Origin of the sequence: Virgibacillus proomii (assembly GCF_018916875.1) — a bacterium.
Taxonomy (GTDB): domain Bacteria; phylum Bacillota; class Bacilli; order Bacillales; family Amphibacillaceae; genus Virgibacillus; species Virgibacillus proomii_B.
On sequence record NZ_JAHLNO010000021.1, the window covers coordinates 1 to 57671 of the forward strand.

The 57671-nt window shown below is 33.5% G+C and carries 62 protein-coding genes, 6 pseudogenes and 1 other annotated feature; of the genes and pseudogenes, 28 read left to right on the plus strand and 40 right to left on the minus strand.

Annotation, left to right across the window (positions count from 1 at the left end; translation table 11 throughout):
- The first annotated feature begins 255 nt into the window (after nt 1-255).
- The 5 genes and pseudogenes from KQI21_RS11965 to KQI21_RS16535 all read left to right on the plus strand — a co-directional run.
- Nucleotides 256-921: a hypothetical protein gene (locus tag KQI21_RS11965; RefSeq protein WP_216484435.1), complete on the plus strand. Its 666-nt coding sequence runs from the start codon at nt 256-258 to the stop codon at nt 919-921.
- A gap of 35 nt (nt 922-956) precedes the next feature.
- Entirely contained in the window at nt 957-1802 is an 846-nt protein-coding gene (locus KQI21_RS11970) for a hypothetical protein (protein WP_216484436.1), read from the plus strand.
- A gap of 83 nt (nt 1803-1885) precedes the next feature.
- Entirely contained in the window at nt 1886-2824 is a 939-nt protein-coding gene (locus KQI21_RS11975; protein WP_216484437.1) for a hypothetical protein, read from the plus strand.
- Between the two features lie 463 nt (nt 2825-3287).
- Nucleotides 3288-3479 (plus strand): helix-turn-helix transcriptional regulator, encoded by a 192-nt coding sequence (locus tag KQI21_RS11980; protein ID WP_216484438.1) that lies wholly within the window; start codon nt 3288-3290, stop codon nt 3477-3479.
- A 103-nt stretch (nt 3480-3582) separates the two neighbouring features.
- Nucleotides 3583-3885: pseudogene (locus KQI21_RS16535) on the plus strand (peptide deformylase); the annotation flags it as partial.
- Between the two features lie 333 nt (nt 3886-4218).
- Here KQI21_RS16535 and KQI21_RS11990 read toward each other — a convergent pair.
- The 10 genes and pseudogenes from KQI21_RS11990 to KQI21_RS12035 form a co-directional block, all read right to left on the minus strand.
- On the minus strand, nt 4219-4734 hold the full coding sequence (locus KQI21_RS11990) for an HXXEE domain-containing protein (protein ID WP_216484439.1): 516 nt from the start codon (nt 4732-4734) through the stop codon (nt 4219-4221).
- Nucleotides 4735-4799: 65 nt separating this feature from the next.
- Nucleotides 4800-5096, minus strand: a complete 297-nt coding sequence (locus KQI21_RS11995) for an AMP-binding enzyme (RefSeq protein WP_216484440.1) — start codon at nt 5094-5096, stop codon at nt 4800-4802.
- A gap of 5 nt (nt 5097-5101) precedes the next feature.
- Nucleotides 5102-5695, minus strand: a complete 594-nt coding sequence (locus KQI21_RS12000; RefSeq protein WP_216484441.1) for an AMP-binding protein — start codon at nt 5693-5695, stop codon at nt 5102-5104.
- Nucleotides 5682-6071: an AMP-binding protein gene (locus KQI21_RS12005; protein ID WP_216484442.1), complete on the minus strand. Its 390-nt coding sequence runs from the start codon at nt 6069-6071 to the stop codon at nt 5682-5684. The genes KQI21_RS12000 and KQI21_RS12005 overlap by 14 nt, the downstream gene beginning before the upstream one ends.
- A gap of 353 nt (nt 6072-6424) precedes the next feature.
- Nucleotides 6425-6541 (minus strand): annotated as a pseudogene (locus tag KQI21_RS12010) (Arm DNA-binding domain-containing protein); the annotation flags it as partial.
- Between the two features lie 46 nt (nt 6542-6587).
- Nucleotides 6588-6764, minus strand: a complete 177-nt coding sequence (locus tag KQI21_RS12015) for a DUF3173 domain-containing protein (RefSeq protein WP_216484443.1) — start codon at nt 6762-6764, stop codon at nt 6588-6590.
- A 477-nt stretch (nt 6765-7241) separates the two neighbouring features.
- The gene (locus KQI21_RS17080; RefSeq protein WP_444972194.1) at nt 7242-7343 is read right to left on the minus strand and encodes a helix-turn-helix domain-containing protein; all 102 of its coding nucleotides are present in this window, start codon (nt 7341-7343) and stop codon (nt 7242-7244) included.
- A gap of 78 nt (nt 7344-7421) precedes the next feature.
- Nucleotides 7422-7847, minus strand: a complete 426-nt coding sequence (locus tag KQI21_RS12025) for an RNA polymerase sigma factor (RefSeq protein WP_444972195.1) — start codon at nt 7845-7847, stop codon at nt 7422-7424.
- 492 nt (nt 7848-8339) lie between these two features.
- Entirely contained in the window at nt 8340-9077 is a 738-nt protein-coding gene (locus KQI21_RS12030; RefSeq protein ID WP_216484444.1) for an ABC transporter permease, read from the minus strand.
- The gene (locus KQI21_RS12035; protein WP_216484445.1) at nt 9064-10011 is read right to left on the minus strand and encodes an ABC transporter ATP-binding protein; all 948 of its coding nucleotides are present in this window, start codon (nt 10009-10011) and stop codon (nt 9064-9066) included. The genes KQI21_RS12030 and KQI21_RS12035 overlap by 14 nt, the downstream gene beginning before the upstream one ends.
- Nucleotides 10012-10152: 141 nt before the next feature.
- On the opposite strand from KQI21_RS12035, the gene KQI21_RS12040 reads away from it, so the two are divergent.
- Complete coding sequence (locus KQI21_RS12040; RefSeq protein WP_216484446.1) at nt 10153-10752, plus strand: TetR/AcrR family transcriptional regulator; 600 nt, start codon at nt 10153-10155, stop codon at nt 10750-10752.
- Nucleotides 10753-11120: 368 nt separating this feature from the next.
- Here KQI21_RS12040 and KQI21_RS16220 read toward each other — a convergent pair whose 3' ends face one another.
- The gene (locus KQI21_RS16220; protein WP_309245552.1) at nt 11121-11387 is read right to left on the minus strand and encodes a conjugal transfer protein; all 267 of its coding nucleotides are present in this window, start codon (nt 11385-11387) and stop codon (nt 11121-11123) included.
- A 246-nt stretch (nt 11388-11633) separates the two neighbouring features.
- Between KQI21_RS16220 and KQI21_RS16880 the strand changes: the two genes are divergently transcribed.
- On the plus strand, nt 11634-11795 hold the full coding sequence (locus KQI21_RS16880; RefSeq protein ID WP_373687671.1) for a restriction endonuclease: 162 nt from the start codon (nt 11634-11636) through the stop codon (nt 11793-11795).
- Complete coding sequence (locus tag KQI21_RS12050; protein WP_216484447.1) at nt 11792-12169, plus strand: hypothetical protein; 378 nt, start codon at nt 11792-11794, stop codon at nt 12167-12169. Before KQI21_RS16880 ends, KQI21_RS12050 begins: the two co-directional genes overlap by 4 nt.
- Before the next feature lie 337 nt (nt 12170-12506).
- On the opposite strand, the gene KQI21_RS16885 is transcribed toward KQI21_RS12050, so the two are convergent.
- From KQI21_RS16885 to KQI21_RS16540, 6 genes are all read right to left on the minus strand, one after another.
- Nucleotides 12507-12911, minus strand: coding sequence for a tyrosine-type recombinase/integrase (locus KQI21_RS16885; RefSeq protein ID WP_373687672.1), 405 nt, complete (start codon nt 12909-12911; stop codon nt 12507-12509).
- On the minus strand, nt 12893-13054 hold the full coding sequence (locus KQI21_RS16890; RefSeq protein ID WP_373687668.1) for a hypothetical protein: 162 nt from the start codon (nt 13052-13054) through the stop codon (nt 12893-12895). The genes KQI21_RS16885 and KQI21_RS16890 overlap by 19 nt, the downstream gene beginning before the upstream one ends.
- Before the next feature lie 233 nt (nt 13055-13287).
- A complete protein-coding gene (locus tag KQI21_RS16895; RefSeq protein ID WP_373687669.1) occupies nt 13288-13560 on the minus strand; it encodes a tyrosine-type recombinase/integrase in 273 nt (90 codons plus the stop codon).
- Between the two features lie 83 nt (nt 13561-13643).
- Complete coding sequence (locus KQI21_RS12060) at nt 13644-13898, minus strand: DUF3173 domain-containing protein (protein ID WP_216484448.1); 255 nt, start codon at nt 13896-13898, stop codon at nt 13644-13646.
- A 422-nt stretch (nt 13899-14320) separates the two neighbouring features.
- Nucleotides 14321-14575, minus strand: coding sequence for a helix-turn-helix domain-containing protein (locus tag KQI21_RS12065; RefSeq protein WP_216484449.1), 255 nt, complete (start codon nt 14573-14575; stop codon nt 14321-14323).
- Entirely contained in the window at nt 14559-14732 is a 174-nt protein-coding gene (locus KQI21_RS16540) for a hypothetical protein (protein ID WP_309245550.1), read from the minus strand. The genes KQI21_RS12065 and KQI21_RS16540 overlap by 17 nt, the downstream gene beginning before the upstream one ends.
- Before the next feature lie 211 nt (nt 14733-14943).
- Between KQI21_RS16540 and KQI21_RS12075 the strand changes: the two genes are divergently transcribed.
- Nucleotides 14944-15648 (plus strand): MFS transporter, encoded by a 705-nt coding sequence (locus KQI21_RS12075; RefSeq protein WP_216484564.1) that lies wholly within the window; start codon nt 14944-14946, stop codon nt 15646-15648.
- Nucleotides 15649-15719: 71 nt separating this feature from the next.
- Here KQI21_RS12075 and KQI21_RS12085 read toward each other — a convergent pair.
- Nucleotides 15720-17035, minus strand: a pseudogene (locus KQI21_RS12085) (MATE family efflux transporter).
- A 190-nt stretch (nt 17036-17225) separates the two neighbouring features.
- Here KQI21_RS12085 and KQI21_RS12090 point away from each other — a divergent pair.
- Nucleotides 17226-17849: a TetR/AcrR family transcriptional regulator gene (locus KQI21_RS12090; protein WP_216484452.1), complete on the plus strand. Its 624-nt coding sequence runs from the start codon at nt 17226-17228 to the stop codon at nt 17847-17849.
- Nucleotides 17850-18233: 384 nt separating this feature from the next.
- Here KQI21_RS12090 and KQI21_RS12095 read toward each other — a convergent pair whose 3' ends face one another.
- Genes KQI21_RS12095 through KQI21_RS12105 form a run of 3 tightly spaced genes read right to left on the minus strand, consistent with a single transcriptional unit; the run spans nt 18234 to nt 19842 of the window.
- Nucleotides 18234-18809, minus strand: coding sequence for an ABC transporter permease (locus tag KQI21_RS12095; protein WP_216484453.1), 576 nt, complete (start codon nt 18807-18809; stop codon nt 18234-18236).
- A 39-nt stretch (nt 18810-18848) separates the two neighbouring features.
- A complete protein-coding gene (locus KQI21_RS12100; RefSeq protein WP_253291451.1) occupies nt 18849-19250 on the minus strand; it encodes a hypothetical protein in 402 nt (133 codons plus the stop codon).
- Between the two features lie 4 nt (nt 19251-19254).
- Entirely contained in the window at nt 19255-19842 is a 588-nt protein-coding gene (locus KQI21_RS12105; protein ID WP_216484454.1) for a TetR/AcrR family transcriptional regulator, read from the minus strand.
- A 172-nt stretch (nt 19843-20014) separates the two neighbouring features.
- Here KQI21_RS12105 and KQI21_RS16900 point away from each other — a divergent pair, with 172 nt between their 5' ends.
- Nucleotides 20015-20269 carry a DUF4062 domain-containing protein gene (locus KQI21_RS16900; RefSeq protein WP_216484553.1) on the plus strand — a complete coding sequence of 85 codons (255 nt, stop codon included), beginning with the start codon at nt 20015-20017 and terminating at the stop codon, nt 20267-20269.
- A gap of 1179 nt (nt 20270-21448) precedes the next feature.
- Here the strand turns inward: KQI21_RS16900 and KQI21_RS12120 are convergent.
- The 3 genes from KQI21_RS12120 to KQI21_RS12130 all read right to left on the minus strand — a co-directional run bounded on the left by KQI21_RS12120 (nt 21449) and on the right by KQI21_RS12130 (nt 23714).
- Nucleotides 21449-22165, minus strand: coding sequence for a ferredoxin reductase domain-containing protein (locus KQI21_RS12120; protein ID WP_216484456.1), 717 nt, complete (start codon nt 22163-22165; stop codon nt 21449-21451).
- Nucleotides 22166-22747: 582 nt separating this feature from the next.
- Entirely contained in the window at nt 22748-23458 is a 711-nt protein-coding gene (locus tag KQI21_RS12125) for a helix-turn-helix transcriptional regulator (RefSeq protein WP_216484457.1), read from the minus strand.
- Between the two features lie 76 nt (nt 23459-23534).
- A complete protein-coding gene (locus KQI21_RS12130; RefSeq protein ID WP_216484458.1) occupies nt 23535-23714 on the minus strand; it encodes a hypothetical protein in 180 nt (59 codons plus the stop codon).
- A 150-nt stretch (nt 23715-23864) separates the two neighbouring features.
- Here KQI21_RS12130 and KQI21_RS12135 point away from each other — a divergent pair, with 150 nt between their 5' ends.
- The 6 genes from KQI21_RS12135 to KQI21_RS12155 all read left to right on the plus strand — a co-directional run bounded on the left by KQI21_RS12135 (nt 23865) and on the right by KQI21_RS12155 (nt 27494).
- Complete coding sequence (locus KQI21_RS12135) at nt 23865-24089, plus strand: hypothetical protein (RefSeq protein WP_216484459.1); 225 nt, start codon at nt 23865-23867, stop codon at nt 24087-24089.
- A gap of 242 nt (nt 24090-24331) precedes the next feature.
- Entirely contained in the window at nt 24332-24574 is a 243-nt protein-coding gene (locus KQI21_RS12140) for a hypothetical protein (RefSeq protein WP_216484460.1), read from the plus strand.
- Between the two features lie 130 nt (nt 24575-24704).
- On the plus strand, nt 24705-25547 hold the full coding sequence (locus tag KQI21_RS12145; protein WP_216484461.1) for an MFS transporter: 843 nt from the start codon (nt 24705-24707) through the stop codon (nt 25545-25547).
- Nucleotides 25548-25601: 54 nt separating this feature from the next.
- Complete coding sequence (locus KQI21_RS16910) at nt 25602-25910, plus strand: MFS transporter (protein ID WP_373687674.1); 309 nt, start codon at nt 25602-25604, stop codon at nt 25908-25910.
- Between the two features lie 1092 nt (nt 25911-27002).
- Nucleotides 27003-27227 (plus strand): hypothetical protein, encoded by a 225-nt coding sequence (locus tag KQI21_RS12150; protein ID WP_216484462.1) that lies wholly within the window; start codon nt 27003-27005, stop codon nt 27225-27227.
- Nucleotides 27228-27278: 51 nt separating this feature from the next.
- A complete protein-coding gene (locus KQI21_RS12155) occupies nt 27279-27494 on the plus strand; it encodes a hypothetical protein (protein WP_216484463.1) in 216 nt (71 codons plus the stop codon).
- Between the two features lie 283 nt (nt 27495-27777).
- On the opposite strand, the gene KQI21_RS12160 is transcribed toward KQI21_RS12155, so the two are convergent.
- On the minus strand, nt 27778-28659 hold the full coding sequence (locus KQI21_RS12160; RefSeq protein ID WP_216484464.1) for a GNAT family N-acetyltransferase: 882 nt from the start codon (nt 28657-28659) through the stop codon (nt 27778-27780).
- 120 nt (nt 28660-28779) lie between these two features.
- Between KQI21_RS12160 and KQI21_RS12165 the strand changes: the two are divergent.
- Together KQI21_RS12165 and KQI21_RS12170 are read left to right on the plus strand one after the other, a co-directional pair.
- Nucleotides 28780-29862, plus strand: a pseudogene (locus KQI21_RS12165) (IS4 family transposase).
- 809 nt (nt 29863-30671) lie between these two features.
- The gene (locus tag KQI21_RS12170) at nt 30672-31289 is read left to right on the plus strand and encodes a VanZ family protein (RefSeq protein WP_216484465.1); all 618 of its coding nucleotides are present in this window, start codon (nt 30672-30674) and stop codon (nt 31287-31289) included.
- 610 nt (nt 31290-31899) lie between these two features.
- Here KQI21_RS12170 and KQI21_RS16915 read toward each other — a convergent pair.
- The 9 genes and pseudogenes from KQI21_RS16915 to serS all read right to left on the minus strand — a co-directional run bounded on the left by KQI21_RS16915 (nt 31900) and on the right by serS (nt 40543).
- Nucleotides 31900-31971, minus strand: coding sequence for an IS3 family transposase (locus KQI21_RS16915; RefSeq protein ID WP_373687675.1), 72 nt, complete (start codon nt 31969-31971; stop codon nt 31900-31902).
- A gap of 399 nt (nt 31972-32370) precedes the next feature.
- The gene (locus tag KQI21_RS12175) at nt 32371-33699 is read right to left on the minus strand and encodes an aromatic amino acid transport family protein (protein WP_216484466.1); all 1329 of its coding nucleotides are present in this window, start codon (nt 33697-33699) and stop codon (nt 32371-32373) included.
- Nucleotides 33700-33794: 95 nt separating this feature from the next.
- The gene (sdaAA, locus tag KQI21_RS12180) at nt 33795-34676 is read right to left on the minus strand and encodes an L-serine ammonia-lyase, iron-sulfur-dependent, subunit alpha (protein WP_216484467.1); all 882 of its coding nucleotides are present in this window, start codon (nt 34674-34676) and stop codon (nt 33795-33797) included.
- 22 nt (nt 34677-34698) lie between these two features.
- Complete coding sequence (locus KQI21_RS12185; RefSeq protein WP_216484468.1) at nt 34699-35397, minus strand: serine dehydratase beta chain; 699 nt, start codon at nt 35395-35397, stop codon at nt 34699-34701.
- 705 nt (nt 35398-36102) lie between these two features.
- Nucleotides 36103-36333 (minus strand): annotated as a pseudogene (locus KQI21_RS16920) (hypothetical protein); the annotation flags it as partial.
- 10 nt (nt 36334-36343) lie between these two features.
- Entirely contained in the window at nt 36344-36736 is a 393-nt protein-coding gene (locus KQI21_RS12195) for a transposase (protein ID WP_253291461.1), read from the minus strand.
- Nucleotides 36737-37160: 424 nt separating this feature from the next.
- Nucleotides 37161-37829 carry a helix-turn-helix transcriptional regulator gene (locus KQI21_RS12200; RefSeq protein ID WP_216484470.1) on the minus strand — a complete coding sequence of 223 codons (669 nt, stop codon included), beginning with the start codon at nt 37827-37829 and terminating at the stop codon, nt 37161-37163.
- Nucleotides 37830-38102: 273 nt separating this feature from the next.
- Nucleotides 38103-39050 (minus strand): annotated as a pseudogene (locus KQI21_RS17085) (RNA-guided endonuclease TnpB family protein); the annotation flags it as partial.
- Nucleotides 39051-39268: 218 nt separating this feature from the next.
- On the minus strand, nt 39269-40543 hold the full coding sequence (gene serS / locus KQI21_RS12215) for a serine--tRNA ligase (protein WP_216484471.1): 1275 nt from the start codon (nt 40541-40543) through the stop codon (nt 39269-39271).
- A gap of 57 nt (nt 40544-40600) precedes the next feature.
- Nucleotides 40601-40825, minus strand: a binding site (T-box leader).
- Between the two features lie 2053 nt (nt 40826-42878).
- Here serS and KQI21_RS12220 point away from each other — a divergent pair.
- The 9 genes from KQI21_RS12220 to KQI21_RS12260 all read left to right on the plus strand — a co-directional run bounded on the left by KQI21_RS12220 (nt 42879) and on the right by KQI21_RS12260 (nt 52299).
- Nucleotides 42879-43586, plus strand: a complete 708-nt coding sequence (locus tag KQI21_RS12220) for a response regulator transcription factor (protein ID WP_301281752.1) — start codon at nt 42879-42881, stop codon at nt 43584-43586.
- Nucleotides 43583-44518: a sensor histidine kinase gene (locus KQI21_RS12225; RefSeq protein WP_216484472.1), complete on the plus strand. Its 936-nt coding sequence runs from the start codon at nt 43583-43585 to the stop codon at nt 44516-44518. Before KQI21_RS12220 ends, KQI21_RS12225 begins: the two co-directional genes overlap by 4 nt.
- A gap of 88 nt (nt 44519-44606) precedes the next feature.
- On the plus strand, nt 44607-45539 hold the full coding sequence (locus tag KQI21_RS12230; protein WP_216484473.1) for an ABC transporter ATP-binding protein: 933 nt from the start codon (nt 44607-44609) through the stop codon (nt 45537-45539).
- A gap of 23 nt (nt 45540-45562) precedes the next feature.
- Nucleotides 45563-46255: an ABC transporter permease gene (locus KQI21_RS12235; RefSeq protein ID WP_216484474.1), complete on the plus strand. Its 693-nt coding sequence runs from the start codon at nt 45563-45565 to the stop codon at nt 46253-46255.
- 1044 nt (nt 46256-47299) lie between these two features.
- Nucleotides 47300-47632: an ArsR/SmtB family transcription factor gene (locus KQI21_RS12240; protein ID WP_216484475.1), complete on the plus strand. Its 333-nt coding sequence runs from the start codon at nt 47300-47302 to the stop codon at nt 47630-47632.
- Nucleotides 47633-47662: 30 nt separating this feature from the next.
- A complete protein-coding gene (locus tag KQI21_RS12245) occupies nt 47663-48952 on the plus strand; it encodes an arsenic transporter (RefSeq protein WP_216484476.1) in 1290 nt (429 codons plus the stop codon).
- A gap of 407 nt (nt 48953-49359) precedes the next feature.
- Nucleotides 49360-49779: an arsenate reductase (thioredoxin) gene (gene arsC, locus KQI21_RS12250; RefSeq protein WP_216484477.1), complete on the plus strand. Its 420-nt coding sequence runs from the start codon at nt 49360-49362 to the stop codon at nt 49777-49779.
- Nucleotides 49780-50478: 699 nt separating this feature from the next.
- Entirely contained in the window at nt 50479-50934 is a 456-nt protein-coding gene (locus KQI21_RS12255; protein ID WP_253291463.1) for a PTS sugar transporter subunit IIA, read from the plus strand.
- A 24-nt stretch (nt 50935-50958) separates the two neighbouring features.
- Entirely contained in the window at nt 50959-52299 is a 1341-nt protein-coding gene (locus KQI21_RS12260) for a PTS galactitol transporter subunit IIC (RefSeq protein WP_216484479.1), read from the plus strand.
- Nucleotides 52300-52478: 179 nt separating this feature from the next.
- On the opposite strand, the gene KQI21_RS12265 is transcribed toward KQI21_RS12260, so the two are convergent.
- The 6 genes from KQI21_RS12265 to KQI21_RS12290 all read right to left on the minus strand — a co-directional run bounded on the left by KQI21_RS12265 (nt 52479) and on the right by KQI21_RS12290 (nt 57376).
- Nucleotides 52479-53159 carry a triose-phosphate isomerase gene (locus KQI21_RS12265; protein WP_216484480.1) on the minus strand — a complete coding sequence of 227 codons (681 nt, stop codon included), beginning with the start codon at nt 53157-53159 and terminating at the stop codon, nt 52479-52481.
- Between the two features lie 39 nt (nt 53160-53198).
- Nucleotides 53199-53483 (minus strand): PTS sugar transporter subunit IIB, encoded by a 285-nt coding sequence (locus KQI21_RS12270; protein ID WP_216484481.1) that lies wholly within the window; start codon nt 53481-53483, stop codon nt 53199-53201.
- A 97-nt stretch (nt 53484-53580) separates the two neighbouring features.
- Entirely contained in the window at nt 53581-54921 is a 1341-nt protein-coding gene (locus KQI21_RS12275) for a PTS galactitol transporter subunit IIC (RefSeq protein WP_216484482.1), read from the minus strand.
- 25 nt (nt 54922-54946) lie between these two features.
- Entirely contained in the window at nt 54947-55402 is a 456-nt protein-coding gene (locus KQI21_RS12280) for a PTS sugar transporter subunit IIA (protein ID WP_216484483.1), read from the minus strand.
- A 33-nt stretch (nt 55403-55435) separates the two neighbouring features.
- Nucleotides 55436-55864, minus strand: a complete 429-nt coding sequence (locus tag KQI21_RS12285; RefSeq protein ID WP_216484484.1) for a PTS sugar transporter subunit IIA — start codon at nt 55862-55864, stop codon at nt 55436-55438.
- A gap of 24 nt (nt 55865-55888) precedes the next feature.
- On the minus strand, nt 55889-57376 hold the full coding sequence (locus tag KQI21_RS12290) for a BglG family transcription antiterminator (RefSeq protein ID WP_216484485.1): 1488 nt from the start codon (nt 57374-57376) through the stop codon (nt 55889-55891).
- Nucleotides 57377-57671 lie beyond the last annotated feature (295 nt).

Here is a 57671-nt window from a genome sequence, read left to right on the forward strand (position 1 = left end):
TCATTACATTCTTTTGGTCTCGTGTATTTTAATGTCTCATACTTAGAATCAAAGCTATCATAACGATAAGAATGCTCGCGAAAACAGGTTGGGGAAAAGTGCTTATCATAGCCAAGGAAAGAACGGATGTATTGAAAAAGGTATATATTGAAAATTTATATACTAAAGATGATCCTCCAAAAGGTGTTCTTAAAATAGATGCAATCAGTTTTGTGATATTATGATGTAAACGGTTACTAAAGAGGATGGATAAATATGCTTAAAATTGAAGAATATATTTCCATGCGAAAAAGGAAAGAGAAAATAAATGAATTCGATTTTACAAAACACTCGGATAACATGGGTAAGATTATTCAGTTCGTCTCCGAATATTTCAATGACTACATGAACCCAGAAGATTATAATCATGAATTAATTAAACTTCAACAGGCAATTGAAAAATCGAAAAAAACGTTAATAAATCAATACCCAAATACACATGGTTTTATCGAAGAATATTATTTAAATAAGAAAAAAAGAGTAGATACTTTTATAAAGAAAGTTTGTGATGCTCAAAAAGACATTGATATTTTCTATAAGGAAAATGAATTTTTAGAGATTGCAAAAAAAGTATCCCATAGATTATTGGACAGTGAACTTTCTGATAATGACCTTTCCAAGTTACTATTAGCGGTTAAAGATTATTGGAATTACTATATTTCAAAACCAAGTCGTTCAGAAATGAAAGGATTAGACAATAATATTGTAAAATGGGTAATGGATTCTTATAGAGAATTTGGGGTTAACATAGCAAGTTATGCTTTTAATATTGCGTGGAAATGGTCGGATAAGTATGTAGAGCAAAATATTCTAGGCAGTATGATGAACATTATTATATTAATAGTTATGATTATCGTTATCAAGACAACCCATTTGATATAGAAGAAGAGTACGAAAAACATCAAGATAAACCTTCTATGCAAGGGAAGAGAGATTATTTTGAGATGCTGGTAATGTATTCTTGGCTTTTTGATGTTCTGGAGGATACGTCTTATTGGCCAGAATACGAAAAATTGTGTGTGAAGACTCAAAATGTGGATTTGAAAACACAACGTAGAGTTTTGGTACCAATAAGTTATGGGAGCCAAAAGTATCCGGAAGAAATACAAAGTGAAATAGAGTATATAGAATCAAAAAATGGATTAATAAAAATTAAACGAAAAGATAAATATATAATCTCTATTTTAAATGAAAAAACAACAGATAATATTTGGACAAATAATTCTATAAAAACTCAAGTAGTAAATAATCTAAAAGAGACAGTTGAAAAATATGGGAAACCAAAACTAATTGAATTTAGAACTCCATTTAAATCCCCGGTTTTTGGTATGAAAGAATTAATAGGTAAGTATTTAGAGATTGAAAAGGATCTAAAAACACTAGGGAAAATATCCATTGCTATCAAAACCAATTCTATTCGAACGAGTAAAGAACCGGTTGTTTATAATATGGATGATATCATGGAACTTTACCATGTCATTGAAGAAATGAAATTAAAGTTAAAAATAATCATTGACCTTGTAGACACAAATAATCGTAATGTACTTAAAAAAGGAATGGAGGATTTAGTTAATTCTCTTGCTTCAAAACCTAATAGTTTTATAGGATTTCATATAAATAAGATTGATGAATGGGGAAAAATATATGGTTTTACTAACCGAGGTTATAAAATTGATCGAAATTCCTATCCATCATTTTCAGATTTTATGCTAGGTCTGTCAACAATATTACAAGGTACCACACCTAAACTGTTAATTTCCTGAAAAAGTGAAATCTGAAGAAGATTTGGAAAAACTTGTAGATACTTTATATAAATGTGGATGTGAATTTGAAAGTGGTGTAAACAATGACTGAAAATACCCGGAAGTATAACCTTGATAATATAGATAATGAAAAAGAGTTTACTCAGTGGTTAAGGTCGCTAAAATCAATTAACTCTACAAATTTACATGCTTTCATTCTTGAATATGATCAAGTCGAAAGAAAGAGAGAAAAAAATGAAAAATATAGCTATATTGAAGAACTTCCCTTTAATTTGCAATTCGAAGAGAAGCAAAAAGTCAATTATGAGGATTATCAAGATAAAACAATTTTAGACATACATGTTTCTCCTTTAAAAAGAAAAATAGCATATACGTTTGTTAATAGATTGCTAAAAGGTATTGAATTGTTAGGAGGACAAGTTTACACCGGACATGAAGGAGATTATTATACAGAATTACGATTGCCTTATGTAAGTTGGAAAGTGACGCTTTTAGAAACAAAAGTAAGGGGTGATACAATAGGGATGATGCAACCGGTATATAGAAAAAAATTTTCGGGAATCTTGCAGCTTAAATTAATTATTTTAGAAAATAAAAAGAAGTTTATCTATACTGATGAATTGGAAAGTCTACTTAATCAGCTTGAAGCAATTTTTTTAGGTTTAAGGAAAGAATACTTGCCGATTCGAGATAAAAAGCGTGAAGAAAGAAGAAAAAGAGAAGTAGAACAAGAATTAATAAGAGCACGTCATGAAACTGAGAAACTTGCTAAAGAACAAGAAAAATTAAAAGCACAGATCGATGAAAATAGAAATGTTCTAAAAGAAGAAATATTTGATCATATAGAGTATTTGGATAAGATTAAAAGAATAGAAAGTTATCTTCATACCTTACAATCGATATCTGGTGATGACGAAGAAACTATGGAAATTCTACAAAACTATGTTGAGAAGGTTCAGAATTTATATAATCTGAACAAATTCACTAAGATTATTGAACTGTGGAATTCAAAATTTGATTAGTGATTTTGAGTAATTTTTTAAAAAAGAAATGCAACGAGAAGAAATCGATTAATCCCTAATTTCAGAATTTATTTATTAACTTGGAAGGGTTTCATAATAGAAACAGTAATCTAAATTGTGTCCAGTTAATGAACTGAGAATATATTTTTTTCTGGATTTGAAGAATGGTAAACTGTTTCTTTAGATAGTTGTTAAGCATTTGAGATGTATAGGTTATTATCACATAATATCTTTTGAAGGATTGTAGTTAAAAAGCTATACGATTTGATAAGCAGGGGAACTTTAAAGAAGGTTCCCCTGCTTTATTTGCTGGTCCATTGATGATAATCTTTAGCATACCACGTCCTAATTGTTCTTATGGAAAACCACCCGATAGATATCTTGTAATGTCCAAAGTTATTGACATATTTGCCGGATTTGTTATAATGAACAATGTCAAATACTTTAGACATAGGTGAAGCCATTGAAAAATAAAATTAAAGCAATAAGGAAGAAATTGGGGATAACACAAGAGCAACTCGCCAAGGAGTGTGGTGTTGTTAGACAAACAATAAATTGTATAGAGAATGATAAATATGATCCTACACTAGAGTTGGCATTCAAATTATCAAAAACGTTAAAAGTAAAGGTAGATGAATTATTTATTTATGAGTAAATTTTTTCTAATTATATGATAACAATGAAAGATATTGTAAGGGAAGGAAATGAAATCCTCAATCAATCAACACAAGATGTGACGATGTCCATCTGAGGAAGATAAGGAAATATTAACTTGTATGATGAACTTCTTGAAAAATAGTCAAGACCCCGATTTATCTAAAAAATATAAATTGCGTGCAGGAGTTGGCTTATCAGCGAATCAGATTGGCTTGGATAAGCGGATGTTTGTAGCTTATTTAAAGGATGAGAAGGGGATAGAACATGAATATACGCTTGTGAAACAGTGTCTGCTTTCGTCATCTGTGTCTTTTTTTCTAATGTTTCAGGCAGTAAAAAAAATGACAGTAAAAAGGAAACAAATTTGCACGTGTGAAAAGCTAATTCAGCACAATGAAATATAGCTACGTAATAATGTTTAACCTAACTGGCTTAAAGAGCACGGCATCGAATTTCCATCGATTTCTACAACTGTATAAATGAAAATGATTGCTTATTGTATAAATATCAAGTTTATAAAAGCTCCATTAAATTGGGAGAAAATTAAAAACAGCTATGAGAACTTACTTGATCTTAAATGAAAGTAGCAGTATCTAGCCATTTTAGATGGAAAATTTGTAAAGAAGTTTTGTAAATGAAAAGAGTGGTACTTATCAAATATTTTGACAGGTACCACTCTTTTTTATTATTAGTCTAGTCCACTCTCTTCTTATTATTTTAGCAACAAAAAAATAGTGTTATAGTTTTTTTGCTACTTTTTCTCCAATCGTATGACTCAGAATGAATACGGGTACAAATATAGCAACAACAACCAATGCACCCCAAATCATTTTCATATTAATAAAATCTTCCGTGTAAAAATAATTAATAAGTATTATGTAATAAGGAATTACTAAGAAGATGCTAGTTAAAACCCCTGGAGTATAAGTTCTTAACAATAGTGACTGTATGGGATGAGTAAAAATGTTTAAAGCAAAAACCATGGCAAGCCCTAAAAATAAAAACATGTAATCTCCTATGACGGCAACTAAGATGAGGATTGAACTAAAAACTGAAATTATAAAAACAACTAGCGCAAACTGTGCAGCTGTTACATTAATAAAATTGTCAATTTCTTTTTGGATAAATAATGGAATTTTATCCTTAACTCGAGGATAATTTTTTTTAACCCACCTTTCAACCATGATTACTTCCTCCAGATTATGCAACATAAAAATAACCAAAAAGGTTAATATTAATGTATTTATATCCACTTGAACGCCTCCGTTTCTCATTAAGAGTCTTACAACCAGTTAACCGAGATAAAATTACTCTTGTACTAAATTTTCACAGTATATTGTAAAGCCATTTCCTCTAACCTTTTTAAATCTACTTTTCCATTACGATTTAAAGGAAATTCATCTAGGGCAATAATACGGTCCGGTTTACATACCTCCGAAAGGTGACCTACTACCGTCGCCCTAAACTTTTCTACACTTTCAAAGTTCACAATAAAGAAAATTAATGCTACTCCTTTTAAATCATCTCCAACAGTTACAACCCTTACTTCGCCCATGTTTTTACATAAGTTCTGAATTTCTAATTCAATTATATGGGGCTGTATCATGATTCCCATGCGTTTTACCCCAGGTTACTTCTTCCTATAACAAATAAGTTATTATCTGTATGATACCAACCATCACTGTTCAATACATTGTTATTATAATCATTTATGTTAAAGGGTACATAAATACTTATTTCCCCAATCTCATTCATTGGAAGCGGCTCTCGTGATTCATTATAAATTTTCACTTGAAAAGGGGGAAGGATTTGTCCACAACCTATGTAATTTGTTATATTGGCTAAAGCAACATTCCCTATTTCCGTTAAACCATAGCCATTAAGTAAAGGTTTATTAAACAGATTCTTAAACTTGTTATCTAGCCCTCTTGTTAACGGTGCTCCACCAATACACCACATTTTTACTTTAGCAAACTGGTTCTGCACGTTTAACTGCTTATTTTCAATGAATTTTATCAAGGATGTATATAAGGAAGGAGAGGCATCTACTATAGTAACAGAACTTGATATAATCTTATACAAGGTGTTTCTAGGATGGTGATGTTTATAAATCGTCAAAGTACCTTCTGTAAAGTACCAAATAAATAATATGGACAATCCGTAAAAATGAGTATAAGGTAGTAGCGGTAAAAAAATTTCATTATGATACTGCATCGTTTTTAATGGTTTGTTTTATATTTGAGATAAGTGTTTCGCCACTCTTTACGATTATTTTTGGCTTACCCGATGATCCAGAAGTAAATAATATTAAAGCGTTCGATCTTTTCATCCATTGTTTGAAATTTATCTCTTCCGTAGTTTTTTCAACTACTCTATCCTTTTCTAATACTAATGGGATGTATTTATCCGCAAAAATATCCGAGTTATTTTCTGCAATGATAAAATCTACGTTAATCTCATTCATTAAATCTACTAATTCTTTGTCACTTAATCTATTATCAGTAGGGATTATCGTTATGTCTAATGATATAAGCGAAAAAATGGCAACTACTAATTCATAACTATTCTCACTTGTAGTAATATCGTACATCCTTTTCGCACGCCATTAGAGAAACAATACTCTTTAAAGCTTGCAATATCACTTAAAAACTCATCATATAATATACAACTATTACTCATCTCAATTTTCATTCTATTCAAAATATCAACTCTATTATATATGAATATTTTAGCATACTAGTAACGGTAGCTTTCAATATAAGATCCAAATTTATACCTTAGACCCACAGTACGTGACCGAGAGGCCTAATGGTTTTGTTTAAGATGCCTAGGTCTTCAATATTCCTTTCTTGGATTAAATCAATATCAGCCAGTTAATAGGCCTAGCGGTATTCACTATTGCTACTTGTAGAGCTTCCATTTCAGTGAAACCAACTTCCACAAAGTCTTAAAACCACTGCGGTACTTCTGAATTTGTTTACCAGTGATGGGGTGATAGCCTAAATTTGCCCTAAAATAATAAGTTCCGTTCTTTACCTTTTTGATGATATCTTTAGTCATGATTTCACTCCTTACGCAATTAGTGCAAGAAGTACAAATCACACATCTAAGCTATCCCTAATACTTCCTCTACAGCTTCTTTGGGAACACGATCCAACTTTTTAGATTGATAATACGTGTGCCCTTTTGATATCAATAGTTTTTTGCATTCTCTAATGATATCAGCTGAAAAAGAGGGATCATAACCTAGTACTATCAAGTCTTTTTTAGTGACTGTGACCATATAAACTCCTTTCCATAGACTAGGATATGCTCTGTCTATTACGTCTATAAAACTAATTCTAATATGTTGCTTGAATTTGGCTCTTGCACTAAAATAAAAAGGTTCTATTGTCATAACTTATCTTGTTAAAATGAAAGTCAAAAATCAGACGGCTGTTGGTACAGCTCCACAGGAATTTCACCCCTGCAAGTATTTCTTCCAGCCCTACTTATAGTTTGCGACGCTTTGAACGCTCGAACCATAACGGTAGGGGAGTATCATTATCCTAACTGATGGGTTATCGCCAGCAATCCACCACAATTGTATTAGATTCATAGACGCTCGTTTCTTACGAAAGTCATGGCGTATGAATCAAGTGGCTCATCATCAGAAGAACGTATCTGATTTTTTGTTATATACTGCACGGCGTTATCTTCCGTGCTTTCTTTGTCAAAGAACAAACATATGATGAATGAAAGGTAAAACCTAACCATTTAATCAAATCTTGAAAGCTAAAATTGATTGCATAAGCTTCGAACACAAACGATCACGTGTATCTTCATCAATACCCCAATACGTATTCCCTCGCTTCTGGCTCACCTTTATTTGCAGCTAAAATAATTGGATATGGCAATAAACCACGTTCGTTGTTTTCATTATTAGAATCAATCATCCCAGTCATCTGCATGTTCCTTCCAAAAATCGTTTTAACCTTTCAAAAGAGCTTGTCCGCCTATACTGAGCTGTACTACGTGGAATATCGAGTAGTTCAGCTATTTCTACATCTGATTTATCAAAAAAGTAGTATAGTAGGACGGTCTTACGCTTTTCCTTTGGCAAAGTCCGCAATGCTTCAGCAAGTAATTTCGGAGTGATTTTCTTTCCCGCCACTTGAAAATTTTGTCCTTCTTCCCCTTCATATTGCTTGTCTAAGGTATAGAGTTGATTTTCCTCTTGTAGTGTGAGATCAGAAAATGTCATCTCCTTTGCTTGTTGTTGCCGCCTTTCGTTGTAAATATTAATTGCTTCATTCTTCAATACACGTTTACAAAAAGCATTAAAGGCACAGCGAATTTGCCATTCGGTACGATCTGGTTCTATCATGCATTTCCTCTCCCTTCGCAACCGCAAAGGTGGGTGATGATTTCCCCCTTTCATAACCTTCAACAAGAATTTTTATGAAATGCCAAAAATAAAATTAATTTTCTTAAAAAGTTGTTAAATCCATAAAAAAAGCCAAGCTGAACATAAGGCAACTAGGCATAATAGTTTATATATTATTAGAAATTGCATGTTTGCAAATCATAACCACAATAATCCCAAATCATTTCAACATGTTTTTTAATATCAGGTTAAATCCAATCAAAATAAATATGAATGAACACGGCGAAAGTATCATTTATACCGCCGTGTCATAAAATGGGAACTAGCAATTTTGGATACTCTTGTTTCTGTCAAAAAATGATCGCTATTACATTTTCTACATACTGTAACAATAGTATTTTTAAATTAGATATATTAATTGTCATAATTCTAATTCTAGTTTTATTATTTGTTAAAATTAATTTCACAAGAGATGTTTTCATAAAGAAAAACTTATTTACGCTTTGTTATTGCAAAATAACACATAACAAAACTAAGAACACACCAGACACTGATAATTGAAAAGCTAGACCAACGAATTTCAAAATCATTAGGGGCTAATGTAGCACGGATAGACTCAGCCATATATTGAATAGGTAAAAATTCGTGTAATTTAGCCAGCCAATTAGGTAAACGGTCAGGTGGGAAATTAATTGGTGAAAATAAAAGAATCCCAAAAATAAGTACTTGAGAGATTAACTCCGCAATAATTGGACGCAGCCATAAAGAAATGGTATATCCAATACCTATTGCTGTTAAACCAATTAGAATAAATGTGAAAATGTTTTTATATGAATATACAAGTTGTAAGTCAAATCGAAGGGACGCTACAAATAATGCAATAAATATCCCTGGAAACGAAATAAGGAGCCAAATAGTCGCCTCAACCAAGACATAGTATAAGCGTGGTAAAGGTAAAGAAAGCATATAAGTAAAAGTTCCATCTACCCGTGTTTCAGCAATTCCTTGTGGGAGAAAAACAAGTCCAATCGATAATAGGATTATAGTTGGTGCTCCGGTCGTTAAATAAAGTGCAGTCGTATCATCTATATTAGGAATTAAATAAGAAAAGCCAATAACAATGCCTACTGCAAGTAATGTCTGGATAATTAAATATAATGCTAACACTGGTTTCATTCGTAATAATTGCCAACGTAACAAATGGAAAAAACCATTTTTAGCTAATAGCATATTGTTCTCCTCCTAATCCCTGATCTCCTATACGCCCTATAATGCTTGAATAAGCATCTTCCAATGTAGCTGCACTTAATGTGAACTCCTCAATTTTATTGGATTCCTGTAAAGAAAAGACCCAGTCCATTAATTCTTTGCTGTGTTCTTTCGCTAATGATAAAATCACTTTTTGTTTAGTATGACTAATCATTGAAACATAATTGGGATAAATTAAATCTTCTTCTTTACGATATAATGTTAACTCGAGTCGGAGCTTTTGATTGAATGCTCCTTTTAAACTTGCTGGAGTACCAACTCCGACCAGTTTTCCATTATCAATTAAAGCTAATCGATCAACAGACCTTTCCGCTTCCAATACATTATGAGTTATTAGTAAAACTGTAGCACCGCTATTTGCTACTTTCCGTACTTGTTCCCATAATAATTTTCGTCGAATTGGATCCACATCATTTGTAGGTTCATCAAGGATAACGAGCCTTCCAGGAACGATTATTGCCATACAAAATGTTACTAAACGTTTAATACCGCCTGAAAGTTTTTCCGTTTGCTTATCTGCCCATTCTTCTAATTGTAAATCTTTTAGTAATTCATTCGTCTTTTCTTTTATTTCACGCTTATTTCCATTTCGTATCCGTCCTGTCAATTCAATAGCTTGCCTAGGAGTTAAACCATTTAATGAGATGTTTTCTTGTGGCTGTAGGGAACACAATTTACGAGCCATATCGGGTCTAGAGATAACGTCTGTGCCAGAAACTTCAATATGGCCTTTTGTAGGTTTTAAGAAACCAATAATTTGTGAAATAAGTGTTGTTTTTCCAGAACCGTTTGGCCCTAAAAGACCAAATATTTCTCCTTTTTCAACCGTAAAACTTATTGAATTGTTTGCTGGAGTACCCGAGTACATTTTAGTTAAATCATTGATAACAAGCATTTACCTTCCCCCTATTTTCATTATCCTGTGGTATACTAATTACATATTAAAAAATAACGGAATCTAAATACCGGTGGTATTCGAATACTGTTAGTATTTACAATACATACTATGATTATTATTGTCAAGAGGGTGGAATAAATGTCTAAAAAACGTTTAACAAGAGAAGAAAGTAAACAACAAACACGTAAAGAGCTCCTAAAAGTTGCTTCAGAAATGTTCGCTAAACAAGGGTTTTATAGTACTTCTGTTGATCAAATTGCAGAGGAAGCTGGTTACTCAAAAGGTGCTATCTATTCTAACTTTGGTTCAAAGGACGATTTATTCCTTTCTGTTTTTAAGGAAAATCAAAAAGAAGACTTACAAAATTTAAAAACAATAGCAGAGAAATATAACTCATTAGATGAATTTATAAATATGATTGAACAAAATCATCAATATGAGCGAAAAGAAAATCAAGATTGGAGTATTTTAAAATTAGAGTTCTTATTATATGCCATGCGAGATGCTAGTGTGCGTGAAAAACTTGCACCTATCCTACAGGAAAGTAGATCACAAATGATAAATATTTTAAAAGGTTTTTATCAACCCAATGATCAGAAACACTTAGTTTCCATTGATAAACTTGCTTTCCTACTATTATCTCTGGACATAGGAATTGGAATACAATCCTATGTAGATGAAGAGAGTATTCCAGAGAATGTTTTTGCGGAAGGGTTAAAACTTTTGCTAAAAGCATAAATTGAAAGAAGATAAATATGATTATTATTGGCGTGGAGAAGCATTTAAAAGGAAAGTGCTGTATAAAAATTGAACAAAAATAGGGTAGCTACAATTATTGGGTTTTGACATTTAAAAAATTGCACCATTCGTTACCTAGTTTTATTTAGACATTATTTTTACAGCCCCATTCTTCATTAATATATAAACAGATTAATCGAGTAAGATTTCTCAAAACTTGGTTTTTTACACTATTATCCGATTTAGGATAAGGTAAACGTCATCTATTTATTTTGGATATTCCACACAATAATCCGAATACCGAAATTTTTATGCTAAAAATAGCTAGTAGCACGTATTCCAGTTAATTAGAATACGTGCTAGATGGTTTATTCTACAATTATCCAGTTTATGTCTTTCTCTAGTATAAGTTCATATTGTGAAAGCTGTGTTGCTTTTGTTGTCTCATTCAAATACTTCACCGTAACCCATATTTTAATTTGATTATCTTGTTCTGGAAAGACGGGATTGATTAATTCAGAAAAGACATACGCTTGATTAATTAATGGCAAAGCATTGTCTTTTACATAATAAGCAAGTTCTTTATTAGTGGCAGTAGGATAGAATGTAAAGAATGTTTCTAGAAATTCCGTTATTTCCTGTACTGTATCGGAGTCGACTGTCCGTTACTTTCAGGTTGTTGTGGCTCATAATCTGATTTATTCGGTATGCTCCATAAGGTAGGGTTTTGTGTAATTACTAAGTTTCTTGCATTATCTTGATGAAGCAATATTCGATATGTGGAACGAATCTACTGGCTATTTTTATCATCTGTAATCTTTTGATCTACAGAATAAACAACCGCATAGGTATTTGAGATAAATGGCATAACTCACAAAGTAATCTTTGAGTGTAAGAATTGGAATAGTAAAGTTTCAAAAGAAAAAATATTAGCATTAAAATCAATTATAGAAGATATTCCCAATTCAGTGGGTGTAATGGTAGCCCCTAAAGGGTACCAAATTGGAGCCAAAAAATTTGCTGAACATCACGGAATTAATTGATTTCTGAAAGTGAACAGTCTTTACTTGCCGGAGTAATTCAGAAGCAATTACAGGTAGTGCTACCTGACGAATCAGTTACTGGTGAACCTTTTTATTGCTTAATGGAAAAAGGAGATAGTGGACAAGTAACTGGTACATACATCCAAAATAGAGATGCAGATGGTGAGCCGTTTTTAATTTTATATTTTTCTAAAAAAGAAGCAGAAGAGATGGGAACAAATTTAAATTCGGTTGTAAGAGGTATAGATAAAAAACATCTTACAATACTGTGTGGTTATTGCGACAACTTCGGATTAAATTTGGCTATAAAACAATTTATGAGTACCGAAGTAATTGGAGTAGAATCTAAATTTATAAGAGACTTTTTTCTTTAACCAAAAAAGACGCTCAACTATGAACGTCTAATTGTAATATATAGAACTAGCTTACTAACTTTGAATACTGGAATTTAAATTGCTTTTCAAAGAGTTAACAGGTAGTTCTGATTAGGTGCAATTGCACTTATATTGCACTTTTTATTATTTTCTATACAGTTTATTTGTTTTTATATGTTCCCAAAATCCTTGATATTACAGCATTTTTCATTATATGCTGTGCGCTTAAAACAGAGTGGGAGTAGTTGTAGGAGCCCTAAAAGCCTTGATAACACTGGGTTTTTAGGGCTTTTATATTCTTTGTGGCACAGTTATGGCACACTTTGAAAAGTCGTCTTCACAAATTGGTTGCTGCTGTAATGTTCAATTTGTGTATCCTCACTTGGTTTAGTTGAATCACACTGCTTAATCTATCGGCAACTTGAAAGTTACTGTTTGGATAGAGGTACCTATAAGTGCCTAAAGTGGTTTGCACATCTTCATGTCCAAGTCTGTCTTTAATCACCAAAGGATTTTCTCCCATACTAATTAACAAGGAAGCATGAGAATGTCTAAGCCCATGAATTTTGATTCGATTATTCGCGGCTTTGGCAAAGCGTGTAATCGCATAGGATACAGTGTATTTTTGAGTTGGAATTCCATTGTACGATAAAATAAAATTGGTCTTACATTGTTTCTGCTGGGTCTCTTTCCAATTTTGCAGTAGATGCAGTGTATCTGAATCTAAAGCAATAACACGAATGCTTGCTTTTGTTTTAGGTTCTGTAAAACGATAATTAGAAGCATTCTTATAATAAAGAGTTTTGGAATGTTTAGTGTTCCTTCCTCAAAATCTACATCATCCCATTGTAAAGCAGAAGCTTCACCAATACGCATACCTGTCATGAATAAAATCCAGATAATAATAAATTGAAAATTTAAAGTTATCACCAAGATATATTTTGGAAATAACAGCTTCAAATTCTTCTTTTGTCCAAAAATCAATTTCAGTTTTAACCTTTTTGACATTTCCAATTATTTTTGATGGATTTTCTTTCATTAAACCTAAAATAATAGCTCTATCAAAAGCTAAGGATAATAAACCTTGTATGCCTCGAACGTATTGACTAGAATATTTTTCAGTAGCCTTTAACTGCCATTGTATGTAGAATTAATGGCGTGATGTCTGAAAGACTTACGTTGTAAAAATAGGTAAAGTGTTTATCTATTGTATGTTGCAGATTCTCAAACGTACTTTCTTTCACTTGGTTCTTATACCAAGGTATAAAAAATTCCTTGGTAAACTTCTCAAAGGTCATACTACTGTTTGGGTTATAAGCACCTTCACTACTGTCTAAAATCAATTTAGCATAAACGGCTTCTGCTTCGGCTTTGGTTTTAAATTCACTCATTCTTTTTTGTATTCTTTTGCCTGATCGGATCAGATCCTAAACTTACCCTAAATTCATATGTTCCATTGGCTTTTTTCTTTACTTTAATCATTTGAATTCCTTTCCTTGATTAAAGCAGCCACACTGGAACCACATGATTTTAATAAATCTTCTTGGTTAAGTGTTATTCCCAATATTTCTTCTATAGCTTCTACAGGCACTCGATCTAATTTCTTAGTATTGTAAAAACTGTATCCTTTCTGCACCATAAGACATTTAGCCTGACGGATAATGTCACGGGAGAAAGATGGACCATAACCTAAAGTAATTAAGTTTTTTTGGGTTATAGTGATTACCATACTGCTCCTTTCCCGGTCGAGCCAATACAATATATATTTATTATACCATCCTTTTTAATGCTTTTTGATAGAGCGAACTTGAAAAATCAGACGGCCGATGGTTACAGTTCCACTGGAATTTCACCCCTGCAAGTATTTCTTCCAGCCCTACTCATAGCTTGCGGCGCTTTGAACGCTCGAATCATGGGGGTAGGGGAGTATCATTATCTATACTGATGGGTAATCGCCAGCAATCCACCACGATTGCATTAGACAAGGTATATCTCGCTCGTTCCATGTTGGAAGTCCTGGCTTACTTGTCAGGTGGCTTATCATCAAGAGAACGTATCTGATTTTTCCGATTATACTGCACGGCATTATCTTCCATGCTTTCTTTGTCAAAGAACAAATATATGATGAAAGGGGGAATCGAATCTTTCTACTTATACTTTGAAAGCTAAAATAGACTGTATAAGCTTAGAGTGTAAGCAGTTATGTGTATCTTCATCCATGCCCCAATAGGTGTTTCCCTGCTCGTCACGAAGTTTTCGCATAGATAAGCTGTTCATATAGCTTCCATAGTGTTGAATAACTACCTTCATTGCTTCGGCTTCACCCTTATTTGCAGCTAAAATGATTGGATACGGTAATAAACCACGCTCATTGTTTTCAGTATTAGAATTAATCATCCCATTCATCTGCATGTTCATCCAAAAACCGTTTTAACCGTTCAAAAGAACTTGTCCGTCTATACTGAACCGTACTGTGTGGAATATAGAGTAGTTGACCAATTTCCACATCGGACAGTTGCAAGAAATAGTATAGTAGAACAGTAATACGCTTTTCTTTTAACAAGGTACGCATTGCTTCAGCAAGTAATTTTCTTTCCAGCCACTTGAAAAATTTTGTCCTTCTTCTCCTTCATATTGCCTATCTAAGGTATAGAGTTGATTTTCTTCTTGTGGAGTGAGATCAGAAAATGTCATCTCCTTTGCTTGTTGTTACCTTCTTTCGTTGTAAATGTTTATTGCTTCATTCCTTAATACTTGTTTACAAAAGGCATTGAATGTACAGCGAACTTGCCATTCGGTACGATCTGGTTCCATCATGCATTTCCTCTCCCCTCGCAACTGCAAAGGTGGGCGATGATTTCCCCTTTCATAACCTTCAACAAGATTTTTGTGGTTTGACAGCGGATGCGACGAGATTGGATGTGATATGGAGACTCTCTATCGCGGGTGCCGGAATGGGAATGACTATGGCGCCGACGATCGGTGCAACCGTCCGCGCGGTTCCTTTTGATAAGGTCGGCATCTCATCCGGAGTGACGAATATGACAAGGACGATTGGGATGGTTCTGGGTGTCGCAATCCTTGTCACACTTTTTAATGCCTATACACAACATTTAATGGTAGATGCTAAAGAGCAGGTTGTATCGATGATCCGGTCATCGGATCAATTAACAACGGCGGCGAAGAACGAAATGGTCCGGCAGTTGAAAGGAACTGAAATATCTCATGATAACCAGGGACCGACGAAAAAAGAGGTATTAAAGAAGATGGATGATGAAGAAAATAGAGTGCTGGCGACTTTGCCTGAGGAAAAGAACCAAGCCATCAAATCGGAGTTTATCAAGCAAAAGCAAGCAGTTAATAAAATGTGGCCGAAAATTCAATCTACTTTTACAGGTGCGGTTGTAGATGCTTTTCAGTCCACATTCAGATGGGGAGGTCTACTCATGTTATTAGGCGTCATTTGCCTTTTTCAGTGACCCAAGCCAATCAGAACGAGAAAAAGAGAGAAGGGAGTGATCAGAGAGAAAGGAACAAATTAAGAAGAATCCTACTTCGGCTTAAATTTTCTGTATTGAATCCATAAATACAATATAACTACTGTAAATGATATAAGGTCAGCGATAGGAGTAGCCAACCATACTCCCAGTAAACCAAGGAACTTCGGCAAAATATAAACAAGCGGGATCAGCAGGATTAGCTGTCTTAATGAGCTTAGGAAAATTGCTTTCCGAGCGTCTCCTATATACTGAAAGAAGTTGGCGCCTATCATTTGAACACCAACGATCGGCACCATACAACAGAAGATTCGCATACCAAACGTTGCAGTATCCAACAGTTCAGGATCGGTGCTCCCACCAAATGCTGAAACAATATAGCTACTAAAAAATTCAATTAACAGGAACATAAAGATGCAAAAAAACAGAACGTACTTATTGCATATTTCATAGTTTCCTTTACCCGATCTATTGCCGCATGACCATAGCTGTATCCGATTATAGGCTGAATCCCTTGACCGAGACCTATTATTGGCATATATACGAGCATAGCGATGGTATATATCACGCCATAAGCGGCAAGCCCCGTGTTTCCGCCATATTCGTATGATACTCTATTGAATACCAAAGAAACCAAGCTTAAAGATATTTGTCCAATAAAGCCGGAAAATCCAACAGATAGAATTTGCTTTACTTCATCGAGATAAAAGCGCATATATTTGTGATGTAACATAGTACTGGTAATGTTTTTAAATAGGAATTGCAAGGTCAATGCTGCACTAACAAGGTTTGCAATTACGAGTGCAAGAGCAGCGCCACCAACGCCAAGATCTAAAACAAAGATGAAAATAGGGTCAAGAATTATATTAACAAGTATTGCAACAAAAAAATTGATGAATGCTCTTTTTGCAAAACCCATGCTGCGGATGATACTATTCATTGATTGTGAAATAACAAAGAATACGGAGCCCACTAGAAAATAGGTTGAATACTCAACAGCATAATCAATATTCCCACTATTGGCACCATATAAGTAAAGTACAGGCTTAAGGAATATTATCCCTAACACAACAATTAATAAAGAAAGTGTCAATGACAAAACGAACGATGTACCTACAATTTTTTTTGCCCGTTCATTATCGTTTTTCCCCAGTGCAATTGATAGATTTGCACCTGCCCCAGACCCAATTAACTGAGCCAACGACTGCATAATAAGGTACAAGCCAAAAGCTACCGTTACAGCTGAGATTGCTAGCGTATCGACGCCCTTAGCTATGAAGATACGGTCAATTGCCATATTGATTGAATTTACTAATAAGGCAATGATGGCAGGTGTGGAGAAATTCCTAATTAACTTTGGTACTGGCATGGTTTCAAGCTTATTAATAATATCACCTCATAATTTTATATAACATAACATGAGCAATTGCTCATGTTTTTAAGTATACTTTCCCTCGTTTGTGTTGTCAATATAATATGAGTAAATACTCATCTTCATATTGACAATCCAATAAAATAGCTTTACAATACTGCTTATAATAGAAAGGAATGATAATAAATTGGGAAGTAATTCAAATGTATCGAAGCGTCGAATTCCCAAACAAGACAGAAGCATACAAAACCGGGACAAAATACTGGATGCCGGCTTAAAATTATTCAGTGAAAAAGGATATTACGACACAACGACAAATGAAATAGCAAAAGTTGCTGGTGTATCAATAGGGAGCTTATATTCATATTTCAATGATAAAGATGCAATATTTCTCAGTATATTGGACAGCTACCATAAGAAGTTCCTTTCTTTTTTCCATGAAAAAGACGAGGATTTAAGCTATGAGCTATATGCCCGTGATATTAGGCAATGGCTAAGAAATCTTATGGTCAAGTTACTTGATATACACGAATCCGTGAAGACGCTGAATAGAGAAATGAACATAATGTATCACTCAAAACCACAAGTAGCACGTATCATGGACACACAAACAGAGCGAATACGTACAATGACTATGAGTTTTATTGCTCGATCTGGGAGCAGTGTTTATGATATTGAGGCAACGACTGCGATTATAGTCGACTTCATTTCTACAGTAATTGATAGGATTCTTTATAAAGAAAACGATAACTTGGATAAAGATAATATCATTGAAGCTGCTGTGGACATTCTTGCAAAATATTTATCTTAGAACAGAATAGTAAAAAAAAGTCGCATATCAAATATTTATGCGACTTTTTTTAGATATAGCAAAGAAATGTATAATGTGAGCATAAACTCAAAAGAGGTCTGCATTCTCATCTACTATTTTCCTCTGTGTTAAAGTAATAGTTCAAAACTTAATCCATTGCTTGTGTACCGCCATTAAGATTACCGAATAAGGAAGTAAAAGATAGTCATTCATTTTCATGCTCCTTTAAATAGTTTTTAATCTTCTCTAATGCCTTCTTTTTGTGGTAATAAACGGTTCCCCTAGCTATTTCTAACTCTTTGGAAATTTTGGTATCACTCATATCTAAGAAAGGGAAAAATTTAATATTAATAGACATGACACCCTTTTTAATTTTCCTTTTTGTTATAATATACTACCTACTAACCAAAGAACAATGATCCATGCAACAATATAGATAAGTTGCCTTGTGAATTCTTGAAAAGGCCTGCCGTTTTCAATAGATTTACTCAAGATCATAAATGCTTTTTGTGGAAGGATATTGCTAAGAACATCTAGCACCTTGTTATAGCCTGTAAAATTGAAAAAACAGCCTGCTAGGATACAAGTAATAATGCTGATTCCACTCGTAGCCAAACAAATATTTCTATCCATAATAAATACCATAAACAAAGAAAAAGCTGTTGCAAGGGAAGCCAGTATAACCAGCAATATTGCCAAAGTTCCCAATCCGAAACCTATTTCTACCCCAAGGCCTATTTTGGTGACAGCGATGGCTATAAAAGTTGGAGCGTATAGACAAATAAATGTGAATATGCTCTGTGCAACTAAATATTGCTTGCTACCTAACGGAGATGTAAGAATTCGTTTAAATATTGAGTTGTTCCGATCTTCGGGATAGAATGTTGTTAACCCCCTTGCATTAAAGCAAGTACGAGGACAAAGCCGAGTATATTTGTCCCAATACCCAATTTTCTTCAATTCTTTAACATTGGATTTACTTATAATTTATTAAAGAACCTATTGATGAGCTTTCTTACCTGACCTGTTTTTAGAACTCTCTATCCTTAAACCTAGTATCCAAAACAAAACCAATAGATAGTTTTCAACCGCTCCAATCAGACTAATAGTTTTACTCCCATCCTCAATAAATCCTAAAAGATGATTAGTGCCAAACCCTAAACCTCCAACAATTAGAGATATTACGACAATTCTTAAAAAGTAATAGTCATATTTCAAATTTACTCCAATTAGAATGGGCAAGATTGCTAAGTTCCAAAATCCAATTTCTCTTTGCCAACCTGGTGCAATACCATATTCTGAATTAGAACCCATCATTTCTGGAAAAAACAACTGCATTATTGCAGCACTAGTCATGGCAACAATTAAAATGATGAACATAACACGCAGTAATTTATTCATATATTTATTCCTTTCTAATACTTCTATTCGTAATCATTGAAGCCAGTTCTCTATATGCTTCATCAAAGCTAATAACTTCATCGCCATCAACTATGGAAAGCAATAGTATAGAAACAAGACCTTGAAAAACAGTTTTACTAATGACTAAATCATCTGCAATTGACTTATTAACTTTTTTCCATATCAGTTGTTTTTGAGAAAGAATTTGATTTTTTCCTTCTACCGAAAGCTTATTTAGCATGGAACTATACTCTTTTCCGGTAATTTTAATAATCCATGGATATTCTTTTACTACATTCTTCAAATAAAGCAAAAGGTCAAAAAGGAAAACGGAGCTAGAAGAGCTTGATAGTTTATCTTGCTCGATTTGTTTTTCTATTACTATGAGAATTTCCATCACTACTTCAAGAAATAGTTCCTCCTTATTATCGAAGAAAAAGTAAAATGTTCCTTTCGCAATATTAGCTTTCTTTACTAAGCTATCAACACTAATTTTAGAAGCATCTTCATCATTAATTAAGTATTTTTTATACTCGTCTAGTATGGTTTTTCTAATTTTTTCTTTGTCTGAATCACTGAATTTCTTTGGCATAAGCTCTCCTTTAATGACTGTTTTTTATATTTGGTCATATAAAAATAACACAAAATCAAAAATTCCACAATTTTAATGACCATTATATAGATATAGTCATTAGGAATAAGCTTATCTTTTGCATGGAAATATCTTTTTTTAGTCACTGTGCTTGTTCGATTCTGCCAAATGAATCCCTTTAGATCCTTCGTTAGGTACAGCCGAAAACTGTTTAAGGGCAGTTCAAGAAAGAGCAGATATTTTTGTTTTAATAGTTGGTACTAGATATGGAGCTATCACTGACAGTGGAAAATCAGTAACAAATCTCGAATACCTAAGAGCGAAGGAAAAGGGCATTCCTATATATACTTTTGTTGATAAAAAGATAATAAATAATATCCCTTTATGGAGAGACACAATCCTAAGATGGATTTTTCCTCCTCTGTAGATACCTCTGAATTATTTAATTTTGTTGATTAATTAATGAATATTGACAACCTGTGGGTACATGAATTTGAATTTGCTAATGACATATCAGAAAGGCTAAAGTATCAATTTGCGTACCTTTTCTACGACTCATTAACAATTAGAAAGAAAATCAAGTAAAATAACTTATCTAAAAAAGTTTTACAAACAAGCCTGAACAAATTGTACTAGAACAACCGCTTGGTCGGGAGTATCGTTTCTTTTCTCAATTGCTATCTGATAATGTAAAAAAGTGTAAAGAATTAAAAAAGGACATTGAATATCAAATCTTTTTAGAATTTAATTCTCCAATTAATGATTATTCAGATCTATTCCACTGGATTACTGAGAAAAACAATCAATTATTAAGAACTTAGAAAGATTAATGTGAGGGATTGTGAATCCTTCAGAACTTGGCTTTTAAATGAGAGTGGTTACTTGAAAAATTATGCTGCGTTGATTTACGGAGCATTTAGACAAGCCATGGAATATGCTGTCACTTTACAGTATTTAAGAGAAAACATCTCGAAGAAAACAAAATCAATCCCAAAAGGCAAAAGTCTCGTTGGATATTGTACAAAAGAAGAGTTTGAAAAGGTAATTTCGGTAATTTATACGCATAATTTTTATGAGCATATGAAAATGAAAGTGTTCATGAAGATACTTCTTTATTCTTTGAAAGGTTATCTTTATCTACTTTATTAACCACTTGTGACAAAGTATGGGAACATGAAATTAATAATCAAAAAACAAAGAGTAAGCTTGTGAAAATTGAGTTTTCTGGAATAAATCTAGATATTAATTCTAGGATGTTTATTGGTTTATTTACAGCTAAAAGAATTTATCAACTAAGAAAATTGAAAACAAAAGATTCAATAATGGTTTCTTTCCACTCCCCTAAATTGTAAGGTTCCTTTTTCGTAATTGAGTGTTCTGTGGGTAATGATCTATCAAAAGGAATAATAGACATTGAAGAAGCAAGTAGAATTGTGTGGGATAGCAGAAATATTTTAATGTTTCCATCGAACGTAGAATCAATTAGTAAAAAATAATGAAACAGCTAACTGTTTAAAGTTAACTGCTTCTTTAGTTTGGACTATTTGAATTTATTTCTAATGTTCACTTCAATTTTAATCTTTACCAAGTAAATATTTTATCTCACTTAAATTGACAAATCAAATGATAAAAACTTAGGCCGTTGTTGTTCATGCTTGTCGAGCATAATCTGTTCCGGCTTGATGCCCTGTTCACGCAGTACTTCAATGTTCTGCACGAGGAATTCGTCACTGCCGACAACATAGAAAAGTCCATCCTTGTCTGCAGCAAGTTTTTTTGCTTCTTCATAGTAGTCTTTTCGGTTATCAACAAACTGTGATGTGAACTTCTTGTCAGGAACGGATTCGAAAATATTAGTGAATAAGAAATCTTTTGATGAATCGATGTTCAAGGAATGAATTTGATTGACGTTGTCAGCACGTTCGAAATAATCAAGCACAAGCGGTCTGAAGGTTGCCAGACTGACACCTGATGACAGCAGGTAAACATTTTTCCCTTCTCTTTTAAGCGGTACATTCGATTGAGTTTTAAAGAGTGCAATCTTATTACCGACTTCAAGATTTCTTAAAATCGCTTTAAACTCAGAGCATTGTTCTCTGATACGTGTTGTGATACCGATTGAATTTTCATGCGGTAAAGTCGAGATTGACATATGACGAATTAGCCCGCGGTTTGGTTTATCTCCAGCATTAAAACCTTCCAGTGCGAAGTGGGTGTGAGCACCTTCTTCCCATGTAAAGCCTTCCGGACAGTCGAGCATGTACGTTTTAATCTCAGGCGTTTCTTCAATAATTTTATTTATTTTAGTCCAGTATATTTGCATTATACATTCTCCTTATTCAATTATATGTTCGTTACTATCTAATATACAACAATTGATAATAGTTATCAATTAAACAAATTCAATATTTCAGATAATTTATGTGACTTAAATTTAGAAACAATTCAGCTAGAAAACTGGCTCTGAACTATTCAACGTTTCAAACGACGTACTAATTTAATAAAAAATTTCTTTTTTTTGTTTTCCAAACAAATAAAAACTGTTCATTTCGGCAAAAGGAACGGAAAAAACAATTGACCCGCAGGACGAACAGATTGTAAAATTACTTTTCTGAACTTTGACCATGACTTTGTCTAGTATTCCATTTCCTGATAGTAGAGTTCTAACCTGGTAATATCAGGTATTTCAGTGGTTGGATGTTTTTGTCATAAAAAGTAAAATTAAGATCATCAAAAATAGAATTTATAAAACGCCCATTTGAAATGGCGATGAGAGTATAAAATAATTATGTAACGGGAATCTACAATTTAGATAATTAAGAGAAGGAACTGTTTCTAGTAAAAAACAGCCCTTCTCTGGTAATAAATAGAACTTAAAATGGCGTTTCCAAAAGCAGAGATAAAATTAATTGATAAGAGGCTGACGATACTTTCTTCGATAATGAAGAGGTGTCTCACTAAAATATTTTTTAAATACTGCTGCAAACTTACTTGGATTGTCATAACCAACTTTCATAGCAATGTCTATAATGCTTTGATCTGTTGTAAGTAATGCTTCCATTGCCACATCCATTCTTCTTTTTTGAATATATCGGTATACTGTATAACCGTAGCTTTGTTTGAATTGATTTTGTAGCACAATCGTTGGGATATTGAACTCTTTCGCCAATTGTTTCACTTGTAATGGTAAATCATAGGATGTATCTATTTTTTCTTTCACTTTGCGTATACAATCATCTGGACAAAAAATAGTCTCTCTCCCTAATTCATCGTTTACACAATGTGATAAAAACTCCAACGCCTTTGATTTCAATAAAAAATGATTCATAACATTTTCCTCATATTGAACCATAAGTTGCGTTGTAATGGAACGATGGATGGGGGAGCTCTCTCTTGTAAAGATACGCACATTAGGTTTGAATAATCGTTGTAATAACCGTGTCCAATTTTGGTTATACGAAACTCCATTTGCCAATAATTCCATATTTAAATACATTGCGATACCGTCTGCTTGTTTATAGCGTAGATCATAGTACGTAATGGGATTTGACCAACTAAAATAAACGAGTTGCTTATTGTCACATCTCGTCCATTCATCATTTGGATGATAGCGCATATGCAATTCACCATTAGCAATCGAAGTTATTTCAATCATGTTCTTTTGATGATAAGGCAATGATTCGGATAGTCTTTCATGTGCATTGACGAAATACTTGAAGTTCAATTCCTGGTTCTAAAATATATCGCTCAATTGTTCCTTTTCCGTAACCTGGTGAATATTCATATATATCCCCCAGCCACATATCACTTATTTTTTGAATATAATCTTTTTCAAGTACTTGATAACTTCTATTTAAAATGTCATGTGCCATATAAAATATCCTCTCTAATTATTTTTGGTAACCGATTGGATTATTTTAAAAATAATGGAGTAGTTATTAATAATGATAATCGTTATCATTTGTTTTAGCAATATGCAATATAAAGAGAGGAGCTAAACATGATGAAAATAAATAAATTACTTGCAAAAGACGTCATTACGAATTGGTTTGTATACAATTTTGATTTTTATCGTACAAACCATTGACAATACGATTATGACACCATTCACGGTAGTTGCGATGTCCTATATTTCTGAAACAAGCCTTTTTGTTTCGAGCTTAGTGTATATGCTGGTTCAGGCAAAACAACGCTTAGTCGTATGGGCTCATCCCCACTTTATGATGGATATGTCACGGGTGATGTAACAATCGACGCAACCTTTATCCATTTGGAAATGGAGCAAAAAAATTGGTAGCGTCTTTCAAAGTCCGAAGTCACAATTTTTTACAACTATTGTTCTAAGATGAGTTGGTCTTTGAACTCGAAAACTATGGCATAAGAACGTTCTATTATTCAACAACGCTTAAAAGAAGTGATTGCCCAAACAAACTTACAATTGATCCGTCACTAAAATGTCATGTGTCTTTATAGCGGGCAAAAACAAAAAGTGGCCATCGCAGCAACACAGATTATTGAGCCTCCTATCTTTGTGATGGATGAACCCTCTGCCAACCTTGATTTGCCGGCTACACAAATGCTGTATCAACAAGGAAGTGAAGATGTGGTCTTACGTTTGTTGCAAGAATTTGACTTATGGCATCTAAAAGACCATCATCCGGCTACATTATCCGGTGGTGAAAAGCAAAGGCTATTTCTTTCCATTAGCTTAATGCAAAAGGCTTTATCATAATCTTAGATGAAAACTTCTAGACTAGACGGTATGAACCTTAAGCGCGTTATCGAATTCATCCATTTAAATGGAACAAGTTGGGAACTAAATTAGTATCCTTTGCTTGGAAAGTAAAGAAGGAGTTGTTTTAATGGATAATAGTCAAGCACGGACAGACAAAAAATATTTGTACTTATTTATTTTTCTTGGGATGGGATTACTTATCACAACAACAGGCTTTGGACGGATGGCCTATGGTGTGATTTTGCCATTTATGCAAATCGACCTTGATTTGACAACAACGGAAGCAGGCATGCTTGGCACGTATTTATTCTTAGGTTATTTAGTTACTGTAGGTTTATCTGGTGTGATGACTGGAAAGATAGGTGCAAAGAATACTGTTGTGATTGGAAACATCGCTGTATTAATCGGTCTATTTTGTATAATTATCGTCAACAGTTATTTATTCGCGGCAATCAGCGTGTTCTTATTAGGATTGGGGAGCGCATTAGTATTTACTCCACTCATGTCATTGGTCGTCGCATCATTCCTAGATAAACGTGGGATGGTCATGGGTTTTTTAATGAGTGGTGCAGGAATTGGTATACTACTTAGTGGCTTAATTGTTCCGGCCGTTGTTAATGTATTTTCAGGAGAGGCTTGGCGTTATGCTTGGTTAATTTTTGCGCTAATAACTTTAGCGATACTTTTATTAACATTATTGTTTCTAAAGGACTTATCATCTAAGGAAAAATCATCAGCTTCTAAAGAACGGTCAGATAAAGCATGGTGCTCAAAACCACTTTATCTGCTCGCAAGTATTTACTTTATTGTCGGTTTAGTTTACTTGGTTCCAAGTCTCTATCAGACAAGCTACCTTATTGATCTAAGTGTGAAGGAATCGCTCGCTGGTTCCATATATTCATTTGCTGGGTTCGTTTCTATATTCGGACCACCACTGTGGGGGTTGGATTGCAGATCATTTAGGTATTAAGCAAGCGTTGATTACGGTCTTATTACTATCCGCCTTCGGAGTTTTATTCCAGTTATCCAGACTAGCCCGCTATACTTTACATTAGCATCATTTATTTGGGGAACATCATTAGGTGGAACACTAGTCTTAATCCAGCTTCAAGTAGCCAAACTTGTAGAACAACAATATGTTGCTTTAGCAATTAGTTTTATTTCTGTCTTTTATGGTATAGGCCAGATTGGTCCAGGTTTTTCTGGTTGGATAATCGATCACTTTGGTGCATTTAGTGCCGCATATTTGTTTAGTCTAAGTGGATTTTTAATCTGTTCGTTTCTTAGTTTATTTTTACCGTCAAATAGAATAAAATATACTAAAAGTGGATAAGAAATGGAAACAATGAGGTACTGTGAAGATTTTTTAGTTAGCAAAAATAGTGAACTTCAACTTTTAGGGGTTTTAGTCAAACTTTATTTTAAAGTAACAGGATGAATCTTTTTAAATTTGACAGCAATGAAGTACTAAAATGAGAGCTGTTTTTTTGAGCTGCTTCTTAAAAATGTCTGACTAGAAATTAGCCAACTTACAAGATATTCCACACAGCACTGCACAGTATAGACGGATAAACTCTTTTGAACCATTTAAATGACTTTTGGAGGAACATACAAATGAATGAGAAGATTAGTAACAACACTCTCTATTCTAATCAGAATAATTATCATTTGTTGTGTGTGGAGGGTTAAAATTGTTTGTACAACTATTTCAACACAAGAAGTTCATCGCTCGCCTTTTCTGGTTTTGCTACTAATTTTTAGCTGCCTATGGAGAAACGACAATCTCATCTGAAAGTAACAAAGACACGGGAAAAAATGATTTAAAGAAAGTCAGACAGTTAATGGAGAGATTACCATTCCAACAAGCCCTAAACGCATTGTTGGACAAGAATATATCGGTAGTCTTATTTGGTTAGAAGTTAAGCTTGTGGGTGCCAGAGAATTGATATTTGAAAACTATTATTTAAAGGACACTTTAAAAAGGACCATAGATATTGGTGTTTATGGGAGCCATCTACTGAGAGATTCTTAGCATTGGCGCCTGATATAATCATTACTCATTACTGGAAATAGAGCGAATTCTAAGCAAAATTGCTCCAACAGTTGTAATATCTTATTGTGAATAAAAAAATGCTCATGAAGAGCTCACATATTTCAGGAAATTGCTTGGCAAGGAACAAGAAGCAGAGGCTGGCTAACCCAGTACGATCAGAAAATGCAGATGCCTATACCATGGTTTGGATTGATGATTTGATTTCTACTATCTGTATGATAAGTTTGCAATCAATTTAAAAATAATATGTTTTATTAATCAGTGTCCATACTAACTATATTTGCTAATATCCTTTTTTTATTTACCAATGACTTTCATTGTTTCTTTAAGCAACAATTGTTAATATTAATGATAACCAATTAGGTGAGAGTAATGAATTTTCAACAACATATGTATACCGTAGATGGCGTAAAAGTTAGTAGAAATAATACAATGATTCAACATGATAAAGCAATTATAATTTATGTAGCAGAGGGTGAAGTTGAGGCAATCGTAGATCGTCGTACATTTCACTTAGTGAGTGATTTTTTACTTGTTATTCAAGCGCGTAAGCAAATTCAAATTAAACATGGGGAGTACACTCTTGTACGTTTTTAAAATTATCATTTAGTAAAGCAAGGATCTCAATTAATTTATAAGGTGGACCCCTTGCGCTTTATACATGAACTTATTTGTTATGAAGGCGTAACCTATTCTGTCGAAGAAGCTTTAGCTGTCCTACAGAAGAAAAATACGGTATATAATTTCCAAACGTTGTTATTACAAATAAATAAGGTAAATGAGAAGTATGAGCTCAATGTTTGCATTTATGGCGGTAAACTTGAGGAAGTACACCGCCAAGAACACAAATCCACTAATAGATAATGAAAATAACTCAACGAAAAATGGTTTCGATCGTCAAAAACCGATGACCGAAACCATTTTTAAGTTATTTTGGCTAGTTATGTCCCAGCCTCTTTATTTTTATGGACAACCTTCCCCATGCTACAAGAGGCATTAATAGTTATAGAAGCATGGGGATATACGTTTAAAACCGTTTCCTTTTTTTGGTCATTGAGTATCTAACTTTTAATATCTATTATACTAACAGTCAATATTAAAAATATATTAGTCCTTAACTTCAAACTCCTAAATAAATCACTATTAACTATATTTCTTTGATCATATACACTTGCTGAGCTATTGTTTGAAAACCGATCTGTTTTAACACGTTAAAGGTTTTTTCACTTTTGTTAATTGGTAAATTAGGAACTGTTCGATTGATATCATCTTTAAAATCTCCAAAAACCTGACCTAACAAAAAATAAATAATTTCCTCAGCATCTGTCCGATCTGATTTCGGCTCGCACTGAAACAAAGTGGTACTTATATGCCCCCCTTGGGAATTAAATATCCTATGGTAATAAGCGTAGCCAAGTACATTGTCACTATCATCTTTTACAAAGATACCTTCGCCATTTTTGGCACTTTGCCATTGTGTCTGCCATGGATTCATCGCTTTATAAAACTGTAGTTGACCTATTTGTTGAGGTGCTACTCGTTCGCAATTATATTTTCTGTTTAAATCTTTGATTGGATTTTGTGGTAACTTTCCATTGAGATTTAAATATTCTAAATTATCTTCGACTAAATAACCTATATTTTTATATAGTGAAATGGCTTTAGTATTATCGCTTATTGCCTCGAGTGTTGCTATTTCTATACCTTCTTCTTTTAGAATCGAGAAACTTGAATCCATTAATATTTTTCCAATTCCTTTGCTTCTATATTCCTTGGCAACACCTGTTCCTCCATTCCAGGTAATTTTTTTCCCTTTTATCTCTCTTGCTCCGTTCAAAACGATTCCTATCGGTTGTTTTTCTTCAAATGCTACGATAGATAACGAAGGCGAAAGATCTTCATTAACCATCCTTTTGATAAAATTTTGTGGTGTAGTGGTTGCATCAAAATAATATCCTTCAAAACCTGTATTCCAAGCTATTACAGCTTCAGCTAATGTACAGTCTATTAACTTTTTAATTTTAATCATCTTTTAACCCTCAATCTAGTATGTATCAGTTAGTACTGATTTCACTGCATGTCTAGCCCTTCTTATACATAAAGGTGTTTTTTCTGTTAGACCCATTATTAATACAGTATTAATGGTACCATCAAGAATACACTAATTTCATCATTTGGTAAATGGGTTTCACCCATTACTATTCAAAAGCTTACTGAACAAGTGAACGAATCTAAACAAGACTACTATACAAAAAAGTTACCACCGAGGGTTATATCAAGCTTTTACTGTTTGCCCAACTACACGAATTCAAGAGCTTAGAAGAAATGAGTGATGCACTTTTAGACGAAGAGCTTCAAAAAATACTTGGGTTCGAATCGATCAGCACTTCTCAAATATTATGAAAGAACAGGGAAATAGATCCAGCTATTCTTTCCAATCTATTCTTGGATCTCGTGTGGAAAATTAGAGCGTATTACTATAAAAATGGAAAGCATATGCCATTAAAAATCATTGATTCCAGTAGTACACTTCCACTAAATTTAAACAACCATAAATGGGCAACGTTTCGTAAAACAAAAGCCGGTATAAAGCTGCATTTACGACTAGTATTCATGGATAAGGACAACGTTTATCCAGAAAAATCAGTGATTACGCCTGCGAAAGAACATGACAGGAACCAACTGGAGGTTCTTGTGGATGATAAAGAAGCCATGTATGTGTTTGATCGCGGTTATGTAGACGATGAACGTTTTGATCGGATGACAGATGATGGCTATTTCTTCGTTTCAAGGCTGAAAAAGAACGCCGTCATTCGTAAAGTTACCTCTTTTTCACTTCCTGATGATGGTACGGTTCTATCCGAGAAAATGGTCTATATCGGAACGACACAAAAACGCACGGAAAACGTCTTTCGTCTCCTTGAAGTCATGGATACAAAGGGAAATCTGCTTCGTCTAATCACAAACCGCTTTGATTCAAGTGCCGAAGAAATCAGTGACATTTACCGATCTCGCTGGGCAATTGAACTCTTTTTTAAATGGCTAAAAACAACATGTAGAAATAAAGCATTTTTATGGAATGAGCGAAACTGCTATACAGAATCAAGTGTTTTTAGCGCTTATTACCTACTGCTTACATGTCTTATCCAACTGGAGATTGAAAAGCAAAAAATCTTTACTGCGAATCACTCGCTGGTTAAAGAGAGCGCTCTGGAAACCATCCTATGTCTGACTAGGAAGTTTGAGGAAAGATCCAGTCCGTAAATCGGCTGTTGTCGTTGTTGTCTTGGATTAATTGTATATTTTTAGCAAATGGACAGTGCCACCTTTCTTCAGATTTGGACTTTTTGGCTCAAAATCACAGAAGGTCGTTAATTGAATATTCTTGTTTTATTTATGCAATGTTTTGGTTTAAACGTATTTAATATAACAGCTAAACCAAAACTAAGTAAGGACCATATATAATGTTCCTGAAAAACTGCTAGGAACGAACAGATGCCTGCAAATAAAATAAGTAAAGAGAGGTGACAGAAGTCCGCATTTCTTCAACTAACACTCTACTTATTATTAAGTCCTGCCAAAATGGATTATTAATTTCTGTGAAAAAGCTTGCCACAGTGGCTTACTTTAGCTCGCTCTTCTAAACAAGTGCTATCCGCTATAAAAGCAGCTTGCATTAATAAAACTAACTAAAATTCCCTAAAAACTACTGCCTTCATATTGCCTTAATAGGCTTATTCAGTTGGTGAAATAGCTATAAATGAGTAAGGTAAACTTATTCATTTATAGCTATCTTTTTAGAAAGTATAAAGTTTTTTCCTCAGCTTCATGTACGAACTGCGCAATAAAGGTATCGACTGTTATAAGCAATAGCACCAATGTTAGTCGCCTCTAAATTGCTCGTATCTGAACAGATTAGGAATATTTAAAGATAATATTCCATGCTATAATTTGTTATGTAAGAAACTTGAGATTCAATTGTAAAGTAGGATAAAAGCTTAGATTATAAGTTTGAAAAAGAATTAGGAATTGAGGATTTATATGGAAAAATCAAAAAATAATCAAAATAAAATAACTGCTGGCTTGTTGGCCGTATATTTATTTGTATTAACATGGATTATACTCTTTAAAATGCAATTTTCATTTCAAGACTTGCCGGATTTTAGGGGAATCAACTTAATCCCTTTTGCTGGTTCAGTTATTGTTAATGATCAAATAGATTTTAATGAAATAATCTGGAATGTACTTGCATTTATCCCATTTGGAATTTATATCAGTATGCTAAAACCAAATTGGTCTTTCTTGAAAAAGATTGCAGTAATAGCAGGAGTTAGTTTGTTATTTGAAGTATTGCAATTCATCTTTGCTATAGGAGGTAGCGATATAACTGACCTTATGGGAAATACATTAGGTGGAATTATTGGAGTTGGAGTTTATATTGTATTTTGTAAGCTGTTTAGTACAAAAGCAAATAAAATCCTTAATGTTTTAGCTTCAATCGGAACGATATGCATTTTGGCATTAGTGCTGTTATTAATAAGTGGTTTTATTATTTATAAATTTCATGTAATTGGAGAATTGCTGTTCATGAAAATTAACAGAGGGTATACCATCAATGACTTTGATACAGCAGGTTCTTTATTTATAAAACAAGAATGACAAATATCACAAGCCACCTATTTTGAACTGCCCCCTGTCAAGTAGACAGTGGAAATAATAAAAATGCTTTAAACGGCTTGAGCTCTGTATTCCAATGGCTTAAGCCGTTTAATCTTTCTTGATATCATTCGTGATTGTAAAACTGAATATAGTCATTTATTGCTTGTGGAACGTTTCAAATGTCTCATACTCATGTAGATAATACTTTTCACACTTCAACGTTCCCCAAAAAGATTCCATTGGCCCATTATCAATACATCATCCTACACGTGAATACTATGAATCATCTCTTTTTCATCTATCTTTCTTTTAAATCCGTGCGATGTATATTGATAACCACGATCACTATAAAGTAATGGTCGTTCTCCATCTTTTCAAAGTAGCTGTTGCTATATCAAATGTCTTCAATACCAATTCATTATTGTTAGATTGACCGAGTACATAACTGACAATCGAGCCATCGTATAGGTCTAAAATCGCGCTTAAATAAGCCTTCTGAGAAGACCCATATTTGAATTCGGTCACATCGGTTCCCATTTTTCATTCGGTTTATTAGCTATAAATTCACGGTTTAATAGATTCTTTAGCGACATGTTGAGCAGGAGAAGAACTATTTTCTACGGATCACTGATTGTAATCCTGCAAGTTGCATTAAACGATAAATGCGGTTGTGATTGAACATTTTTCTTTATTTCCGATTCAATATTTAATGTCATTCTTCGATAACCATAAACTGTAGTGGACTTTCACCACCAAATTATCACCCATGCCAGGCGCACAATAAAAAAACCTTATTCAATGTCGAATAAGGTTAAGGGGTCTGACCTTACTTTTTTTTCCTACCATGTAAGGTGCCGTAAGACGCCCGCTTCAAGAGGCTCGAGTTGATACAAAAGGGTCTAAGTGGGAGAAAACGGCACCTAAATGCCCGATTCGTTCAAGGCCTTAGGTCATACCCTTCTAGGTACTAACATTCAGTAGGAGATGAAAAAAACTCCTACTGAATGAAGTTTCACTTTATTTAAACCATTTGGGACAGTGAACCTGTCCCTCTGAATCACCTAAGAAAAAGTCTAGTAGATTAGAACAATGCTTTAATACTTGATAGAACTACTAGTATGCCCACAATAATGACAAATGCGTTGCTAATATAACTTTTTTTGAATTTAGCTAGTGCAGGCACTTTATAGATTGCAAACATTGGTAATAAGAATAAAATTAGTGCAATTAGTGGTGCATTAATCATATCGATAAGATCAAGAATACTTGGGTTTGCATAAGCAACGAGCCAGCATGTTACGATCATAAATCCAATAATGATGTTCTTCACTGTTTTACCATTCAAATTTTTTCCGCGAGATTTAGCGGCCTGCACAATAATGTCTTCTAATCCTTCATATGCACCTACATAATGGCCAAGGAAAGATTTTGTAATGGCAATGAAAGCAATGATAGGAGCTGCATATGCGAATAACGGCATACTATATTTATTAGCAAGATAAGAAAGGATTGGCAAGTTTTGTTCTTTAGCAAGTGCAAGATCACCAGAAGTCACACTTAGGACAGTACTGAATACAAAGAACAATACAACAGAAATTGTCATGATATAACATACTTTTTGAATTTGGGCACATTTGCGGTCTACATTATCAATTCCATAGGTTTCCCGTTGTTTCATAACAAAAGTAGATATCATAGGAGAATGGTTAAACGAAAATACGATGATTGGTAGGATAAACCAAGCCATTCCTAAAATAGTTTTAAAACCTACTCCTCCATCTGCAGATGCAAAATTACCAGCTAAACTTAAATTTGCTAAATCCCATTGTGGAATTAAATATAGAGATAGAAACACTAGAGCTGCTATAAATGGATATACAATCCAGCTCATTACTTTTACAGTAACATCATGACCAAAATTCACGATAAATATTAGACCGAGAACCAAAATAAGTGATAGTATAATTCTAGGTGGTGCTTGCATGCTCAATTGATTCTCCATGAAACTACCTGCAGTATTGGTTAAGGAAACTGCATACATTAGTAATATTGCATAGATCGAAAAGAAATAGATGATATTAAAAATTACACTTGCTTTATTCCCGAAATACTCCCTTACCGTAGCTGTAATTCCCTCACCAGCTGATTCGGAAGAGTAGATCATTTTAGCCATCGCTCTATGTGAAAAGTACATGACAGGGAATGCAAGTACCGTAATTAAAAGTAAAGATAATATACCCCCTGCCCCAGCATTAATTGGTAAAAAGAGTACACCTGCCCCAATGGCTGTTCCAAAAAGACTCATCGCCCAAGTGGTATCTTGCATATACCATTTATTAGGGTCTTTATATTGTTTAACATCTTCTGTAGTTTTTTCAACTTCATGTACTTTAGCTGCATTTTGACTCATTTTAATTTCCTCCTTGTGAGGTATGGATTTTAATTATTGTTCATAAATTCACAATTTGTTAGAAAAATATATTTTATTACAAAATGGTTAAAATCTTATTGTTCTTTTCCAAGAATTTTATTTTTAATAGCAATTCCTGTTGGTGTGTCTGCAACCCCACCTAAGCCAGTTTCCCTTAATTCCCGAGGCATCCGTCTACCTACTCTATACATTGCTTCAACTACTTCATCAGCATTTATCAGGTTGTTTACACCAGCTAATGCCAGATCTGCTGCCACTAATGCATTAGCCGTTCCGACGGCATTTCTTTTTACACAAGGAATCTCTACCAAACCTGCGACTGGATCACAAACTAAACCGAGTAAATTTTGTAGTGCGGTTGAGAAAGCATGGGCTGATTGCTCTGGTGTTCCTCCTGCAGCTTCTACTGCCGCTGCAGCCGCCATTGCCGAGGCACTACCTACTTCAGCTTGACATCCTCCTAAAGCTCCTGCAATACACGCATTATTCGCTACAATCATTCCAAATAATGCTGAAGTAAACAGAAAATGAACCTGTTCCTCACGACTTAACTGTAACGTTTCTTTAATGGTAAAAAGTACACCCGGTATTGTTCCACTTGCTCCAGCTGTTGGCGTTGCACAAATAACTCCCATAGCCGCATTCACTTCATTTGTACCTATTGCACTCTGGACGCCTCTCATCATCATATCGCCAGAAAGTGTTTTTCCACTTTCACGATATTTTTTAATTTTAACCGCATCTCCTCCAGTTAATCCAGTCGGCGAAAATACGCCATCGCCCTCAGTACTTTTCTTTACAGCATTTTCCATCGTTTCTAAGTTTTTTTCCATCTTCTTCCAAGATTCGTCAAAAGTAGATCTTGTTACTTCCATTTCCTGTTTTATTGCTAATTCATAAATGGGTACTTGTCTTTCATTTGCTGCATCTACTATTTCTTTAATGGACATATACATACCTGTTCACCCCCTGGTGTAATTAAAGTATAATGATATTAGCTATCTCACTGAGTTTTTCTAATTCTTTCCGGGCATCACTACTTAATTGTGAATCCAAATCTAATTGGTATAAGTATTTTCCGTCTTTTTCCAAATTGATGGAGTTATTAATATCCACATCGTATTTTTTAAAGATTCTGTGTAATTCAAGTTCAAGATTATTTCTGTCCGAAATCGCTATCATTATTGGTAATGAACCTTGAGGATTTAAGCTAAATCCATCGATTTCAATATGTTTCACTTTAATTAATCCGCCACCGACTGAAATACCCACTGTTCGAATACATCGAATATCATCCTCGAGATAAATATCAGCAGTATTTGGATGACCGGCAGGACTATCACCTGATTCTTCTAAAAAGGTGATGTCAATGCCTTGAGATTCTGCTATTTTAATAGCATCTGGTACCCTGCTATCATCAGCCTCAAAACCTAATATACCGGAAATGATGGCAAAATCAGTTCCGTGTCCTTTATGAGTTTCTGCAAATGATTCATAATACTTTACCACAACTTTTTTTGGAAGACCTTTAAATAATTTATTTGCAACCAATCCCATGGCTAAAGCACCTGCCGTATGTGAACTTGAGGGCCCGATCATAACTGGTCCAATCACATCAAAACAACTTTTGTAACTAACATTCTTTTTTTCTTTAATCGATACTACGCTCATGGCCAATCCTCCCTTGAATTTAATGGTATTATTTACTGGAATAATCTTGCAATAACATTTATTAAAAATTAAAACATACAACTAAATCAAATTTGGTTAAATTTTACATGAAAGTGCTTCTAAATAAGAATGGAGTACCAATTATTTCAAATTCTCATTGAACTGTGGAGAAATTTTTTTTTGCTTCTTCAATTGGAGCTTACTAATTACGAATCTAAGCTTCTATAACTCTTTTATCACTTGTACTAGAAATGATTTGACATGTGCAACAATAAAAGTAGACACATAATAAATTTTATTAATTAGATTCCTTTATTACTGATAGAAAGAACTATATAAAATCGCTTTCAAAACACACCAAATAATCCATCAGAATACCTTTTTATTCTATTATTCCTGTTTTGAGTTCCCCTCCTATATTATTATTTTGAAAAGATCTAAGGACAAGATTTCACAAGTTTCTAAGAAAAACCATATAATGTCTCAATAGATAATTATCAATATAATAATTTATTATTACAAGTTAAAGATATCACATAAAAAATATAGCGTCAATATGGTGTAATAAAAAAAGGACGTGCCATTAACGACGGGGTTGTCCGATAAGTCCTTAAAAGTAAAGCAGCTAAAGAAAAATAAAACATTTTTCTTTAGCTGCTTTTTTATACTATAGGAAAGTATAAAATTTTAGGGTTTATAGTATAAGAAAAACTATAGCTTTCGCCATAAGGACTTGACGACAAGCCAAGTTTTTCTAAAATGAAAATTTTTTATGAAAGTAGCGAGGCGAAGCCCTGCTACTTTTACTAAGTTGTGGGCTAATGTCACAATTGCCAAACTCGATATGGCCTTGTCGAGTCCTCGGAAGGAAAACCTGTAGAACGACCGATTGCCTTTGATGTGATCGAACACACTTTCTACTTTGCGCTGAGTGTAGAGAGTAGCTTTCTCTTCACATCTTTGCTTTCATTTCTTCAAACACCATATTCCAATGAACTTGTCGATTCCCCTTCGCTTTTGTACATGTTGGTTTTAATAGGCAATCCATATAATCTTCACATTCATATATTTTATAGCTTTGTTCATAACCAGACTTGTTCTTGTTCGTTTGGTATTTTTTAAACATCACTTTTCTTTCATTCGGGCAAATAAAATAGTCATCTTTATCATGATAGATCCAATTCTTTGCGTTTTGGGTGTCTTTTTTGTATTTACGTCTCTTTTCTTTTATGTAGGTTCCGTACAGAATAAGATAATGAAATCGAGGCTCCTTTTCATCTCCAATCGCATATAAATAATTTTCTTTACTGCGATATCCTACATCCGCAATAACTGTCTTAGGCATTGGCGCCAAAGGTAGATACCAGCTTTGCATCCGAAAAAACCTTTTTAAACCATTATTATAGTAAAATGTTGTAATTCAATAGTATATCGTGAAGACTAAGGCCCCCCAGCCAGCCCCTTACTTAAAAATTTTAGTAAGGAACTTCTTCTAGGGTCCAAAATATTAACTTATAATCAAAACTTCCAATCGTATCACGGACGACTTAACTATTTTCATATTTGTAATAGAGTTTCATAGAACAAAAGAAATAAAGTATGGCTTAACTTTTTCCGATCTGTATTATTTATACAAATTTCCCAACAATCTACCTGTTTTCTAGTCTTCTAGATATTATCGCCATATTAAATCCCCGCTCTTTTAATGGATGCGCTTGGAAAAAATCTTCATATAGTCACCCAATAATTCATGATATTAAATGGAAAATTTATTTATTTTCGTTAAGTGATACTATACGTAGATAACGATAAACACTTGATTCAGCCATTCCCATTACTTTAGCAACGTCATTTACAGTACCTTTAATATCAAATACACCATATTCCTTTAATTTGGAAATAGCAAGTTTTTTTTGTTCAGGTGATAATTGAGCGCCAGATTCTAATATATCTTTGTCTATTTGTGTATAAATAATGTTCTGAATATTTTCAGTCAGTTTTTCAACGGGTTGTTCCTGTTCTGTTTTCTTGTCCATATACGCTATATCCCAGCTTAGATTAGCTAATTTTAATACATCTTTTGCGACCTTTCGATAGGTATCCACATCAAAGTTTATACATAAAAGACCTTGTAATTTACCTTCATGATCTTTTATAAACATGGTTGATGAACGAAATTTTTTACCTTTTGGTCCTTCTCCAACATAATTTACAATAAAATCTTTTTTTAAATATACTTTTTCCTCAATTAACTTTTTTGCATAGTTGGTTAAGGAGCTATTTAATGACCTTCCACTTAATTCACCATGGACGATGTGACCAATGTGAGAACCTCCATCAGGATCTAAAACATGTAATACAAATTCATAATGAGATCCAAAAATTTCACCAAAATAATTCATTATATTTTTATAGTGTTGAAAAAGATGATTATCCAACTTAGTACTCCTCCTTTTTATAAATCCTTCTTTTTGAATGTTTGGTTATAAATTTCCGAGATAATTTAAGTAAATCGTTTTTAATCATAAGTGGGTATTGCTACCACGCTTTATATCTTATTATTACTAGGTACCTCGCTCGTGAACTACTCAACCTAAATCTTCGTGAGTGGGATTGCCCAATGACAGGGATGTGATGCAAGTAAGAACTTGCTGAAACTAGCCATGTAATTGGTATTTTTTCTAGGGATAGGGACTGCCCCTATAGCTTGCATCTTTGTTTTTATAGCCACAGTACGAACATAGCTGACTACTTGCATAGCTTTTAGGAGCGATGATCAAATCACGACCTTTCCACTTTGCTTTGTAGTCAAGATATTCTCTGAATTTAGACCAAGATACTTCACTGATTGCTTTGGCTAGTTTATGATTCTTTTGCATATTCTTCACTTTCAAGTCTTCAATCACAATCACTTGATTTTCGTTTGTGATGTCATTACTTATTTTGTGAAGAAAATCATTGCGTTGATTCCTATTTTTTCATGAAGTTTAGCAACTTGCAGTCTAGTTTTCTCTCTATTCTTAGAGCCTTTCTTTGTGCGTGACAAAGAACGTTGCAAAAAAGCTAATATTTTTCAACCATTTAGGATTTTCGTACTTTTTACCATTAGACAATATTGCAAAGTCTTTTAGACCAACATCAATTCCGACTTTTGTATCAAGTTTTGGAAATAATTGTTCATTATCTTCTACTAATACAGAAGCGAAATATTTTTGTAGGTGTTTTAGAAATGGTTACAGACTTAATCAAGCCAAAAAATTGTCTATATTGCTTCATTCTTACCATTGTCTTTAATTTTGGCAGTTTGATGTAGCCATTCTCAATGTACACGGTTCCTTTTTGATTGTTTGTTGTATAGCTCTCGATAATTGTCTTTCTTGTTCTTGAATTTTGGAAAACCCACTGATTTATCACGAAAGAAATGAGCATATGCTTTGTTCAAGTTCATTTTGCATTAGCCAAGGCAAGGGCTATCCACTTCCTTGAGAAAAGGAAATTCAGCCTTATATTGTGCAGGGGTAGCGCATTTAATAGATTTATCCATTTTTTCTTGTATTCCTTGTAAGAATTGATTCTATCAGCAAGCATTTTTTGTATACAAACCGTACACACCCAAATGTTTTTTCGAAGAATAGTCGTTGTTCTGTATGAGGATATATACGATACTTATATCTTTTAACATCATTTACATCTACTTTCTGCCTTGTTTTTCAATATATTGTTTGATTGTTTATAGACGATTATAGAACAATATTTTGGTTTGCGCCAATCGAAAATTCATCTCCCACTTTCATTGGGCTACACCCTTCACAGAAGTAAGAGAATTCTTTTCGGAAACCCAGTTAAATTGGAATAGCCCCTATTTTATTCATCAATATTATCCAATATATTCTTTACCACCCATATAAGGTCTTAAAACTTCTGGTATTCGTACTCTTCCATCCTTGTGTTGATTATTTTCCAAAATGGCTGCAACAGTACGCCCAACTGCCAATCCAGAACCATTTAGTGTATGAACGAATTCGGGCTTCCCTTTTGGTTCTCTTCTAAACCGGATATTTGCTCTTCTTGCTTGGAAATCTTCAAAATTACTGCAAGAAGAAATCTCACGATATGTGTCGTAACTTGGTAGCCATACTTCTAAGTCATATTTTTTTGCAGCAGCAAAACCTAGATCCCCTGTACAAATAGCTACTACCCGATAAGGAAGTCCTAGCAATTGTAATACCTTTTCTGCATCATTTGTTAATTTTTCTAATTCCCCATAAGAATCTTCTGGTTTAACGAATTTTACCAATTCAACTTTATTAAACTGATGTTGACGAATTAAACCACGTGTGTCCCTTCCTGCCGATCCAGCTTCAGAACGAAAACAAGCACTGTACGCAGCAAACTTAGCAGGAAGATCATCTTCGGACAATATTTCATCACGATAGTAATTCGTAACAGGCACTTCCGCCGTTGGTATTAAGAAATAATCCTCCTTCTCAACTAAAAATACATCTTCTTCAAATTTTGGCAGCTGCCCGGTCCCTGTAAGGCTTGTCCGATTCACTAAATACGGAGGCAACATTTCTGTATAACCATGTTGTTCAGTATGAAGATCAAGCATAAAGGAAATTAGCGCTCTTTCTAATTTTGCGCCAAGGTCTTTATAAAAAACAAAGCGACTTCCTGTTACTTTTGCAGCACGTTCAAAATCAATAATTTCTAATTCAGTAGCAACATCCCAATGGGGTTTCGGTTCAAAATCAAATTGAGGAAGTTCTCCCCACTTACGAATTTCAACATTCTCATCCTCTGTATCACCAATGGGTACGGTTTCATGCGGTAAATTTGGAATGGCTAAAAGCAAAGCATTTAATTCTTCTTCAATCACACGTAATTCTTCATCGAGTTTCTTTATTTGTTCTCCAACTTCACGCATTTCTACAATTAAATCTTCAGCATCTTTATTCTCTTTCTTTAGAACGGCGATTTGAGAAGATACATCTTTTCTCTTTTTCTTTAATTGTTCAGTTTCGACGATTAATTTCCGACGCTTTTGGTCAAGTTCACCAAACTTTTCTAAGTCGGTTAAGTCTTCACCACGATGTTGTAATTTTGCTTTTACCTCTTCAAAGTTCTTCCTAAGCAGTTTAATATTAAACATTTTACTACCTCCTTTTTAGTTTAAAAATAGACTCAAATAAAAAAACTTCCATCCCTAAAAAGGGACGGAAGTTTGATATCCGCGTTGCCACCCAAATTGCAAGTATTGTAAAAAATACTTACCTCTCGAAATAATATATCGGTTTCGCCGGCAGTACTTACTCAAATTCTTTTCAGTACCACTCTCAAGGATGGATTCACAGGTCTTTACTACTGATTTTCACCTACCATCAGCTCTCTTAAAGTAAATTTACCTGTTACTATTTCCTGTCATCGATTTAAAAGTATGTGATTATTTTAACAATATTATATCTAAATCATTTAAGATAGTCAAGATACATATACATTTATTTTGTATTTACTTCCTAAAAATATTCAACCAACTAGTTCTTTCTCTACTTGTTGCTGCAATTTCATCTTGAGTTCTCATCATTATACGCAGGTAAGGCATCAGCCCTATCGATTTACTAACAAATATGAAGATCAATCCCATCAGCTATTTGACTTTCGACCCGCTACCTAGAGAGTTTGTAAAAACAATAATATATACTAGGACAAGTGATAAAAATGGAATTGAATATAATTATGAATTAGGTGCACTCTGTATAAAGTTTAGTTTATTTAATTATTTTCAGTACAAATATGTATGGACAATAGAAAACAAGAAAAAAAAAAAGAATCCGATCAGACAGTTGAAAATGGATTCTTTTTCATTTTTTGGACAAAAATTCAACTTGCTGAAAAAATAGTCGCATTAGTTATAATAAATGTCTGACTGTAGGGAACAGAGGATGGAGTTGACGAATTATTTAATAATAAAATGGATTTTCTGTTTGGTTATTTACGACAAGTAATAGAAAAAGATAAATCTATACTAAATTTTCCTTGTGCAATTTCTCCATCCCTTATCAATAATAGACTTTATATTTTAAAAAAAAGCCGAGTTTCCTTAACTAAGGTATCGGCTTTTTTGTAAAATAATTTAGACTATATTCTTTTTCCTTCCCCTATGAACACAGAATTAATATAAATTTTATATTGGTGGTAAGATTTAGAAAAACGCAACTGATTTTTGAAGTAAATAAGTCGCTTCATTGCAAAACTTCTTAGTAACCTTAAATTTTTCCATTACAAATGGATGCCTTCAAAAACATTATTAATTTTATATTGGAGTAACATAAATGTAGGTACACAAAAATGTAATGCAAAGTTATCAGCCTTTTTTTCTTGTGGTATAGTTCATGGGCAAAATCTTCCTACTGTTGTTCAGTAGATAACCTAGAATCAATTATTATTTCTTTTTTATCCCGCATGTAAGGTGCCGTAAGACTCCCACTTCAAGAGCCTCGAGTTGATACAAAAGGGTCTAAGTGGGAGAAAACGGCACCTAAATGCCCGATTCGTTGGCACAAGTCGTGGCACACTTTATATTAATATTCATGTTTTTAGTTTTGATATTTCTTAAAATCCTTTAAAATCAACGATATTGCATTATATTGTATTAGCATAGTACTGAGTGGGAGTAGTAACAGGTGTGCCCTAAAAGTCCTTGGTAACACAGGGATTTTAGGGCTTTATTATTAGTATTTAAAAACCCCTGGCTGCTAGGGGTTCTGGAAGTTTTCAGCGTGGGTCAAATAAAAACGCCTCACTTCATGGTAAGATAAGGTTGGTTTCCCGACCACCAAATGGCGGTAGTTGGAGTGATTCCAAAGAATTTAAAAGGGTGTAGAATAGCTCATGAGCATTTAACACAAATCTATATTGTAGAAACAATACATAAATGAAAACTAAAAATGATAAATATTGTAAAAAAGGCTATTGCTCTTCCATGAGGTATCGGGAACACTAGATACAGGAATGGTTTTTAGTGTTTATTTGGGTACAATTTGGATATCATCAAAAACCAGCTTTCTTTCAAATCAACTTCTAACAGAAGAAAAATGGACAAAGTCTCTATAGCCATTTGAATTGTCAATAATAAAAAATTTAGAAATAAAAAATTCCTGCTAGAAGACACTTCTAGGAACTATTGTTGTTAAAATGTTACAAAACAATTAATTAAGGAAGTACTTACATGACTTGATATATATGATTTGGCAGTTACTCATATCCAATGCTAGAAAATAATGAATTCAGTCTAGGATTTACGCATCTTTCAGGAAGCTAAAGGAAAGCTTTTGCCCAATAGGGTCAAGAGCTTTATTCATCATCAAAGTTCTGTTCATTTTACTGTACCTTATTTCACTAAAACATTAAAATAAAGCCACAATGTTTACCAAGGTCAATGTTAGAAAATGATTTAAAAATGTACATAGAAATGGAGGATGTAACGGATGCAAGACAAAATATTGTTAATAGAAGATGACCCATCAATTTCTGAGATGGTTAAAAACTTTTTATCCAAAGAAGGATTTTATATCATCCATTCATCAGATGGAAAAGAAGCGATGGATTTATTTGAACGACAAACGTTTGATTTGGTCGTATTAGACTTGATGTTACCAAAACAGAGTGGCATTGATTGTTTGAAGGAGATGAGAAATCAAAGTCTCGTTCCGGTACTAATTATTTCTGCTAAAGACAGTGATGTAGATAAAGCGATCGGTCTAGGTTTTGGAGCAGATGATTATCTCGCAAAGCCATTTTCTATGATTGAATTACTTGCACGGGTGAAGGCATCCATCAGAAGAGCAACCGAGTATTCCGAACATAAAGAAAAACGCCAGCGACAAATGCTTCACATTCATGAGCTTACGATTGATATCGATAATTTTCACATCAGTAAAAAAGGAATTACTATCAAACTAACAAACAAAGAATGGGAAATATTAAAGTTATTTATTCAACATCCTACAAAAGTATTTACGAAAGAACAAATTTACCGTTTGGTTTGGAAAGAAGAATATTACGGAGATGAAAATGTAATTAACGTCCATATGAGTAGATTAAGAGAAAAAATAGAAGATGACCCAGCGAATCCACAATATATTGAAACATTATGGGGAATCGGCTACAGACTAGGAGAATTGAATTCTAAATGATGTTTGTTGTGATGAGCGTTATCTTTATTTTAATAACTTTAAATATAATTCAGTATGTACAAATGAAAAATAGAGATAAAAAACTAGATTATTTGGCTAATAAACTTGGACAAATTTTAGAAGAAGATTCTATGGAACAATTATTATTAATGACGGATGATAAAAAGTTAAAAGCTTTACTAATTGAAATAAATAAGTTGCTAGATATGCATAAAGGAAAAATTGCAAAATACAATCAGTCAAGACAGTCCATGAAAAAAATGTTAACCAATATTTCACACGATTTGAAAACACCATTAACGGTCGTACTAGGGTATATCGAAACGATTCAGAAAGACAAAACGATTGATCAAAAAGAACAAATAAGGCTGCTATTACAAGTTCATCGTAAAACAATAGAAATTATCGATCTAATGAATGCTTTTTTCGATTTGGCAAGACTTGAATCAGGAGATAAAGAAATTCCACTAATGAAAATAAATATCAATGAGATTTGTAAAGATAATTTACTTTCATTCTATGATGTAGTCCAAACAAAAGGGTTAAAGATAGATTTCCAATTACCAGATAACCCCATTCATGTAGTAGGAAATAAAGAAGCGCTGGACAGAGTCTTACATAATCTTTTGTCAAATGCCATCCAGTATGGCAGTGATGGTAAGATACTCGGTTTAGCTCTAACTTTTAACGAAAAACATGTTTGTATTGACGTATGGGACAGAGGAAAAGGAATCGAGGAACAGAAGCAAGATCTTGTCTTTGAAAGAATGTTCACGTTAGAAGAATCAAGAAACAAAGCCTTTCACGGAAGCGGGTTAGGATTAACAATTACGAAAAGACTGCTAGAACAAATGAATGGAACGATACATGTACAGAGTATGCCATATCAGAAAACAACATTTACGGTTACGTTACCACGAATCACTTACTAACTTAAGAAATAAGTAAGAATTAAGAAAGAGAAAAGCAACAGCTGCTTGGTACGATGCATATAACTAAACTTGAAGAAAGGATGGAAATATGGTGTATATCATAAAGACAAATAACGTAACAAAGTGTTTTCAAGGGAAAGAAGTCGTATCAAACATAAATATGAATGTAAAAAAAGGCGAAATTTATGGGTTCCTTGGTCCAAATGGATCAGGAAAAACAACACTAATGAAAATGCTAACAAACTTAATAAAACCTACGGCCGGAGAAATAGAGATTTTTGGTCAGCCATTAACCCCTTCTTCGTCATACGATGTGTTAGGAAGGATAGGAAGTATGATCGAGTATCCGATTTTTTATGAGAAATTTACAGCTAAGGAAAACTTAGAACTTCACTGTGAATATATGGGGTACCATAATAAAAAAGCCATAAATGAAGTATTAGAAATGGTTCATTTAATAAATATTGAAAATAAACCGGTGGAAAACTTTTCACTAGGGATGAAGCAACGTTTAGGTATTGCAAGAGCCATTATTACAAGACCCGAGCTTTTAATTCTCGATGAACCAATTAATGGACTTGACCCTATTGGTATCCGAGAAATTAGAAATTTGTTCAAACTACTCTGTAAAGAATATGATATTACGATGCTAATCTCTAGTCACATTTTAGCTGAAATTGAACAAATGGCTGATACGATCGGAGTTATTAACAAAGGAAAATTAATCGAAGAAGTTTCGATGGAGGAAATGAGAGAAAAAAATACAGAATACATGGAGTTAGTAACGTCAAACCTGACAAGGGCATGTTTTATTCTCGAAAATAGACTTCATTTGCGTAATTTTAAAATAATTGACCAGAAAATCATTCGTATTTTCGAACAGAGTGTGTCACAATTGGAGATCTCAAAAACAATGATTTTAAACGACATCGAGATTGAGTCAATGAGTAAAAAAATAACGTCCTTAGAAGAATATTTTATGGGGTTAATGGATAAAGAAAAACAAGATCAAGTAAGGTAAAAATAAATGGAGGTGGTTTATACATGTTTACATTAATGAAATTGGAATTCAAAAAAGTGAAAATGGGTTGGTATGTCAAGGGAGCAGTTATTGCAAATATCCTAATCCTTTCTTCCCTTTTTTTCATTGGTTATATTGAAAAGTTGGAAGGTAATGTTTTCTTTCTTGACTACGACGAAGTTTTCATTATAATAGGTGCATTTGTAAGAGCCACATTTATTATTTTTGCAGCGGTTTTAATTGTAAAACTAGTGATCGAAGAGTTTAAAAATAAAACAATAACCGTATTGTTTACGTATCCTATTGATAGAAAGAAGTTTATTGGTGTAAAACTATTTATTGTCGGCTCCTTAACCTTTATTTCAATCATTATTTCTAATCTTTTTGTTCTTGGTTCATTTTTTGCATTGAATCCATACTTTCAAATCATTCCAGGTACTCTTTCATTGGAAATGGTAGTCCAACAAATTATTCCAATCATTACATTTGCTTTTGCGGCAGCAGGAACAAGTTTAATTAGTTTATATTTCGGAATGCGAAAATTATCTGTCCCGGCAACAATTATTTCGTCAATTGTAATCGTTTTTTTAATTAGTTCTCATAATCCAGTCTTTTCTGTAGCTTCGATTGTTTATATTCCGTTATTATTAGCGGTCATTGGTATTTTAATTGCTTTTTTGTCAATTAGAAGAATAGACAAAATAGATATTATTTAAGGTAACAATTCGGCAGGTATGGGATTTCGATCCAAACTTATTATTTTATCCCGCATGTAAGGTGCCGTAAGACTCCTACTTCAAGAGCCTCGAGTTGATACAAAAGGGTCTAAAGTGGGAGAAAACGGCACCTAAATGCCCGATTCGTTCAAGGGTCTTTAGGTCATACTCTTGTGGTACTAACATTCAGTGGAAGATGGAAGAAAACTCCTACTGAATGAAGTTTCACTTTATATGATAGGTTAGTCATAATAAGAAAAGTTTTCTGAATCGATGTACTAGGCGACGCAAACTTGTTCGTCTACCTTGAGATAGTTAATAGATCTTTATTAAAATGTAAAGCTGCTTTTAAATTTGAGACAATATCTTGAGGTAGTACAATAAATTGAAAACTTAAGTTATCATTGATTATTTTGGTCAACATTCCCTTTTATATGATTATACTGTTGTGTAGTGAGTTTTATATGCAAAATATTTTTACAATTAGTAGGCCAAAAATTGATATCTTGTCTTTTCTTTCATTTCGAGGCCTGGTTTATAGCTTTAGTGGTATCGGGAAAGGTGAAAGTACAGCAATTTTCATTGCAACGTTAAGCGTAGGTGTTTTATCTCTACTCCTATTTTTGCTTAGATAGTTTTCTATTCAATCTCTAATAATCAGCTTGATGGCTTTCAAACAACAGCTATTGTTATTTTAAAGGATTAGCCCTCCATCTTTCTCTGTTCCTTCAAAGTCCAATGTAATATTCTCAGTAGTATCAATTACCCTTTTATCGACACTCACATTTATTCCGTTCATGACTCCTCCTTTATCGTCTTCTTGCTGTTTTGATAAAAGTTATTCCAGAAATTTGGTCCACAACAACCTGCTCCCTACTTTCCTATAGTCTATAGTGTAAAAAAGTCATATAACTAATTGATTATATAATCATTTAGTTATATACTATTCCTATATTTAATTTACATCAATTGATTACAATGACTAATCATTAATTATCATATTTATATGTATTAGCATATCCTTATGTAAGGGTGGTGAATTTCATGATAACTTATTCTAATGCTGAAAAATTTTTAAAAGCAATTGGTGAAGAAACTAGATTAAAAATCATTTCCTGTTTGACCTATGATTCCTTTTGTGTTTGTGAATTGGTTGAACTTCTTCAAATGAGTCAGCCATCCATTAGTCAACATTTAAAAAGATTGAGACAGGTTGAAATTATTTTGGAAGAAAGGAGAGGCAAGTGGGTCTTTTATTCTCTTAATAAGGAGCATGAACTATATACATTATTTCTTCATCTGATTAGCATGCTACCCCCTAAAACAGAGAATATTCAATCCTTGATTGTTGACGGAAAAAGAATCCTTTGTGAATAAATTGGCGACGAAATAGAAAGGAGATTTATATTGGTTTATTGGGCTAGTTTAATTTTTATAACAACTTTGATTTTTGTAATTTGGCAACCTAAAGGATTATCAATTGGTTGGTCGGCAATTGGTGGAGCGATAATTGCTTTAATAGTAGGTGTTGTTGGATTTAGTGATGTAATAACAGTAACTGAAATGGTCTGGAACGCAACTCTTGCATTTATTGCCATTATTCTAATCTCACTTATTTTGGATGAGGTTGGACTATTTGAATGGGCGGCACTTCATATGGCAAGAATAGCAAAGGGCAATGGGATAAGGATGTTTGTCTATATAAGTATTTTAGGTGCAATTGTGGCTGCCTTGTTCGCGAATGATGGAGCAGCGTTAATACTTACACCGATTGTTCTTGCTATGGTACGGAATTTAAACTTTAAAGATAAAATGGTTTTCCCGTTTATCATGGCAAGCGGTTTTATCGCAGATACTACTTCACTACCTTTTGTCGTTAGTAATTTGGTTAATATTGTTTCAGCTGACTTCTTTGGGATTGGGTTTGTGAAATATGCTTCTAGGATGATTATTCCTAACTTTTTTTCATTAGCTGCAACGATTACCGTTCTACTAATATATTTTCGAAAAAGTATTCCGAGATCCTATGACATATCTAAGTTAAGTGAGCCTGCAAATGCTATTAGGGATCCAAAGATGTTTCGCTTATCATGGTATGTTCTTACATTGTTAGTTATAGGTTACTTTGTAAGTGAGTTTATCCATCTACCTGTTTCTATTGTTGCAGGGGCGATAGCGATTTTCTTTATTTTTATGGCGAGAAGCAGTAAAGCAGTTGATATTAAAACAGTAATTAAAGGTGCGCCATGGAATATCGTATTTTTCTCCATCGGTATGTATGTAGTAGTATATGGATTAGGGAATGTGGGACTTACTAGTATGTTATCAACTGTAATTCAAGCAACAGCAGAACAAAGTTTATTCGTTGCTACAGTAGCAATGGGTTTTATTGCAGCATTTTTGTCATCGATTATGAACAACATGCCGACAGTTATGATTGATGCTTTAGCGATTGCTGAAACCAATACATCTGGTGTATTGAAGGAAGCACTTATTTATGCTAATGTAGTTGGTTCTGACTTAGGACCGAAAATTACACCAATTGGCTCACTTGCTACTTTAGTATGGCTCCATGTTTTATCACAAAAAGGTGTAAAAATATCCTGGGGGACCTATTTTAAAACAGGGATCATTTTAACAATTCCAATTTTATTAATAACCTTAATCGGACTATTCCTGGTGTTATGGATTTTTTAAATAAGTTTTAGTCTGCATCATTCTTTTGTGAAAGGACATATGGAAAATGAAAGAATTTATCCCGCATGTAAGGTGCCGTAAGACTCCCGCTTAGAAGACCTGAGTTGATACAAAAGGGTCTAAGTGGTAGAAAACGGCACCTAAATGCCGATTCGTTCAAGGGCCTTTAGGTCATACCCTTGCGGTACTAACCATGAGTGGGGGATAAAAGAAAACCCCCACTCATGGAAGTTTCACTTTATATTCCCTAGAATAATTATTTTAGTGCGTCTTTCTTATTTGTAGGATTGGGAACTTTACATTCTTACCTACCATTAATTGGAGTTGTTGTGTTATTTTCCATTAACAGGATGTATTTCTAAAGTATTGGTAACCAAAAGAAAAATAAAATAGCAAGGGGAATTTAGATGAGGAAAAAAATAATCTATTTTCTATGTACTGGAAATTCGTGCCGGAGTCAAATGGCAGAAGGGTTTGGAAAAAAATATTTAAGTGACGAATATGATGTTTATTCAGCAGGTATTGAAGCACATGGACTAAATCCTAACGCTGTAAAAGCAATGAAAGAAGCGGGAATCGATATTTCTAATCAAATCTCCGATATCATTGATCCAGAAATTTTAAATAATGCAACTCTTATAATTACGTTATGTGGGGATGCTAAAGATAATTGTCCAATGACACCGCCACATGTTAAAAGATGGCATTGGGGTTTTGACGATCCAGCAAAAGCAGAGGGAACGGAAGAAGAAAATTGGGCTGTTTTTCAACGGGTAAGAGATGAGATCGAGCAGAGAATAAAAAAGTTTGCAGAAGAAGGTAAATAAGAAATCACCGAAGGCAAAAGTAAGTCCTTCGGTGTTTTTTCATTTGTGACTTGAGTCCGTTGAGTACGCGACAGCGTGCGAAACAGAAAACCACCTGCTATGAACTGCACCCCAAATTTTGGGCACTGGAACAATTTGGAGGTACAATTTGATTATGGGAAAATTTATAAATAAAGAAAAATTAAAATATAAGGAAGAATAAATATAATATAAAACTATCTTGTTTCTCCCCACATTGAAGGTAATATTATTTTTGTTTGCTGGGATGAATTAATATTTCCTGATAAGTGTGCTACAACTAAACGTGCTTGTTCATAACCAGTCGTTAGAAAAAGTTAAAGTTTTTTTCTGGAAATCAAAAATCTATCCGTTAATTTCTTTTTTGTTTTTATTCTCTCCCAATAGGCAAAAACTTCGCTGTTTAAATAGAATATGAAACTAAAAAATCGATGGGATTTGGGAGCTATTTGTAACGAATAATAAAAATCAATACCCAATGCTAGATGTAAGATCTCGAAACATCTAAGTTCTGACACCAACGTAAATCCAACTAGTAACGCTAATATTGCTTGTATAAATTTTGAAAAATTGGCTAGGATAAATATGAAATAAAAGTGGGTAACAAAATATACAGATAAAAGATACAATGAATGGTTATTGATCTTTAATAAAAAGAAATTTTGGAAAGAAGGCTCTTTGATGTATTTCAATAAAGAAATAGTATTGTTTAATTTTGATGGAAACTCTAAAGAACAGGCTTTAAGAGTCTTATCGGATTATTTTATTAAAAATGGTCTAGTTACATCAGACTTCTATGAAGGAATAATATCCAGAGAATCTAATTTTCCAACAGGATTATTCGTTAATGGAACGGGGGTTGCAATACCGCATACGGATAGTGAAAAAGTAATACATTCACAGATTGGATTTATGTCTCTAAAAAAACCTGTCAAATTTAGAGATATGGCCAATAAGGATAATGAAATAGAAGTATCATTAATTTTTATGCTGGCATTAAAGAAATCGGATGAACAGTTAACCATGTTGCAAAAGCTTATTGATCTTTTTCAAAACGAAAGATTAGTAAATCAATTAAAAGAATGTAATTCACTTATTGAATTTAAAAACATAATGAAAAATGCCGGAATAGAATAAGGATTTTTAAAAAGGAGGATTTCGATGCAAGTCTTTCAACAGGTAATTCAATGGTTTCTTGATTTAGGAGCAAGTGTCATGCTTCCAATTATTTTCTTGGTATTTGGCTTGATTTTAAGGATAAAGCCAGGGAAGGCTTTTAAATCTGCTTTAACCATTGGTATTGGCTTTATTGGATTGAATTTAGTCATTGGTCTTTTGACTGATAACTTAGGTCCGGCTGCTAAAGCAATGGTTGATAATTACAATTTATCGTTACAAACAATTGATGTTGGTTGGCCTGCAGCATCAGCGATTGCATATGGTACTCTTTTGGGAAGCATGGCAATAATTGTAGGTATTTTAGTAAATGTTGTATTACTTTTATTTGGATTGACCAAAACGTTGAATGTTGATATTTGGAACTTTTGGCATATTGCATTTACAGGATCAATAGTATATGCAGCAACAGCAAGCTTTGCTTTAGGTATTTTCACCATGATTACCCATTCGATGCTACTCTATTTTATGGCGGATAAGAGTGCAAATTATGTTCAAGAATATTATCAGTTACCTAATATGTCATTTCCGCATGGTTCTTCGACGCCGGGTTTTCTTTTGGCATTACCATTGAACTGGGTTTTCGACCGAATCCCCGGTTTAAAGAAAATAAATATCAGTCCTGAATTAGTTCAGAAAAGATTTGGTGTTTTTGGTGATACAACAGTTTTAGGTTTTATTATTGGAATAATTATTGGGTTATTAGCTGGTTATGATGTTAGTGGCACTTTAAATTTGGGTGTTGTAACCGGTGCTGTCATGTTACTTATGCCTCGGATGGTTTCTTTATTAATGGAAGGGCTTACCCCCATCTCCGAAGCCGCAAGTAGTTGGGTACAAAAAAGATTCCCCGGTAAAGAGTTATATATAGGAATGGATAGTGCATTGGCTGTTGGACAATCCTCCGTTTTATCCGCTTCGCTATTATTGGTACCGATTGCATTACTGTTAGCAGTAATTTTACCTGGAAATACGGTACTACCTTTAGGAGATTTAGCCACAATTCCTTTTATGATTTGTTTAATGGCAGCGGTCTTTAGGGGAGACATACTTCGTACCGTGATAGGGGGAGCATTATATATTGTTACAACACTGTATGTGGCATCTTGGGCAGCTCCACTAATCACCGATTCCGCAATCGCATCCAACTTTGATTTAGGAGGAAATCCCTCCATAAGTGTATTAAGTGATGGCGGTGCATGGACAACCATTTTATTTGGTGGTTTGGGAATAACTTGGTTAGGAATAGGATTAATTTTCGTTGTTGTCTTGTTTGCATTAATTTACCAAAGCAAGATCAAAGGCAGTAAAAAAATAGAGTCTTAAGTCTTGGATAAAGTGAAACTTCATCAGTAGGAGTTTTCTTCCATCTCCTACTGAATGTTAGTACTACAAGGGTATGACCTAAAGGCCTTTGAACGAATCGGGCATTTAGGTGCCGTTTTCTCCCACTTAGACCCTTTTGTATCAACTCGAGGCTCTTGAAGTGGGAGTCTTACGGCACCTTACATACGGGATAAACAACTTACCATTTCTTCTAATTTTGCTTCCCAATCAGGAGCCTTAATAATTCCGCTTGTTCCACCAGTACCATCAGCACCTTCTTGGATAACTTGTCTTACATCATCTCCGGTACTTACACCTGCTGCCTGAAGAACCAGGATATCTGGATTCACATGTTTGATTGCAGATGTTGTTTCTTTTCGATAAGATGATTCACTCGTAGTACCGGTTCCAATTAAACTGGTTGGTTCACAAATAATCATATTAGGCTCTAACTCTGCAACTGCCTTACATTGTTTTACCGTGTCAGCACAAACAATTGTAATAAGCCCCAATTCGTCAGCTCTTCTAATTGTTTTATCTAGGCTGGATAAAGTTAAAGGATTTTCTGCATGATTTAAAACTACAGCTTTCACGCCTCTATTTTTTAAAGCATCCGGAAGTACATGCCCCATACCTCTTCCTGGCGTTAAATAATCCATATGTTGAGCAGTAATGATTAAATTATTTGTATTCTCTATTATCTTTGGCAGATCCACTAATTGACCTGTAAATAGTATGTCAATATCATATTTTTCTGCCAATATATTTGAAATCTTAGCTAACTTTAATAAATCATCTCCGTAAAGATATGATTTAGGATTTACAATAAAAACCGGTTTTTTAAAATTGTAGTTAATCATATTGAAAATTTCCTTTCTAGTATTCTGTTAATGAAGATATTAATTTGTTAACTTTTCTTTAAGTTGAATAAAAACGTCCTCTTTGCCAACCCCGGTTAATAAAGGGACTCCATTAATCACCTTACTTTTAAGATTATCAGGCACAATGGTTGTACTAATGACTACATCATAATTGTCAATGCTATTTATCTCATCTGAAATTTTGCTTTGGTATAATTTTACTGTGTTTTCCAAATTATTTTCCTTGAGCCAATCTTTTATTTTACCTGTAACGACAGTTGATGTTGCAACTCCCGTTCCACACATGATTAATAATGTTTTCATCTAAATTCCTCCCATAAATTTAACTTATAAATTCCAAACCCTATTTCCATGTGAAACCTTAATATAGAAGTTTACCAATTTTTGTTTTATCCAAGACTTAAGACTCTATTTTTTTACTGCCTTTGATCTTGCTTTGGTAAATTAATGCAAACAAGACAACAACGAAAATGAATCCTATTCCTAACCAAGTTATTCCCAAACCGCTAAATAAGATGGTTGTCCATGCACCACCATCACTTAATACACTTATGGAGGAATTTCCTCCTAAATCAAAGTTGGATGCAATTGCGGACTTGGTGATTAGCGGAGCTGCCCAAGATGCCACATACAGTGTTGTAACAATATATAATGCCCCTCCTATCACGGTACGAAATATGTCTCCCTTAAAGACCGCCGCCATTAAACAAATCATAAAAGGAATCGTGGCTAAATCGCCTAAAGGCAGTACCGTATTTCCAGGTAAAATGACTGCTAACAGTAATGCAATCGGTACCAATAATAGCGAAGCAGATAAAACGGATGATTGACCAACAGCCAATGCACTATCCATTCCTATATATAATTCTTTACCGGGGAATCTTTTTTGCACCCAACTACTTGCGGCTTCAGAAATAGGGGTAAGCCCTTCCATTAATAAAGCAACCATCCGAGGCATAAGCAACATGACAGCACCTGTTGCAACACCCAGATTTAAAGTATTATTAACATCATAACCAGCTAATAACCCAATAATTATTCCAATAATAAAACCTAAAACCGTTGTATCACCAAAAACACCAAATCTTTTCTGAACTAATTCAGGACTGATATTTATTTTATTTAAACCGGGGATTCGGTCAAAAGCCCAGTTCAATGGTAATGCCAAAAGAAAACCCGGCGTCGAAGAACCATGCGGAAATGACATATTAGGTAACTGATAATATTCTTGAACATAAATTGCACTCTTATCCGCCATAAAATAGAGAAGCATGGAATGCGTAATCATGGTGAAAATACCTAAAGCAAAGCTTGCTGTTGCTGCATATACTATTGATCCTGTAAATGCAATATGCCAAAAGTTCCAAATATCAACATTCAACGTTTTGGTCAATCCAAATAAAAGTAATACAACATTTACTAAAATACCTACAATTATTGCCATACTTCCCAAAAGGGTACCATATGCAATCGCTGATGCTGCCGGCCAACCAACATCTATTGTTTGTAACGATAAATTGTAATTATTAACCATTGCTTCAGCGGCTGGACCTAAGTTATCAGTCAAAAGACCAATGACTAAATTCAATCCAATAAAACCAATCCCAATGGTTAAAGCAGATTTAAAGGCCTTCCCTGGCTTTATCCTTAAAATCAAGCCAAATACCAAGAAAATAATTGGAAGCATGACACTTGCTCCTAAATCAACAAACCATTGAATTACCTGTTGAAAGACTTGCATCGAAACTCCTCCTTTTTAAAGAGCCTTATTCTATTCCTGCATTTTTCATTATGTTTTTAAATTCAATCAGTGACGTACATTCTTTTAATTGGTTGACTGATCTTTCGTTTTGGAAAAGATCAACAAGCTTTTGCAGCATCGACAACTGTTCATCCGATTTTTTTAATGCCAGCATAAAAATTAATGATACATCTATTTCATTATCCTTATTGGCCATATCCCTAAATTTGACAGGCTTTTTTAGTGACATAAACCCAATCTGAGGATGTATTACTTTTTCACTATCCGTGTGCGGTATTGCAACACCAGTTCCATTAACAAATAATCCTGTCGGAAAATTAGATTCTCTGGATATTATTCCTTCATAGAAATCTGATGTAACTAGACCATTTTTAATAAAATAATCTGATAAGACCCTTAAAGCCTGTTCTTTAGAGCTTTCATCAAAATTAAACAATACTATTTCTTTATTAAAATACATCAAAGATCCTTCTCTCTTTAAAATTTACCTTTATTAACTTTCAAATAACATAACGATCTTCTCCTTATCGTTAGCTTTTTTCAAATCTTTTACTATTTTTTCGTCACCAAGTGCTTTTATATATTTCTTGTAATATTGCTTTTCCAAAGAACTGCTATTTGGATGGAGTACAAACAAAGCTACAATATTTACTTTATGTTCATTCCAACTAAGGGGCTGGTTACTTTTAAAAATAACAAAGGAATTTGATTCGACACTTGCTGATTCACAATGCGGCATCGCTATATTATTTCCTATATATGTCGATCCTGCCTTTTCCCTTTCGAGTACATGTTCAATAAAAAGTTCCATATTGCTGATGTAACCCTGTTCATACAATAATAATGATATTTGTTTAATGACATTTTCTTTATTAACCGGTTTATCACACAAAATAACTAAATCCTCATTTAGTTTAAACATTCAAGTCTCTTTACCTTTCCTTTATTATTTACTTTTTATGAAGGTACTTACTATCTCTTTATCTCTATCTCCAAAAACAGGACTTACTAATATTATAGGGACTTCCTTTAATATGGGGACTTCCTTTACAAGCGCTTCCAAATTAACTGTGGTAAGAACAAAATCAACATCATTATACGTATTATAGTGGTCAATAAAATCTGTAGTCGAAAGAACATCCACTATTTCAATAGTTGGAAATGCCTTTTTTACCTTTACTTTTAGTAATTCGGAAGTCCCGATCCCACTAGTACAAATAATAACGATTCTCTTCGTATCAGACATTTGCTCCAAGTATTTAGCAAAGTATATAGTCAAATACCCATTCTCATCATTATTAATTTTTCCTAATTTAAACTTATTTTCCGCGTTTTTTGAAATGGCTTTAATAATATTAAAAAGTTCTTCGTACTCTATTTCTATTTCTTCTAGCAAATTATTCTTTATTTGAATATTATTTTTCATCCGGTTGACCATTGGCCTTATATGATTTATTAATTCTTCCCATACAATATCTTTTTCAAAATCTTTGCTCAAAGCTTTACCTGCTTCTTTTATATAAAATTCGGTTATTTCTCTTTCTATTCCTCTACGTATCTGTATATTTCCTTTACTATTATTGTTTAACAGACGAGACGACAATAAATATTGAAATAAATACCACACTTCATTTTCAGGTAAGTGTATATTCAAGTAATCTGAAATATTTCTTATGATACCCTTTGCCCACTCAAAAATTTCCATATTTTCTTGAATTAAATTTCTATAGGGTTTATTCAGCTCATCTATCATTTTTTCTACATTTACTTTTCCCTCTCGAAATCTGTTAATTAATATATATAGATGCGAGAAGATATTTATATTATATGGATACGGAATCGTAACATTTAGTTGGCTTTCCATTCTATTTATGTTAGAAATGATAAATTCTGTATCGGATTGATTAAGACTTTCTTTAGATAAAAGATTATCTAAATTAAAAATATTAATCGTATTAATTAGTACTTTCCTTATATCAACCTCATTTCCATTTATTGAAATATATTTGCCTCTTCTCAATATATTTAAGTTATCATTTTCTAGTCTTTCATTAAGCATCGTGATATCATTATATATAACTGTCTCGCTAACAAAATATTTATTATAAATGTCTGTCGTTTTTATTGGATTTGGTGATCTAAACAGTAAATCAATGAGAATCTGATTTCTTCGCTCTACCGGCGTGAAGTTCTTAACAAAACCATCTTTATTTGATTTCTTTCTTACATATTCCTCATAATTTAATTTGAATCCATCACCAAGTTTGGAATCAATTAATGGTTGAGAACCGGAATCTTTATTTATTTTATCTATGGTTCGATAGACTGTCTTTGTAGAAACACTTAATACGTCAGCAATTTTTGATGCAGGAATATAAGCGTTTTCTTGAAGCAATATATCAATAATGCTCTGTTCTCGCTCACTTAAATACATCTTATTTATCTACCCTCCTTTCTTTTAAGTTCATTTTATCACATATATCTGTGCTTTTTTTTCTTTAATATGTCCGTTGCAATGGACATTTATTCAGACATGCTCACATTCGTCAAGCGGTATCCAGATATCCACATATGCATTATTAGTCATCCGTGCGATAATCTCTTAAGCAATATTTTTGAATGTTTTCGAACTACTTTGGTGGATAAAAGAATAGAATGGAAAGAGTCGTATGATTCCTGGAAGGAAAGTGTTATGAGTGCAGTTGCGTGGTGACGTGAACGAAAACATA

Coding starts and splice junctions, on each gene's coding strand:
- KQI21_RS12030 (WP_216484444.1), bottom strand. CDS start 9,077: ATGCTATTAGCTAAAAATGGTTTTTTCCATTTGTTACGTTGGCAATTA.
- KQI21_RS12005 (WP_216484442.1), bottom strand. CDS start 6,071: ATGTACGATATTACTACAAGTGAGAATAGTTATGAATTAGTAGTTGCC.
- KQI21_RS11995 (WP_216484440.1), bottom strand. CDS start 5,096: ATGGGAATCATGATACAGCCCCATATAATTGAATTAGAAATTCAGAAC.
- KQI21_RS12150 (WP_216484462.1), top strand. CDS start 27,003: ATGAATTTTCAACAACATATGTATACCGTAGATGGCGTAAAAGTTAGT.
- KQI21_RS12025 (WP_444972195.1), bottom strand. CDS start 7,847: ATGATAGAACCAGATCGTACCGAATGGCAAATTCGCTGTGCCTTTAAT.
- KQI21_RS12065 (WP_216484449.1), bottom strand. CDS start 14,575: ATGAATGGGATGATTAATTCTAATACTGAAAACAATGAGCGTGGTTTA.
- KQI21_RS12035 (WP_216484445.1), bottom strand. CDS start 10,011: ATGCTTGTTATCAATGATTTAACTAAAATGTACTCGGGTACTCCAGCA.
- KQI21_RS16890 (WP_373687668.1), bottom strand. CDS start 13,054: ATGACAGGTATGCGTATTGGTGAAGCTTCTGCTTTACAATGGGATGAT.
- KQI21_RS12220 (WP_301281752.1), top strand. CDS start 42,879: ATGCAAGACAAAATATTGTTAATAGAAGATGACCCATCAATTTCTGAG.
- KQI21_RS12015 (WP_216484443.1), bottom strand. CDS start 6,764: ATGGTCACAGTCACTAAAAAAGACTTGATAGTACTAGGTTATGATCCC.
- KQI21_RS12040 (WP_216484446.1), top strand. CDS start 10,153: ATGTCTAAAAAACGTTTAACAAGAGAAGAAAGTAAACAACAAACACGT.
- KQI21_RS12285 (WP_216484484.1), bottom strand. CDS start 55,864: ATGTTTAAACTAAATGAGGATTTAGTTATTTTGTGTGATAAACCGGTT.
- KQI21_RS11970 (WP_216484436.1), top strand. CDS start 957: ATGCAAGGGAAGAGAGATTATTTTGAGATGCTGGTAATGTATTCTTGG.
- KQI21_RS12075 (WP_216484564.1), top strand. CDS start 14,944: ATGTACAGCGAACTTGCCATTCGGTACGATCTGGTTCCATCATGCATT.
- KQI21_RS12130 (WP_216484458.1), bottom strand. CDS start 23,714: ATGGCACATGACATTTTAAATAGAAGTTATCAAGTACTTGAAAAAGAT.
- KQI21_RS12270 (WP_216484481.1), bottom strand. CDS start 53,483: ATGAAAACATTATTAATCATGTGTGGAACGGGAGTTGCAACATCAACT.
- sdaAA (WP_216484467.1), bottom strand. CDS start 34,676: ATGTATATGTCCATTAAAGAAATAGTAGATGCAGCAAATGAAAGACAA.
- KQI21_RS12230 (WP_216484473.1), top strand. CDS start 44,607: ATGGTGTATATCATAAAGACAAATAACGTAACAAAGTGTTTTCAAGGG.
- arsC (WP_216484477.1), top strand. CDS start 49,360: ATGAGGAAAAAAATAATCTATTTTCTATGTACTGGAAATTCGTGCCGG.
- KQI21_RS16895 (WP_373687669.1), bottom strand. CDS start 13,560: ATGAGTGAATTTAAAACCAAAGCCGAAGCAGAAGCCGTTTATGCTAAA.
- KQI21_RS12125 (WP_216484457.1), bottom strand. CDS start 23,458: ATGCGCTATCATCCAAATGATGAATGGACGAGATGTGACAATAAGCAA.
- KQI21_RS12275 (WP_216484482.1), bottom strand. CDS start 54,921: ATGCAAGTCTTTCAACAGGTAATTCAATGGTTTGTTGATTTAGGAGCA.
- serS (WP_216484471.1), bottom strand. CDS start 40,543: ATGTTTAATATTAAACTGCTTAGGAAGAACTTTGAAGAGGTAAAAGCA.
- KQI21_RS12160 (WP_216484464.1), bottom strand. CDS start 28,659: ATGATTAAAATTAAAAAGTTAATAGACTGTACATTAGCTGAAGCTGTA.
- KQI21_RS12175 (WP_216484466.1), bottom strand. CDS start 33,699: ATGAGTCAAAATGCAGCTAAAGTACATGAAGTTGAAAAAACTACAGAA.
- KQI21_RS11965 (WP_216484435.1), top strand. CDS start 256: ATGCTTAAAATTGAAGAATATATTTCCATGCGAAAAAGGAAAGAGAAA.
- KQI21_RS12290 (WP_216484485.1), bottom strand. CDS start 57,376: ATGTATTTAAGTGAGCGAGAACAGAGCATTATTGATATATTGCTTCAA.
- KQI21_RS12060 (WP_216484448.1), bottom strand. CDS start 13,898: ATGGTAATCACTATAACCCAAAAAAACTTAATTACTTTAGGTTATGGT.
- KQI21_RS12105 (WP_216484454.1), bottom strand. CDS start 19,842: ATGCCAAAGAAATTCAGTGATTCAGACAAAGAAAAAATTAGAAAAACC.
- KQI21_RS12240 (WP_216484475.1), top strand. CDS start 47,300: ATGATAACTTATTCTAATGCTGAAAAATTTTTAAAAGCAATTGGTGAA.
- KQI21_RS12000 (WP_216484441.1), bottom strand. CDS start 5,695: ATGCAGTATCATAATGAAATTTTTTTACCGCTACTACCTTATACTCAT.
- KQI21_RS12170 (WP_216484465.1), top strand. CDS start 30,672: ATGGAAAAATCAAAAAATAATCAAAATAAAATAACTGCTGGCTTGTTG.
- KQI21_RS11975 (WP_216484437.1), top strand. CDS start 1,886: ATGACTGAAAATACCCGGAAGTATAACCTTGATAATATAGATAATGAA.
- KQI21_RS12265 (WP_216484480.1), bottom strand. CDS start 53,159: ATGATTAACTACAATTTTAAAAAACCGGTTTTTATTGTAAATCCTAAA.
- KQI21_RS12195 (WP_253291461.1), bottom strand. CDS start 36,736: ATGCCTAAGACAGTTATTGCGGATGTAGGATATCGCAGTAAAGAAAAT.
- KQI21_RS12235 (WP_216484474.1), top strand. CDS start 45,563: ATGTTTACATTAATGAAATTGGAATTCAAAAAAGTGAAAATGGGTTGG.
- KQI21_RS12255 (WP_253291463.1), top strand. CDS start 50,479: ATGTATTTCAATAAAGAAATAGTATTGTTTAATTTTGATGGAAACTCT.
- KQI21_RS12280 (WP_216484483.1), bottom strand. CDS start 55,402: ATGTATTTTAATAAAGAAATAGTATTGTTTAATTTTGATGAAAGCTCT.
- KQI21_RS12100 (WP_253291451.1), bottom strand. CDS start 19,250: ATGAATAAATTACTGCGTGTTATGTTCATCATTTTAATTGTTGCCATG.
- KQI21_RS12145 (WP_216484461.1), top strand. CDS start 24,705: ATGGATAATAGTCAAGCACGGACAGACAAAAAATATTTGTACTTATTT.
- KQI21_RS12120 (WP_216484456.1), bottom strand. CDS start 22,165: ATGCAAATATACTGGACTAAAATAAATAAAATTATTGAAGAAACGCCT.
- KQI21_RS12260 (WP_216484479.1), top strand. CDS start 50,959: ATGCAAGTCTTTCAACAGGTAATTCAATGGTTTCTTGATTTAGGAGCA.
- KQI21_RS12225 (WP_216484472.1), top strand. CDS start 43,583: ATGATGTTTGTTGTGATGAGCGTTATCTTTATTTTAATAACTTTAAAT.